Below are 57,671 nucleotides of genomic sequence, written 5' to 3' on the forward strand. Positions count from 1 at the left end.
TCGTCCCTTTCTACCAGTCCCGCCGGGGTGCCGGCACTCGTTTGCGAACCAACCGTCGGAACGATTGCCATGGCGCTTCTGTGCAGGAGACGCTGGTTCCATGCCTGAGCGGGAAGGTCGACTCGGCGTGCCCATCGGGGTGGACGGCGTCGAGATCAAACTGAGCTTCGACTCCACGCAGATCGCCGACGCCACACGCGTCTTCAAGCTCGAACCCGACAAGGGCAAGAGCCGTCGCATCTGGTTCGGTGAGAATCGGCGCGGCGCGGGTGGTCCGTCCGCACTGCCCCTTTCGGCGCGCGGCATCATCCTACGAATTCGCGAAAAGAAGAAAAGCGACGCCACCCTCAAACTCCGCGGGCCGGACGGCTGCATCGACCCGGCGGCCTGGCGCGAGCGGACCGCCGGGTTCGGCAAGGTCGCACGGTTGGAGGGCGACTGGGCGGGACGGCGACGCCTCATTTCCGCGTCGGTGGACAGCGAGCTGAGCGACGCGGCACGCGACGAGTTGACGGCACCCGCGCCGTCTCTGCCACTACTGCTGTCCGACGAGCAGCGACGACTGGCCCGCGAACTGATGATCCCGCTCACCGACCTGGAACTGCTCGGGCCGATCGACGCGACAAAGTGGGATCCCGAAGACGACGACGGCTTCGCGGCCGAACTGTGGGACGTCGACGGAGATCTCCGATTCCTCGAAATCTCGATCCTCGTGTCCGACGATCCGCTCGGCGCACAGAGACGCCTCGAACAGGCCGCCATCGACGGCGGCCTTCGGCTCGACCCGGAACAGGACACGAAGACCAGCACCGTACTGCGCCACCTTGCGTCACGGCGGTCACCAGACCCGAACTGATCCAGATCGTGCCCGTCGAGCACGATCGGATCCATCCACCGACCGCGGCCGGACGAGTCAGAGGTCGAGGCGGTGGAGGATCCAGGCGGTGACGGACCGGGCGGTACCGGCAAGGACGCCGGTGATCGCGGCGGTGATCATTCTGGTCCGCCGGTCTCGGGTTGGGCCGTCCGGACGGTGCTCGTCGGGACGCGGGTCGCTAGGGTGCTGCTGTGCGGACATCGGGACACTCCTGGCATGACGGGAACGCTAATGAGCCGGCTTCGGCGGCTGACAAGAGCGTGAGGCCATCCGCGGTGATCGCGCCGAGTGCCGACGAGCGTCGACCGTGGGCCAACCCGGGCCTGGTAGGACCGGTGGAGCGCCGATGAACGCCGATGAGCGCCGATGAGTCCGGCACACTGCTACCGATGAGTTCCGGGCTGCGCCCGAGCACCCGCCGAGTAGAGCGCACGGTATTGCCCGCCGGTCAGACCCGGGACCTGCGGGACGCGGTGTATCTGCTCTACGGACAGGCGGGCTGCCCGCGACTCGATGATCTCGCCAGCATGATTGCCGACGATGACACGCTGCCCGGAGCCCCGGGCAAGGACGCCATCGGAAAGATCGTCGCCGGGGATGGGCCGGCCGCCGAGAGGGATGTCGTCAGTGTCGCCGCCGCTCTCGCCCGCGCGGCCGGTCGTTCCGATGCAGCCGCCGTCGCCGAGCGGATCCGGCAGTTGTGGACGGCGGCGTGGATCGCTCCTCCAAACCCCGAACCTGCCCCGCTCGGCAAGCGGATCCCCGACTGCGACCCGATTGCTCTGGAGGTACACCCAGCGATCACCGTGGCTCGGTCTGCGGGCGCAGTTGGGCCGCCGGGGGACTTCGGCGATCAGTTGCCGGCCTATGTCGAACGAGCCCACGATGCCCGGTTACGCGAGGCCGCCGACGAGGTCTGCAACGGCGGGTCGATGTTGGTGACGCTGGTAGGCGGGTCGTCAACGGGCAAAACGAGGGCCTGCTGGGAGATCGCCCGGTATATCGAGGCGCAACAGCCAGGGCGATGGCGGCTGTGGCACCCCTACGACCCCGCACGTTCCGACGCCGCTGCGGGTGCGATCGAGCATGTCGGACCGGCCACCATCGTGTGGCTGAACGAGGCACAGCATTACCTCGACCCACCGGATCCCCGTCTCGGCGAGCGGATCGCCGCCGGCTTGCGAACCCTGTTGGGTGACCCGGGCCGGGGCCCGGTGCTGGTGGTCGCCACCTTGTGGCCGCACCACTGGGCGGCGTTGACGACCCGACCCACCGCCCGTCAACCGGATCCACTGTCACAGGCCCGTGACCTGCTCACAGCCGGAGCGCTGGTCACGATTCCAGACAGCTTCAGCGCCTCGGAGGTCGCGGCGCTCGCGCGGGCGGGAAACGACGAGCGGCTACTCCAGGCCGCGGCCCATGCGAAAGGTGGTCGCATCACCCAGTTCCTGGCCGGTGTTCCGCTCCTGCAGGAGCGATACGCCAACGCGCAAGCCACTGCGCGCGCAATCATCGACGTTGCCACCGATGCCCGCCGCCTCGGCCATCCCAGTGCTATCCCGCATGCCCTGTTGGAGCAGGCCGCTCCCGGATATCTCACCGACCACGAATGGGACCAGGCCGGAGACGACTGGCTCGAACAGGCCCTCGCGTACACCGCCGCGCCCTGCAACGGTATTCCCGGCCCGCTGGTTCGCATTCGTCCCCAACCCGGCCACCCCTCCGCCGGTCCCTGCTACCGCCTCGCCGACTACCTCGAGCAGACCGGCCACGCCGATCGCGCGGGTCTGGTCCCGCCCGGCGCGTTCTGGGACGCTGTCGCCACGACCGTGACGAATCTGGCCACGCTGCGCCAACTCGCTGAGGCCGCCAGTGCACGCGGTCGGCTCTACCGTGCCGATCAGCTCTATCGGACTGCCGCTGACCGCGGCGACACGATCGCGCTGGGCCGGCTGGCCTGGTTGCGGGAGCAGGCGGGCGACCTGGCCGAGGCCGAACGGCTGTGGCGGGTGGCTGCGGACAAGGACGCGGCCGGTGCGCTGTATCAGGTGGTCAGGCTCCGGAAGAACGCCGGTGACCTGGCCGAGGCGGAACGGCTGGCGCTGTCGGCCGCCGACCGCGGTGACATCGTCGCGCTGAACCAACTGATCGGGTTGCGGGAGAAGACCGGTGACCTGGCTGAAGCTGAACGGCTGGCGCTGCTGGCCGCCGACCGTGCCAGCGCCGTCGGGGCCGACCACCGGGCCTGGTTGCAGCAGACCGCCGGTGACCTGACTCAGACAGAGCAGGTGGCGCTGCTGGCCGCAGCCAGGGGCAGCGCCCGCGCGCTGGCCCGGCTGGCCCAGTCGCGGGAGCAGACTGGTGACCCGGCCGGGGCCGAACGGCTGGCGTTGCTGGCCGCGGACCGCGGCGACACCGCCGCACTGACCGGCCTGGCCTGGGTCCGAGCGCGTGAAAATGACCAGGCTGAGGCTGAACGGCTCGCGCTGCTGGCCGCCGACCGCGGCGACGCGGCCACATTGACCATGTTCGCCTGGCTGCGGACGCTGGCCGGTGACCTGTCCGAGGCGGAACGGCTGTACAGCATGGCCGCCGACAGGGGTGACGGCAGCGCGTTGTGCTGGTTGGCCGAGCGGCGCGCGGAACAGGGATGCCCGGTCGAGGCCGAGCGGCTGGCGTTGCTGGCCGCCGACCGCGGCGATCCGCTCGCGCTGAACAATCTGGTCCGTTCGCTGGAACGGGCCGGTGACCAGGCTAAACGGCTCGCGCTCGTCGCCGCCGACCGCGGGAACACTTTTGCGCTGACGCTGCTCGCCGACTTGCGGCAAGAGGCCGGTGACCTGTCCGAGGCCGAACGGCTGTACCGCATAGCCGCCGACCGGGGCGACGCGACCGCGTTGAAACGGTTGGCCGAGCGGCGAGAGGACCAGGGCGACCCGGTCGAGGCGGAACGGCTGGCCGCCGACCGGCACGACGCGACCGCGTTGAAACGGTTGGCCGAGCGGCGAGAGGACCAGGGCGACCCGGTCGAGGCGGAACGGCTCGCGTTGCTGGCCGCCGACCACGGCAACCCTGACGCTTTGAACGACCTGGTCTGGCGGCGGGGAGATCAGGGGAACGCGACCGAGGCTGAGCGGCTGGCCCTGGTGGCAGCCGACCACGGCCATGCCGGCACGCTCGGTCACCTGACCCAGTTATTGCTGACGGCAGGCGATCCGGTACGCGCCAAGCTCCTGCAAAGGTACGGACTCACCGATGATGGCGCGATCTCGCCGGAGTGGGATTGACGCGGTCCGGACGCTGGCGCGCGCGTACCGGAGCCGACCGCGGTTTGTCATGCTCGACTCTGCTGAGGTGGGCGACGAGGCTGATCCGGACGTCCCCTCTCTCATGAAGCCGGGCCGAGTGGCATGTGCAGCTCGCGGACTCGCCTGCCGTCTTCGTCCCGGCGGTAGACGGTCAGAGACAGCGCCCTGCCGACCAAAGGTAGGTTCATCGCCGCCGTCTCGCGGATGCCGGCCTGCAGCGCCGCCTTCTCTGCGCAGCGGCCGACCGTCATGTGAGGAACGAAATGAGATGGCCGTTGCACGCCATCAAGAGCCAGGCCGTAGATCGACTCATGCAACCAGCAAACCTGCTCTCGACCCTCGTCAACGAGTAGAAAGAGGTACTCGTCCTCCCAAATCGTCAAGGCTGGGAGGTCCAGCGCGAAGGGTGCACAAGCGGCGAGTACGGGCTGTATGGCTGTCGCCAGCGATGGCAACGGTCCAGACCATTCGAACGGAAACGCGACGGTGATGTGGGCCGGCACCGCGGCGGCGAGGGGATCCCACTTACTGCGGAATCGCTCGACCGCTGAGGTGTCCATCTCGGGGAAGATGGCAAGGACGCGTATCGCCACAGCCGCGATTTTGCCAGTCACGCCGCCGCATTGAGCTAGCCGCGATCCGCGCGCCACTTCGTGCCGTGCATGCGCGGTCTCAGCGCCTGCGCCGCCCCTCGATGATCTCCGCGGCACCCGGTTCGCAGTTCGTCCCCTGTGGACGGGCGAGACCGCGCTGGTCGGTGCCGAACACGTTGCACGCGGCCGCCGGTAGCAGGCCGGCGACCGGGCCGGCCGCCGCCGGTAGCCGGGTCTGCGTCGGGCCGCCGTTGTTCGCCAGCGCCCCGAGCTGCGGATCGCCGCCGTTGTTGACGTCGCCCGAACCCTCGATGAACACGCACGAGGCGTCGCCGGAGAAGTTGTACCCGGTCGAGATCGTGGTACCGGCGATCCAGCAGCCGATCCCGCCGCCCAGGCCGCCGGCCACGATCGAGGCGAACGCGTGCAGGTCCTCGCCGGTCGCCACGTTGGTACCGGTCGTGGCGGTGTTGCCGGCGATCGTCGCGTGGCGCAGGTAGATGTCGCCGGTGCTGGTGTACACCCCGCCGCCGCCGGCCGAGGCGACGTTGCCGGTGATCGTGGAGTTGTCGACCCGCAGTTCGCCGGACTTCGCCGAGATCCCGCCGCCGCGCCCGTCGGCGCCGGCGGAGGTGTTGGTGGTCGTGTTGGCGCTGAACGTCGACCGGGTGATCGTGATCTGGGTGGTCGCGGCCTCGCCGGTGTCCTCGCTGACCGTCACGGCCAGCCCGCCGCCCGCGCCGATCCTGGCGTTGCCGGAGACCGTCGAGTCGGTGACGCTGACCGACAGCGCGTCGGTCGGCTGGTCCAGGTCGAGGATCACGGCGATCCCACCGCCGTTGTCGGCGCCGGTCGGGTGGTTGCCGGTGATCGTGGCGCCGGACACCACCAGGTCACCGCAGTTGGAGCAGACCACACCGGTACCACCGTTGTCCTGCACCACGGTGTCGGTGAGCGTGAACACGCCGTTGCCCTGCCCGGTGGTACTGACCCCGCCGGCGCCGTTGTTCGAGATCGTCGAACCGGACGCGGACAGCGCACCGTCGATCAGGCCGACGCCGCGCTCGGTGTTGTCGCTGATCGTCGAGTCGACGATGGTGACGGTGCCGAACGAGATGTGCACACCGGTACCGGTGTTCGGGCCGATCGTCGAGTCCACGATGTCCAGCGTCGCGCCGGTGTCCGGGCCGAGGCTGCCGATGACCCGTCCGGTACCGGCGTTGTTGCCGCTCACCGTGACCCCGGTCAGGTCGACGTCACCGCCGTTGTAGGCGATCGCCGCGCCCTGCGAACCCGACCCGCCGGTGAGCGTGGCGTCGGTGATGATCAGGCCGCCGCCCGCGCCGAGGGCCTGGACGATGCGCCGGTTGCGGCAGGTCTGCTGGATCGTCGCGCCGTTGCCGTCGATCGTGAGGACCTTCGCCGGGACAAAGTCGAGGTCACCGTTCGCGTTGGCGTCCTCGTCCGCGCCGCAGGTACTGAGCTGGTACGTCGCGGCACTCAACTGGATCGTCGTCGCGCCGGCGGCGGCGTTGGCCGTGTTCACCGCCTCGCGCAGCGAGATCAGCCCGTCGCCGGCGTTCACCACGTCGGCGGTGGTGCTGACGACCACCGTCGACGCGTACGCCGGCGGGGCGGCTGCGACGGTCGCGACGGTGGCGGCCGCGAGGACGACCGCCGGTACAGCCAGGACCCGCCGCATGATCGGCTTCATGGCGGCATCCTGGACCACCCGCGACGCGAACGCCGGTATCTGTCGCAGATCCGCCAGCGGGCGGCGCTCACCAGGCGCGGTATGAAGCCGGATGTCCGGAAGCGAGCGGACGTTGTACCGTATGCCTCCGACACCAGCCGAGAGGAGGTGAGTTCGATGTCGACCTGTCAGATGTCGCGCTCCCTCGACGTGACCGAAGCCGAGGAGCGCGCCACTCCGTAAGGAGCACGCGTGTCCAACACTGTCCACCACCGTCCAGCCACGATGACGCTCTCAGGAGTGTCATGACCGCCACGCGCATCGACTTCGTCTCCTCGGCCCCGGCGCCGGGCACGTTCGACGTCCGGTGGATCCACGGATCCCTGTCGGCCAAGCACAACACCGATCCCGACATCCAGGTGCACGCCTACAACGAGCACACTTTCATCCTGCGCCAGAACATGGCGGTCAACTACGAGGCGCCGTTCCTGTTCCTGCTGTTCGGCAACGACCGGGTCGTCCTGCTCGACACCGGCGCCACCACCTCGGCTGAGCACTTCCCGTTGCAGCGAACGGTCGAGGAGGTGATGCGGCGATGGCTGGCCGTCCACCCGCGCGAGGGCTACCAACTTCTGGTGCTGCACACACACGCCCATGGCGACCACGTCGCCGGCGACGCCCAGTTCGCAGGCAAGGACGACACCGTCGTCGTGGGCGCTGACCGCGCCACCGCGTGGGCGCATCTCGGTCTCGCTGAGCCGGGCCAGACGAGTCGCGTCGACCTCGGCGGACGCGTCCTGGATTGCCTGGCCACGCCCGGCCACCATGACTCGGCCGTTACCTTCTACGACCGGTACACCGGGCTGCTGCTGACCGGGGACACCGTCTATCCGGGGCGGCTCTACGTCGACGACTGGCCGGCCTTCCGGCTCACCATCGACACCCTGGTCCGGTTCGCCGAGTCGCGGCCGGTGACCCACATCCTCGGCTGCCACATCGAGATGACCAACGAACCGGGAACGGACTACCCGATTCGTACCACCTTCCAGCCCCATGAACCGCCACTGCAAATGACAACACAACAGTTACGTGACATCCGCGCGGCCATCGACGAGGTGGGCGACCAACCCGGCCGGCACGTCTTCGCCGACTTCATCATCCACCGCAGGTAGCAGTCACCGAGACTCACCGGTCGTGTCCGGCCCCCGGAGAGGTCGGCCGGACACGTCGGCGATGGACCACGCTATGACGCGCCCGGTCCAGAATCTCACTCAGTCGCTTGCCCGGCCGGGTGTCCAGCCGTTCTTGAACTGGTTCGCGACCGGCGTTCGGCTCCTCCGGGACCGTGCGATCCCCAACGTCGGCGGGATTTCGGAACGTCAACTGGCCGAGCATCTGCCCGGCCCGGTCGGCGTGCTCGGCGGTCACGGTGACGGCGTACCGCTCCGCCACCAGGTGGCTCGACGACGTGAAGTCGCGCTGGCCACCGGTCATGGCGTGCGCGATCGCACCGAACACGGCACCCCAGACGGCACCGATCAGTAGGCCGGTCAGGATGACCAGGAGCCAGCCGCGCGTGGTGAACAGCGCGAACAGCAGGCCGATGAACAGGCCGAACCAGGCGCCGCTGGCCGCGCCGGCGAGCGCCGCCCGCGCTATGGTCATCCGGCCCAGCACCCGCTCGACCAGCCGCAGATCGGTGCCGACGATCGCGGTCTGCTCGACCGGGAACCCGTTGTCGGACAGGTAGTCGACGGCTCGCTGGGCCGAGGCGTAGTCGAGGTAGACGGCGACGGTCACCGCGGGGGTCCGGGCGCCCGACTGGGGAACGGTCATTGCTGCCTCCTTCGTCCAGCCGGTTGATTCCCACTCGTGGCGCCGACCTAACGCGGCAGTCGCTTGGCGGAGACTCCGGTTGCTCGGCGGCCGGCCGCTATGCCGCAAGCAATGCGGCCCCGCTGATCTGCCGATCGGGTCGGTGAGTCATGACCTGGCACCGTCCTGGACTTCCTGGAGACGGTCTCCGGGTGGCGCTCACCCGCCGGCCTGCGTGTCGAACCCGATTAACATGCGAAGATGCTGAACAACGCGCGGATCGAGGCCCGTATCCCCACTCAGGATCTTGTCCGAGCCCGGCGCTGGTATGCCGAGAAGCTTGGCCTGGAACCGGTCGAGGAACGCGACGGCGGCCTGCGGTACGAGGGCGCAACAGGTGTCTTCTGCCTGTTCGCCTCCGGCGGCCGGTCGGACGGTTCGTTCACGCAGATGGGCTTCTACGTCGACGACATCGACGCGGCCGTCGCCGGGCTACGCGTCCGCGGGGTGGTCTTCGAGCAGTACGACGGCGCCGTCGACGGGATCATGGACATCGAGGGCAACTACCCGAGCAAGGGCCGCGGCGAACGGGCCGCCTGGTTCCGCGACAGCGAGGGCAACCTGCTCGGCATCGCCGAGATAGTGCGCTGACCACCAACCGCGAAACCGCATCGACAACGCTCCGACACCCGCGGATGCCGCTGTCCGGGACGCCGCTGCGGTCGTACAGTCAATCTCGATCCTCACCGCCGGAAGGAGATAGCCATGCCGGGTTACCTGACGGGTTCGATGGCCCGTCCATTCCCGATCTCCTGGAGGATCAAATGGTTTCGTCCATCCGATGGATCTCTGTCGACTGTGCTGATCCCTTCCCGTTGTCGCGTTTCTACGGCGACGTAACCGGCTGGCCGACCGATGCCGACGACCGGCCCGGTCATGACGAGTGCGCCGTGCTGCCGCCCGCGCCTGGGCATCCCGGGCTGTTGTTCACCCGGGTACCGGAACCGAAGGGCGCGAAGAATCGGCTCCACCTCGACCTGCAGCCCCTCGACCGCACCCGGGACGAGGAAGTCGAGCGGGTCATCGCCCTCGGTGCCACACTGCTCGCCGACCGGCGCGGCCGAGGGCAGGGATGGATCGTGCTCGCCGATCCGGAAGGTAACGAGTTCTGCATGAACACGAGCCCCGCCGAGCGGGAACAGAGCGCGTGACAGTGCCGGTGGGGTGTCGTCCGTCACGTCGGCACCCCACCGGCTTTTTCCCTGGGCGTGCTGGACCTCCCGGGAGCGTTTCTTGCTGGCAGGTGGCCGTTTCGGGGATGCCAGTGCCCCCGGAATTGGTGATCATGGTGGCGTGACAAGGCGAGAGATCCGAACCGCGCATGAGCGCTGGCTCGGCTACTTGCGCGTTCTTGAGGCCAGGGACGCGAAGACCACCCGCGACCGGCTACGCGAGCTGGCCCACGACGTCATCCGACCGGTCCGCCTGTGGACCGCCCGCAACCCCAACACGCCGCCCGACGCACTGACAATTCTCAGCACCGACCCCGACGAAACGGTCGGATGGAACGTCCTGCTGAACCGGTCGACGCCGTTGGAGGGCCTCCAGGCGATGGCGGATGCGGAAACCGCCAGCGCCCCGGCCGACTGGTTCATCGTCCGGCACAAGGTCGCCCACCATCCCAACACGTCGGCCGAACTCCGGTCCCAGCTACTCGCAGTCGGCGTATGCCGGCCTCCCTCAACGCAATCGTGCAGCCACGAACAGATGTACTGGAACTCGCGCCGCTGACCAGCGCGCGGATCTGGCCGCGTAGCGCGCGGCCGCGTCCCTGTGTAGCTCGGCGTAGCCTCGACGTCATGCCTGTCCAGCTCAACCACACCATCGTCCATGTGCGTGACCGGGAACGCTCCGCCCGGCGCCTGGCGGAGTTGCTGGGCCTCGCGGAACCGGTTCCGTACGGTCCATTCCTGGTCGTCGAACTGGCCAACAACTGCTCGCTCGACTTCATCCAGGAGGACGGCACCATCCATCCCCAGCACTACGCGTTCCTCGTGTCGGACGCGGAGTTCGACGAGATCCTCGCCCGGATCCAGACGCACGGATTGTCGTACTGGGCGGACCCGTACCACCGGCAGCCGGGAAAGATCAATACCAACGACGGCGGGCGCGGACTGTACTGGGAGGACGCCGACGGTCACAACCTCGAGATCATCACGGTGCCGTACGGCGGCTGGGTCGAGAGATCGAGTGAACCGTGAACGGATATCTCTCCGGTCACGAATCATGATCGCGGGACAGGCGAAGCGTCAGGTGCAACCGCATCAGCCGGCGTCGGCGGCCGCGCAGGTCATCACCGACCGCGTCGGCGACGCCGCGCTCGTCTTCGCGCTGCGCGCCAACATAGCCGAGAACAGTGCGTCGGATCTTGAGGCGATCCGAACCGTTCCGCGTCGTCCCTAGATCCTTAGCAGGAACTCCCAGGTCATCCGGATGTTATGTTCTCGTCTCCGGACGGAGGTCGTCATGCACAAGTTGGTGGTCCTGTATTCCAAGCCCGCCGACCCTGACCACTTCCGCGACTACTACGTGACCAACCACCTTCCACTGGTCATGAATCTGCCCGGCCTGCTTGCGTGGCGCTACAGCTTCGACGTGGCGGCGACCCAGGGAGAAACGCCGTATTTCGCGGTCTTCGAAGGCGACTTCGCTGACGCCGCCGCCATGGCGGCGGCGCGGGCGTCGCCGCAAGGCCAGCGGGTGGCCGCCGATGTCGCCAACTACGCCACCGGCGGTGCGGTCGTCATCCACTATCCGGTGCAGGACGGCACCGGCTGAGGCGCGCCGGTACGCTCCGGAACGCGCTCGGTCGGCCGTCGCGGCCAGATCTGGCTATCGGCGGACGCCGTTCGCGGTTGCCGGTTCGTTGAGCGTCAGAGGTGGGCCGATGTCCTGGCCGGATGTCACGGTGGTGGATGCGTGCGTGCGGCGCGACGGCCGGGGCGGCAGCCCCACGGCCGTCACCGACGACGACTCGGCGGCGACGGACGCGGACCGGCGTGCGGTCGCTGCTGCGGCCGGCACCTCGCACGCGGCGCTCCTCGGCCCGGGGCGGACGCCGGACGGTGGTTGGCCGGTCCGGTTCTTCACCGCCACCGCCGAACTGTCCGGCTGCGGCCACGGCACCGTTGCCGCGCAGGCCGTCCGGTTGAGCCGCACCTCGCTGGACGAGCTGGACGACCGCCAACACACCGGCGGGCGCACGTTCGACACCGTCGCGATCCGTCGCCCCGCCGGCATCGAGGTGTGGTTCGACCAGGGCCTCGTCGCGCTGCGTCACCCGGCACCGGACGAGCGTGCCGAGATCGTCGGCGCGCTCGGGCTCACCGCGGACGACCCGCATCCGACCGACGCGCCACGGATCGCCGCGCCCGGCGCACCACGCATGCTGGTACCGGTCCACGACCGGACGGCGCTGCTCCGAGTCTGCCCGCACCTCGGCAGGCTCACAGCGGCATGCCGGCGGTACGGGCTCCTCGGCTGTTTCGTGTACGTACCGCCGGCGGGCGACCGACCGGGTGCGGCGCGGATGTTCGCGCCGGCGATCGGTGTCGATGAGGACGTCGCCAACGCCAACAGCACCGGCTGCCTGGCCGCCCACCTGCTCGACACGACCGGGGCACAGACGGTCGCGATCGAGGTGGAGCAGGGTGACACCCTCGGTCGACCTGCCAGCGTGCTCGCTTCGGCCCGACGCGGGCCGGCGGGCATCACGACCCGGGTCGGCGGGCTGGCGGTGGTCCGCGACGGACACTGAGGCGACGACTCGACCGTCCTCATCCAATGTTTGGCTACTCAGCTTCGTCGGCTTCGTCGGTGTCGTTGGTCTGGGAGCGCGCGAGATGCGTTTCGAGCCGGCTTATCGCTCCCCACAGGTAGAAGGACGGGCGGCCTCGGTGCAGGCCGCTTCGATAGATGCCGACGCCCTCGACAACGGCCTGTGAGCCGAGGTGGGGTGCCTGCAGTTCGGCCGCCTTGCGCATCAGTTCTCGGGCGGTGAAACCGGCTTTGTCGTCGGCGCTGATCTGTACGTGCCGCTGGGAACCGCCCTTGGCACCGAATGGACTCAGGTAGATCTCGGCCGCATCGAGGGCGACGGTGTCCGGCGGAAATTCCGCTGCGAACGTGGTCAGATCGGCCTCGCTGCTCGGCCAGACCGGTCCGTGCCGCTGCACGGCGGCGAAGGGCAGATCCGGCCGGTGCAATGCCTCCTCATCGGCGCTGCCAATAGTCATACATCACAACCCCGTTGGCGTGAACGAGGACACGATCGGGCCGTTCGTCGTGCGGCAAGCGGAAGACGGCGCCGACGGTGATCCGCGATGAGTCCACCAGCAGACCGTAACGCCGCGCTGACCCCGTTCGATGACGGGGATTGCCGGGATCGGCATGGTGACCGATGGCTCGGGGGTATGGGTTGCTCCGTTCTTCGTCGTGAATGTCCCTCATCAGTCGCTCGGCCGCCAGGCGTGCAGCGCGGCGACCCGGCACGGGCGGTCTGCCACATCGAGACGGCCGCCTCGCCACGCGGCGCTGTCCGGCTGCGCCAACATGCCGATGTCAGCGCACCCGATCAAGGAAGAAGGCGCAGCCGGTGTTGATCGTGGTGGGGCGTTATGAGCCCGCCGCAGCGTCGCTGTCGGCGGGCCATTGGCCGGTGAGTTCGAACTCCATCTGCCTGGCAAGGCCCTGCCAGTTCGTGTACGACCGGGCCGACACGGTCTCGTCACCGGTCCGCGCCTGGATGGTGGCGACCCGCCGGAGCCCGGCGGCGTCGTAGTCGACTCGGCGAAGCACCTGGACATGAAACCGTGCGGCTGACCACGGCAGCCCGTCGAAGCGCCGTGCCGGCTCCATCCGATCCGGCAGCGTGTCGAGCACCGCCGGCTCCGGTATCCGGTCCCCGTCGAAGTCGACAACCACCAGAATCGGCGCGATCGCCGACCGGTCGTCATCGACCCTCGCCACCCGCAGCAACGCCACTCGGTCGTTCGAGCCGCGGTAGGCCAGCACTTCACCCGTCTGCAGACTCGTGGCATGCCGACGCGGTGGGCGCAGCGTCTTCCGCGCCGGCTGCGGCCCGACCAGTTGCGCACGAACCTTCGCCAGCACGGCGAGCCGCTTCGCCAGCAGCCCCGGATCCCCGACCCACCGGTCCAGGCCTATCCCGCTGTCGATCACCTCCAGCGCCCGAGCCTGCACGAGCGGATCCAGCCGACCGACCGTCGACTGCGTGATCGCCAACGCCAGCCACACCACCGGACCGTCGTCGGAGTCGGCCGGCTCACCGAGATGCTGCGCCAGGATCCGGGAGGTCGCCTCCGCATCATCAACGCCGTCCTCGATCAGGCGCCGATAGTCCCCACGAACGTCACACGCAAGATCATCGGAGAACAGCCCCGGCCCCCACGTACCCATTCACACATTCTGCGCGGGCAGCCAACGGCAGCGACGACCGCCGCGCCTGCCGAACCCGAGGTCTGCCGAGCGGTCGCGCTATCCGGCTCGATGGTCGTCACAGTCGGTGCTCGGGTCGCCAGAAGCTCTCAACTGCCGAGGACAGGGCGTCGCTGTGAGCGTTTTCAACGTTGGCGGGCGGGTCTGCACGATGGACGATCTCGACGAGCATCATTCGCGGTGTGGGCAGGCCGTTCGGGGCTGAGGTGTGCAACGTACGAGGATGCATCAGGACGACATCTCCCGCGTGACCGGTCAGTTCCTGCACCTGCACGTGCGCACCGTCGAGCATGGTGCCGCTGCCGATGGTGGTCGGTGCGACCTGGCGGTCTTCGCTCCACACCGTGCGTAGCCATGGATGCCGGGAGGCCAGGGCGGCTTTCACCACTGCCGGCCGCCATGTGCCGGTGCTCGCGATGTGCCGGTTGAACAGCCGGTGTGATCCGGACAGGACTACCGTTCCGCCGCCCCGTTCAGCCACCGTTGTGAGGAAGACGAAGACCGTCACGCCGGGCAGGTCGTGCTCAGGCCCGTAGGAGTCCACGTGCCAGCCCGTCGACGGGACGGTCCATCGGGCCCCGGGCACCGGGAACGTCACCAGCGGCAACCCCCAGGTCGACGGCGGCTGCCACCCAGCGACGCCGAGCAGATCGTCGAGCGCGTCACACACCTGCCGGCTTGCCATGAGGTTGAAGGCCCCGGACCGTCTCAGCGCCTGGAGGCCCCGCGGACGTTCCACCACCCAGGTGTCCACGCGATCCTGGTCGATGCTGTGCTCGCGGGCCAGAAATTCCCAGAACCGGTCACGCATCGCCGAGATGGCGGCTGGTGGGACGGCTGATTCGACCGTGAGCAGTCCACTGCGGTGGAACGTCTCCCGCTGACCTGCCGACAGCATTCGTCTCTCCCTCCTGGCAGGACGCGCAGCAGTTGGGCGACCCGGAAACCAGGAAGGCACCGGAAGCCGCACCGCTTGCCGAACTCGCCGAGCCCGCCAAACATGCGACTTCGGGTGCCGAGACAGGAGCTGCCCGAAGAGGTCACCCAGATGTTAACGACATCGACGAAGTCTCACAGCAGCATTCCACGCGATCGCATCCGACGCTGATATCCATCCTCTGTGGACAGAAAGAATCGTGTCAATCGGGCAAATGGCCCTGTCAGATCGCGATTTCCCTTTCTACCGTTGCCGTCCGGTGCGTGCCACGGGGGCCAGCACCGCGTTTCGATCGGGAGGTTCCGGTGTTCGGCAACAAGGCGTTTCACGACCACGAGAACAAGCCCGCCCGCGCACGGCTGCGCGGCCTCGCCCGCAATCCCGCTATCCCCGGGGATCTGCTGCGCCGCCTCGTCGACGAGCAGTTCACGGAGATCGGCTGGTGCATCCGCAGCCGCCCGTCGTGGACCGACGATCAGATCGGCGCGCTGATCGGTCACCCTGACGTCGCGGTCCGTTCCGCGCTGGCCGGCGCCGATCATCTGCCGCCGGCGCACCGGGCCCGGCTCGTCGAGGACCCGGCCGAGCAGGTCCTCGACGCCCTCGTGGAGCGTCCGTTCATGCGGCTGTGGACCGACGACCCGGAGCCGAGGATGCCGGCGTGGGCGTTCGAGCGGGTGATCGAGCGGGCGCCGTCGCTCGCGGACCGGCTCGCCGACAATCCGTGGGTGCCACGCGATCTCCGCGACCGGTTGCGCGCCTCGCGGCCGGCCGCGACCAAGCCCCGGCCGGCGCCGTTGACCCGTGCCGAGGCCGAGGCCGCCGTCGCCGCTGAGGACCGGCACGAACGCGCGGCGATCGCAGGGCATCCGGACCTGCCGGCCGACCTTGTCGCGCGGCTGAGCGTCGACCCGGACCCGTACATCCGCCTCGTCGTGTCGATGCGGCCAGAGCTCACCGAGCAGCAGCGGGCGGCGATCGACTACGTGGTACGGCCGGGCACCCGCCTGCTGCCACTGGACTGGGTGCGGCTGAGTGAAGACCCGCACGTGCAGCGCCGGTGCGCGACATCGACCCACATCGGCCTGCGCCGCAGCGCCGCGATGAACCGGGGCCTGGCGCCGGAACTCGTCACGCAACTCAGCGCCGACGACGACTTCGCGGTGCGGTTGCTGCTGTGCGAGACACATGCCGCCGTGCCGGCCGACCTGGTGGTGACCACGTACATCGAGGCCCGGACCCTCAGCCGGAGCCTGCTGTTGGACCACCCCAGCCTCAAGCGCGACCGGTTGGACCATCTCGCCGCGTCGCCCGATCCACGTCTGCGGGCGTTGGCCCACCTCGACCCGAGGGTGCCCGCCGAGGTCATCGAACGGCTCAGCCACGATCCGGAGCGCTTCGTCCGCGCGTGGGTAGCGGACGACGGCCGCCTGTCGCCAGGGCGGGTCCGAGAACTCTTCGGCGAACCGGACCTCAGCGGTCGGGCCGCCGCGAACCCGCACCTGCCGGCGCCCGTCATGCGACGCATCATCGACGTCGACGGTGCGGAACTGGCGAACGAACAACCACCCGAAGGGATGGCGATCGCACTCGGCGCCTGGACTCCGGAGACGTTGCCGTTCAACAACAAGTGAACCCGGTCCGGCTTCGATCGACGTGTCAGAGGTTGGCCAGTTCGTGGTGGAGGTGGGCCAGGACGGCGGCCGGGTCGGGTGCCCGGGTCACGGGTCGACCGACGATGATGTGCGTCGCACCGTCGCCGACTGCGGCGGCGGCGTGTGCTGACCGGGCATGCCCGGTCCGGGCCGCGATCGCCGGTTCGGCCCGGACGGTCACTCCTGGGGTGACGATGAGCATGGTCGGTCCGAGGGCGGCGCGTAGCGCTGCTGCGTCTCGTGGAGAGGCGACCACGCCGTGGCAGCCGCTCTGTTCGGCAAGTCGGGCCAGGCGGCTGGTCTGCTCCTCGACCGTGGCGCTCAGTCCGATGGCGGCCAGGTCGGCGTCGACGAGACTGGTCACGACGGTCAGGGCGATGACGCGTAGGTGGGGAAAGTCGGCGGCCGCGTGGACCGCGGCGGCCATGATCGTGGGGCCGGCCATGGCGTGCACGGTCACCATGGTCGCGCCGAGGTGGCCGGCGGCCCGGACGGCACCGGCGACGGAGGTCGGGATCTCGAACAATTTGAGATCGAGGAAGACGTCCTTGCCGGCGCCGGCGAGCCTGGTCGGGATCGCCGGACCGGCGGCGGTCAACAACTCCAGGCCGATCTTGTACGACGTGCCGGCTTCGCCCAGCCGGTCGACGATTGCCATGGCGTCGTCGCCGTTGTCGAAGTCGAGCGCGACGATCACGCGCCGGGCCGGGTCCACCGCGTCATCGTGTCGGTCACCCCGCGCGGCGGTCATGTCCGCACGGCCGATTCCAGGTCGTGACGGGTCAGCGCCGAACGCAACCGGATCGACTCGGCGGCCAGGTTCTCCCGCCCGCCCTGTTCACGGTCGATCGCGCAGACCGCCCAGTCGACCTCGGCACCAGCCGCCCGCAGGTGCCGGCACGATTCCAGCAGCGCACCGCCGGTGCTCACGACGTCTTCGACGAGCACGACCCGCCGGCCGTCCACCGGACCGCCCTCGGCGGTCTTGGCGGTGCCGTACGCCTTGGCCTGCTTGCGGACGAACACGGTGGGCAGCCCCGTCAATTGAGACATCACCGTGGCGATCGGTATGCCGCCCATCTCCATCCCCGCCAGCACGTCGCACTCCGCGGGCAGCAATCCGACCATCGCCTCGGCCACCTCCCGCAACAGCCCCGGCTGTCCCTCGAACAGGTACTTGTCGAAGTAGTCGCTGCTCACCTGACCCGACCGCAGCCGGAACGACCCGGCGAGGTGGCAAGCCTCATACACCCGACGGGCAATCGACGACGTCATGGATCCCAGCCTCGCATCCACACGAACTTCGACGCCTGTGCGGTCGTGCGTCAGTGTCCGAACGCCCACGCCACCATCAGGGGAAACTCGTGGTTCCACAGGGTATTGCCGTGTGAGCCGGCCCGTTCGGCCATGACCACGTCGCCACCCGCCTCGCGCAACGCGTCCGCCCACCGGGTCGCGTTGGCGAGGAAGAACGGTTCCTCGGTGCCGGCGACGAGGTAGGTGCGCGGAAGCCGGTCGGGCAGCGTGGCCGGCGGCTGGTATCCGGCCCCGGGCGAGGCGCACAGGACCGTGCCGTAGACGTCGGGATGGCGCAGCCCCATGGCCAGCGCGAGTTCCGCACCGGCCGAGACCCCGAATACCGCCGTGCGGCCGGCTGGCAGCCCGACGGCCAGGCGGGTCGCCGCCCATCGCCGGACGTCCTCGACGAAGAACGTCTCGTGGGCCGCGAACCGGTGCGGGTCGAAGGCGAACGCGGCCGTGCTGCGGCCCGGTGAGTACTCGTGCAGCCGCAGCGTCTCGTCCGCGACCCGGTGCGCACCGACGATCATCGTGGGCGGCAGATCGGCAGCCTCCAGCGCCGCTGCCCACGACGGGATCAGGTGCCCGTCGCCGGCGAAGACGACCGCCTCGGCCGCAGTCGCCGGTACGTAGGCGGTGACCTGCCGCCCACCGTCGTACTCCAACGTCTCGGTCATGAACTCACCGGCTACGGACGACATCGGCGTGCGGCTCCCTTACGGGCATCGGGGCGGTGCTGACAAGAACACTTTGGCAGGATCCCGGAAGGCTGCCCATCCGGCCGGTGGGCGCCGACGAATCCGGTGCATGGAACGAGTGCGCGCCGAGGAGCACGAGCGGGCCGAGCCGGAGTTCGTCGGGTCCGGGGCGGTGCGGCCGGTCGGTGACTGGGGGAACGCGGCGCTGTCGGGGCTGCTCGCGCGGGGTGACGGCGTGGTGCCGGGTGCGTTGTTCGCGCAGGCCGCGCCCAACAGCGCGGTCGCGCTGGCACTCCAGGACGGGCCGGCGCCGGTCAACCCGTCCGAGTTGCCGGCGGGGGAGTACACCGTGATCGTGGTGGGTTCGCCCGGACCGGGTGAGAAGCGGGTGAACCACGCGTTCCAGTTCGCCGACGCGGCGGCGCGCGTCGGCGGTCAGCACCGGGTGTGGCTGGTCGAGCGGACCGGGTACGAGCTGGCGGAGGCCGGCCTCGCCGGTGTCGAGGCGCGGGCCAAGGGAGCGCGGATCTTCTGGATCACACCGGACACGTCGTTGCCGGCGCTGCTCAACCAGTTCCCGGCGAAGTCCATCGTGGGACTGCACGTGTTCAGCCACGGCGTGCCGGAGCAGTTGACGCTCCGCTACGGCTGGGAGGACAAGGGCGCCGGGAACTACGGGCTGTCGATCAGTGAGGCACGGACACTGACGCCGCAGGCGTTCTCGCCACGGGCCGAGATCACCTTCGACTCGTGCAACACGGCCACCGGCGAATTCCTGGGCGGTGACGCCGAGGGCAGCCTCGCCAGCGAGGTCGCCGACGCCACCGAGCAGCAGGTGACGGCGTGGATCGGGCGGACCTCGTACCGTGAGGTCAACAAGGGCACCGGCGGGGTGGTCGGCTCCGAGGTCATGAACGGCGGCATCCGGACGCTCGACGCGGTCGAGGCCGTCAGCCAGCTCCGGGGCCGCACGCCGCGCCAGGTCACCGTCGCGCCCAGCCACGCCAGCGGCGACTGGTCGGGCGACTTCCGGATGACGGCCCGGCTACCGGAGACCCGGCATTTCCCGGTACCCGAGGGCGGCACGGTCACGGCGACGATCGCCACCAGCAGCGACTACGACGCCATGCAGGGCGCACCGATCCGGGTCATCCTGCACCGCGAGGTGAACTGGGGCCCGGACCAGGACCTTCCGGGGACCCGCGAGGCGGCCGTCGCCCGGCCGAGCCAGCTCACGTGGACGGGCCTGACGCAGGGCACCTACTACCTGGAACTGTTCCACCTGTCGGGCCTGGAAATCGCCGGCACCATCACCGTCACCGTCCGCTGACGATGCACGGCGCCGGCGTCGACCGTTCCCGGCGTCACCTTGCGGCCTTGCGGACGTCGGCGAGCAGCCTGGCGATCAGCGCCTCGGTGACCCAGGCGTTGCCGGTGCGGTCGGCGGCACCGAGCCAGTCGCCGATGTCCCATATCGCCCGGCACGCGGCCAGTGCGGGGAAGCCGTCCACCTCGGCCGGGCTCAGCGGACGGACCTGCTGGTAGCCGGTGAGGATCGCGGCCCAGCGATCGCGGTCCTCGTCCGGCGAGTCGGGCCCGTGATACAGGGCGGCGAGGTCGTACGCGCGGAGCCCGAAACCGCAGTGGTCGAAGTCGAACGTGACGAAGTGCCCGTCGTCGCTGACGTTGGTGTTGCCGCGGTGCAGGTCGGCGTGGATGATTCCGCACGCGCCGCGGATTGCCCGGAGGCGATGAAGGTCGTCGGTCAGTCGTTCACCGATCTTGCCGAGTTCGGCGAGGTCCGCGACCGCCCGGTCGGACCCGGCGTAGGGTGCCAGGCTGGCCAGTGGCCGTTCGACGAGGATGCTTCCGTCGAGGTGGTAGCGGTCGTGGACGGTGTGGAAGGCGTCCATCTCCAGGTGCATCCGGGCGATGCCGGCGCCGAACCCGCGCCATTGCTCGGTGGTCAGCGTGCCTTCGTCCGAGGGCGTGCCGGGTGCGTGGGTGAACAGGGCGAAGCAGCGTTCGCCTTCGGGTGCGGTCAGTCGGCCGAGCCGGTCGCCGGTGGTGCGCTGGTACGGACGGATGACGCCCAGCCCGGCCGCGGCCAGATGTTCGAGCAGGTCGAGCTCGAAGTGCAGATCGGATTCCGAGCGGATCCAGTATTTGTCGCGGTTGTAGACCCGCAGCGCGCGGCGATCGCCCTCGACGTCGGTGACGAGGTAGGTGTCGTTGAAGCCGCGGTTCAGCAAGCTCACCGTGACGGGCGCGGCGATGGCGTATTCCCGCTCCACGAGCCGGGCGAGGTCGTCGGTGTGCAGGAGCGAGTGGGTCACGCGCATGTCGAGCGAGCCTACGAGAGGACCGGGTGGCCCGCCGGTTCGATATTGCCTTGCCGCCCCACGGCGGCAGTGTCTACGTTCCGATGATGCATTCGCGACTGCTGGCGGTGACCTTCGAGGCGGACAACCCGGCTGGAGCGGCCCGGTTCTGGTCCGGTCTGCTCGGTCGGGAGGTCATCGAGGATGCCGGCGGTGTGCTGTTGCCGGGCGGGGACGCCCAACTCGGCCTGCGGTTCGTACCGGGCCGCGCCGGCCAACTCGGCGCGAACCGGATGCACCTGCACCTGACCAGCGCCGACCTCGACGACCAGCGGCACACGGTGGCCACGGCGCTCAGGCTCGGTGGCCGCCACGTCGACGTCGGGCAGCGGCCCGAGGAGGGGCACGTCGTCCTCGCCGACCCGGCAGGCTACGAGTTCTGCGTGATCGAGCCCGGCAACGACTACCTCGACGGGTGCGGCCCGCTCGGCGAGGTCACCTGTGCCGGCTCCCGGCAGGTCGGCCAGTTCTGGAGCAAGGCGCTGGGCTGGCCCCTGGTGTGGGACCGGGGCGAGCAGACCGCGATCCAGTCACCGCGCGGCGGCACGAAGGTCGCATGGGACACCTGGGACGGCACACCCGTGGCGCCGAAAGCGGAGCCGAACCGGCAGCGTTTCGAGCTGGTCCCGGCGGACGGCGACCAGCGGGCGGCGGTTGACGCGCTGGTCTCCCTCGGCGCCGCTCGGCTCGACGCCCGCGACGACGGCACCGTCGTGCTGGCGGATCCGGACGGCAACGAGTTCTGCGTGCGGCCTCCGGGTGACCAGCCGTCGCAGGACTCAGCGTGAATTCAGGTCCGCGGCCCGTTCGAGCACCTCGGTGACCGTGCCGATCAGCAACGGGAGCTTGTAACCGGTCTGCGGCAAGGGCTGCGCGCCGTGCGTGGCGTGCCGCGCGGCCGACGCGATAACCTCCGTTGTCGGGGGCCGCCCGACGAGTTGTGCCTCGACGGCCGGCAACCGCAGCGGCACCGGAGCGACGCCGCCGACCCCGACGCTGGCCAGCGTGATCGCGCCGTCGGCCACGACAAGCCGGGCGACCGCCTCCGCGAGCGGCCACTCGGCGTAGGTACGGGTGATCGCGCGGTGGTAGGCGGCGCGTTCCCCGGCGACCGGCGGCGGCAGGTGCACCGCCGTGAGCAACTCGTCGGCGGCGAGTTGGTGGTCGCGCCCGCCGTCGGATCCGTCACCGAAAACCTCCGCCACCGGGACTTCCCGGCGCCGGTCGGTGCTCACGAGAGCGTCGTAGGCGAGCAGTGCGACGCCGATCGTCGACGGGTGCGGCGCCACGCACGGGCCGAGGTCGAACGCCACCGAGAACAGGTGATTGCCGTCGCGGGCCGGGCAGGTGGAGCCGCCGGACTTGAGACACGACACGTGCGGGTTGCGGTAGTACCAGCAGCGGCTGCGCTGCAGCAGATTCCCGCCGATCGTCGCCATCCGGCGGATCTGCGGAGTGGCCAACGCGCCCGCGGCGGCGGCCAGGCCCGGGTAGCCGGCCCGCACGATCGGGTCCGCGGCCACCTGCGCCACGGTCACCATCGCACCCACGTCCAGGCCGCCGCCGGTGCCGGCCGTGATGCCGGCGAGATCGGCGCGTGCGCCGATGTCACGGACCGGGCCACGGCTGACCCCGCTGCGCCGGCGCTCACTCAGATCGGTTCCGCCGGCCCGGTACTCCACGAACGGTGCGGTCATCACAGGACTCCACAGATCAGGTCGGGGCGGATGGGCAGCCGGTCCGGTCGGATCCCGGTCGCGGCATGGACGGCATTCGCGATGGCGGCGGCCACCGGGATCGTGCTGATCTCGCCGATGCCGACACCTCCGCCGGGGACGTGGTCGAACCCGTCCTCGTCGAAGTGCAGGGTGATGTCCGGGACATCGGCGATGCCGGGAATGCGGTAGTCCTCCAGGCCGGCGGACAGCACCCGGCCGGTGTGCGGGTCCAGCTCGCGGTGCTCGTACAGCGCGTATCCGACGCCCTGGATGACCCCGCCGTGCGCCTGGGCCGCCGCCAGTTCCGGTGCGGCGAGGCGACCGGCGGCGATGCCGCAGTGCATGGCCGGGACGCGGACGCGGCCGAGCCGGGTGTCCACCTCGACCTCCGCGACGTAGACCGAGCCGGTGTAGCCACGGCCCGTGCGCAGGCTCGACGTCGTGCGCAGGATCAGCGACATGCCGACTCCGAGGGCACCGCCGCCGTCGAACGCCCGGCGCGCCGACCGGGCGGTGGCCGCGTCGTCTGCCGGGCGTCCGGCGGTGACGCGGACCGCGGCGCTGCCGGCCCCGGTCACCACCTCCGTCACCACCCGCAACGCGTCCGCCCAGGACAGCAAGCCACCGGAGTGGGTGATTCCGTCGACGCCGGCCCGCGCGTCGCGCAGGCCGGCGCGCTCGGCCAGCGCGGTCTTCATCCGGCGGGCGGCCTGGCGGGTCGCCGGGACCAGCGTCGCGGTGGTGCGGCTGCCGCCGGAGATGGGACCGGTGGGCAGGCGAGAGTCGCCCAGTCGCACCTGCACGGTGCCGACCGGTACGCCGAACTCGGCCGCCACCGTGCGCGCCAGTACGGTGCGGCTGCCGGTTCCCATGTCCTGCACCGCCGTCGACACCACCAGGTGCCCTTCGGCGGACAGCGCCAGCTCGACCTCGCAGCCGCTCTGCCACCAGTAGAACCAGTTCGCCGCGGCCACTCCGACGCCACGCCGTATCCGTCCGGTGCCGGGATCGGCCCGGTCGCGCCAGGCGGGCAGGGCCGCGGCCCACCGGTACAGGCGCTGCCGCAGCGGGTCGGGGTCCCATCGTTGCCGTAGCGCGATCGGGTCGACGCCGAGCCGCCCGGCGGCCATGTCCACGGCCTGTTCGAGCGCGAACGCGGTCAGCGGACCACCCGGCCCGCGGAACGGCACCCCCGGGGACGTGTTGGTGACGACGTCGAAGTCCACGAGTTCCTTCGCCCTGGCCGGGTACATCAACCGGGCGAACGCGGCGACGGTGGAGCCGACCGCGATTCCGGCGTCGGCGGTGGCGATCATCGACAGCGTGTCGAGGCTGCCGTCCGCGCCGGGCAGCAGGGCCACCTCGATCTCCGCCGCCGGCCGGTGGCCGGTGACGCTGAGCTCCTCCAGCCGGTCCAGCTCGACCCGGACCGGTGCCTTCGCCGCCCGCGACAGCACGACGGCCGCGACGATCTCCGGGCTGAGCGACAATTTGGCGCCGAACGCACCACCGACGTGCTCGGCGATGACCCGCACCCGGTCCGGCTTCAGTCCGAACCGGTCGGCGATCTCGGCGGCGACGTGGGCGACGGCCTGGGTGGACACGTAGACGGTCAGGCCGTCGTCGGTCCAGTCGGCCACGGCGGCATGCGGCTCGAATGCCGTGTGCAGCTGAGCCGACGTGCGGAACACGGCTTCCACGAGCAGCGGGTCGCCCGCTTCCCGGGCGCGCGCGACCGCCTTCCGGGCCGTGCGGGCCGAGTCGGAGAACGATCCGACCGGCCCGCGCAGGTTGCGCTCCTTCCACGGCGTCGGCATCATCACGCCCTCGGCGGCGTTCAACGGTTTCCGCTTCTTCGCGAAGACCGGTGCGGCGTCCGGGAGCCGCGCCGCACCGGCGTCGATGCTCGCCGGGCGTGGCTCGTAGCTGACGGCCACCGCGCCGGCCGCCGCGTGGGCGGTACCCCGGTCGACGGCGGCGATGGCGGCGATCTCCTGCCCGACGTAGCGCACGTCGGGATCGTCGGTGTCCAGCAGTCTCTCCACCGCGCGGACGCCGTCCATCGAACGGGCGGCAGCGATGTCGATGCCGGTCACTCGGGCGTGCGGATGAGCCGACCGCACGATGATTCCCTCAAGCTGGCCGGGGAGCCGGACGTCGACGGTGTACCGGGCGCGGCCGGTGACCTTGTCGGGCGCCTCGACCCGCGGCGGTGCGACACCAGGGTCGGGCTCGGCGTCGTGCTCGCCGGCGCACGCGGCGGCCACCGCGTCGTAGATCTCCTGGTATGCGCCGCACCGGCAGAGGTGGCCGGCGAGAGCCGCGGCGATCTCGGCCCGGCCGGGCCGGGTGGTGCCGTGCCGGGCCCGCCACTCGTCGTGGAACGCGGCGGCCTCCACCACGAAGCCCGGTGTGCAGAAGCCGCATTGCAGGGCCGCGTGCGCGACGAACGCGCGCGACACCGGATGTCCGGCGCCGATGCCCTCGACGGTGGTGACCGACCGGCCGTCGAGCGCGGCCGCGGGCAGGAGGCAGCTGACGACGGGCGCGCCGTCGAGCTGGACGGTGCAGGCTCCGCAGACGCCGGCCCCGCACACGAGCTTGGTGCCGGTGAGGCCGAGCCGGTCCCGCAGCACGTCCACCGAGGTGTCGGGCAGGTCGTCGGAGAGGTCGTGCTGCGTGCCGTTGATCTCGACCTTGACCACTGGGCCTCCCGGTGCGATCGTCCACGGACGGAATGAATGTTCATTCGCACGATCGGAATTGTCAAGGCTCGATCTGAGAGGACTCTCAGGCCGGGCGTCTCAGCGGGCCCGCAGCATGTCCCAGACGGCGTCCTCGGCGAGTTGGAGCCGACCCTCGTCGAGTCCGGCGCCGGCGCGGTCCGTCGCGGCCAGTCCGACGAACGCGCCGTAGACCAGCGCCACCAGGACGGCCGGGTCGCCGTCGCGGATCTCACCGGTCTGCTGCCCACGCACCACGAACGCGGCACCGGCCTGCTCGATCCGGCGGGTCACCTCGACGCTCTCCGCGTCGAGGTAGCTGCCGTGCTGCTGCAGTTCCAGGAATGCGAACGCGTCCGGATGGGCGGCGGCGAACCGCAACATGCCGCGCCAGATCCGGCCGAACTCTGCTCGTATCGATCCGGCATCGGCATCGTCGAACAGGTGCTCGCCCAGCTGGACCTTCCACCGCCGGTAGACCGCGTTCCCGAGCGCTTCCTTGCTCGGAAAGTGCCGGTAGATGGTGCCGACAGCCACCCCGGCCCGGGACGCGAGCACCGACATCGCGGCACCGCCGTAGGTGTGCTCGGTGAACACGGCCAGCGCGGCATCGAGTACCGCCTCGCGGGTCGCCTGCGGTTCCGAAATGGTCACGGCATCAGACCCGGCCGATCGTGGCCGTCATGACGTCATTGTGACGATCGAGAACCCGATCCGCTAATCCCGCGCAGGTACGGTCGATCGTCCCGTACGAAGTCCTCGACGAGGTCGGCCACGATGGCCGCACCCCGGGAGTTGAGGTGCACACCGTCGGTGCTGAGCAGAAGGCCGCGCGAGCGGGAGATCGCGTCGAACGACTGCCGGAGGACGAAGTGCCGCATCGCGGCCCGCGCCGCGTACATGACGCCGGGCCGGTACGCGGCACCCGGCCGCGGGCCGGTGTCCCGCAGCACGGCGGCCGTCCGTTCGAACAGCGGCAGGTAGGTGACACCCTCGTCGGCGGCGACAGCACGGGCGATCGCGGCGAACTCGGCGGCCAACCGGTTGGCGCCGGAGTCGAGGTCCTCGCCGAGGACCGGCGGGGACAGCAGCCCGGTCCGTTTCCCCGTGCCGCGCACGATCGTGGTGAGGACGGCCCGGTACGCGTCCGGCGTCGGATCGGCGGTCAGCGCCCAGCGTTTGCGCAACGCCGTCCGGTCCCGGTCGTCGAGTTGCGCCCGCAGGTCGTTGGTGCCGGTCAGCACGGTGACCAGGTCGGGGTGGTGCTCCGCGACCAGGCCGGGGATCCGGGCGGCGAGCACCGCGCCGGGTTCGTAGTTGACGCCGGCGTTGACGACGACGGCGTGCGGCAGCCGTTCCGACAGCATCCCGACGTAGTCGCCACTGACCGAGGCCCGCGTCAGGCTGTCTCCGGCGCACAGGATTTTCATGCCACTCCCTAGGTTGGTGAGTACTCACTAACCGATATGGTTGGTTAGTGAACACTCACTTGTCAACCGGAGGTGGTGGATGGCACTGACCCGCGACGTGATCCTCGACAGCGCCCTGCGGGTCATTCGGGAACGCGGCCTGGCCCGGGCGACCACGAAGGAGATCGCGAAGGCCGCAGGCCTGTCCGAGGCCGCCCTGTACAAGCACTTCACCGACAAGGCCGCGATCTTCCTCGGCGTCCTCCAGGAACGGTCGCCGGGCTTCCGCCCCTTGCGCGACGCGCTGGCGGTGCGGCCGGGCAGCGCCACCGTCGCGGGGAATTTGACGGCCATCGCGGTGGCGGCGTCGGCGTTCTACGGCGAGAACTTCCCGCTGGTCGGCTCGATCTTCGCCGAACCGGCGATCTTCGACGCCCACCGCCGGCGGATGGGGCAACTCGGTGCCGGCCCGCACAAGGTGAACGAGGCGCTCGCCGGGTACCTACGCGCCGAACGCGAGCTGGGCCGCGTCCGCGCGGACGCCGATACCGATGCGGTCGCCGATCTGCTCCTCGGCGCCTGCTTCCAGCAGGCGTTCCTCACCCACTTCCACGGCACGCCGCCCGACCCGCAGCGGTACACGGTCCTCCTCCGCCCGGTGCTGTTCTGACCCCTCACGACCGGCACGGCCGGTCGTGAGGGGTGTGGTCACTGGGGCGGGCCCAGGCTCCACCACTGGCCGTTGAACCCGGAGCACCTCATCTGCTGGATTCGTGTGCCGTCGGCGGGAGACGCGTCGAACAGGTCGAGGCACATCCCGCTGTGCCGTGCCACGAGGAGGTATCCCGGGTACGGCAGATGCGTCACGGGTTCGAGGCGCCATTGCTGGTTCGGCCAGCCGACGCAGGTCCACTGATGAACCGTGGCCCGTTCGGCGGTCGACGCGTTCTGCACGTCCAGGCATTTTCCGCTGTGGCGCGCGATGACGTAGTAGTAGCCGTCGCCGGTGGGCACGAACGTCCAGTGCTGGCTCTCGTACATCCGGCAGTTCCACTGGTGCACGAGTGCGCCGTCACCGGTCCACTGGGCGTAGACGTCCACGCACTTTCCGGTGCGGTACGCGAGGATGTTCTGCCAGGCACCGATGGGCGGGGTCGCCTGCGCCGGCGTCGCGCGGCCCGGGCCGCCCACGAGCGCGGCGGCGGCGGCCAGTTCGACGATCGCCAACCCCACGGTGGGCCTGCGCCGGATCATGGTGCTCATCGGATCGCCTCGAAGATCGAGTCGGTCAGCACGAACGAGGCGTCCGCCCGGTAGAGGGATTCGTCGCGGTACTCGTCGATCCACAGGTGGTGGTCGCGGTGCCGGATGTAGTGCTTGGAGAACTCGTACGGCCGGAACGAGACACCGTACGGGCCGCCCGGCGGAGGCGAGGCCAACGACGGGACCAGTGCGAAGGTCGCGTCCTTCGCGAACTGCTCGTCGCCGAGTTGGTACTCCTGAAGCTTGAGACGGTATTCCTGGTGCCGCAGGTAGTGATCGGCGAAGTCGTAGCGCGCCCTGATCGAGAACAGCCGGTCGTCGGCAAGGCCGGGCACCAGGACGAACGACGCGTCCCTGGCGTCCTGGCCGGCTCTGTTCGCGATGGGATCGAGTTCGCCCAGGAAGTTCCGGTGGCGCAGGTACCCGTCGACGTTCGTGGCCTTGATGGAGACCGTCCACGTGGTCAGATTCGACATGAGTGTGTCCTTCCAGGCTGGATGGGTTGGATGCTCCGAGGGTCTCCGGTCACCTGTTCGGACGCATCAGTGCTGCCACGCAATGCCGTACTGCATCCGACCGGCACCGGCGCGCGATACTGCCCGGGTGGACCCGTTCGTCGGTCGGCGGGACGAGGTGGCCCGGCTGCGGCGGGCCCTCGCCGACGCTCGGGCCGGATCCGGGCTGTTGCTACTGGTGAGCGGCCCGGCGGGGATCGGCAAGACCCGCCTGGTCGAGGAGCTCACCGACACCACCGACGTCGACGTGTGCTGGGGTGCCGCGACCGACGACGCGGGAATGCCGGCGCTGTGGCCGTGGGCGAGGGCGGTCCGGTTCCTGCCGGGGCCGCGCGCCGCGATCGCGGCGCTGCGTTCGGGTCAGCCGCGGACCGGATATGCGTCGGCCGAGGACGAGGCGGCGGCGACGTTCGTCGCGGAGACCGCGGTGGTGGACGCCCTTGCCGAGCACGCCCGCGCGGCGTCGGGCCTGCTGATCGTCATCGACAACCTGCAGTGGGCCGACCAGGCCACGCTGCGACTGCTGGGCCGCGTCGCGGCGGAGATCCGCCGGTTGCACCTGCTGGTGATCGCCACCGTCCGGAACGGGCCGGATCGGCTGCCGATTCCGCCGCCTCCCACCGGTACCGAGGTGGTGAGCCTCGAACCGCTCGGGCCGGACGACTCGATCGCGTTGCTGGTGAGCGCCGTCCCGGAAGCGGACCCGGCGGCGCTGCGCCACGCGGCCGACCTGTCCGGCGGCAGCCCGCTCTACCTGCGGACCCTCAGCCGGGTCGCCGCCGATCAGCTCCGCGGCCGGGTGACGTGGGACGACACCGTCGGTGCGGCTCCGCAACTGCGGCACCTCGTCGCCGCGGCCATGCACGCCGCCGGCCCGGCCGCCGCCCGCGCGGTGGAGGCGTTCAGCGTTCTGGGTCCGGCCGCGGACGCCGCGATGATCGCCGGACTCCTCGGTACGGAACCGGTCGAGGTCACCGTCGAACGCCTGATGCCCGCCGTTCCGGCCGGTCTGATCGAAGGCCCGGCCGCCGGTGACAACCGGATCCGCTTTGCCCACGAACTCGTCCGCGACGTCGTGTACGCCGCCGTGTCGCCGACGCGCCGGGCGGCGCTGCACCGCCGTGCCGCGGAGATTCTCCAGCCGCTCGCGGTGGCCCGCGCCGACCGGGCGGGCGCGGTCGCCCGGCACTGGGCCCGCTGCGGTGAGCCCGGCCGCGCGGTCACGTGGGCGGTGGCCGCCGCGCGCGCGGCACTCGCCGCGGCCGCCTTCGACGACGCCATCCCGTATCTGGACGTCGCGCTCGCCGGCCTGGACGCCGGCCTGGACGCCGGTCCGGACGCCGGCATGGACGCCGGCATGGACGCCGGCATGGACGCCGGCCCGGAAGCCGGTCCCGAACAAGCCGACCGTGCCGAGTTGCTTCTCGATCTTGCCCGGGCGCAGTACCTGACCGGTCGGATCCGGGAAAGCGTCGCCACCTGCCGGCGTGCGGCGGAGGAGGGGGAGCGGACCGGTCGGGCCGGGATCGTCGCCAGATCCGCGATCGTCGTGCAGGGCATCGGCGACCCCGACATCAACGTCGCGCTCGCCGACCTGTGCCGCCGCGCGCTGGCGCCGCCGGACGGCGACGAGCCGGCGCCGGAACTGCGCGTCCGGGTCCAGGCGCAGTTGGCGTGCGCGCTGCTGGAGACCGGTGACCTCGACGAGGCGGGCACCTGGTCGACGGTCGCGCTCGACGCGGCCGCCGCGGGCGGCGACCCGAACGCGGAACTGGATGCGATCCGGGCGCGGGCCGCCGTCGTCTGGCAGCCGGGCGCCGGCGCGGAGGTGTCGAGCCTCGGCGAGCGGGCGATCGCCCTCGCGGAGGTGACCGGGCGGCCGTTGGCGAAGCTGTGGGCGCATGTGTGGCGATCCGACGCCGCCATGCACCGGGCGGACCTGGCGGCCGCGCAGGAGGAGATCGCGGCCCTGCAGGCCCTGGCCGACCGCACCGACCTGCCCCTCGTGCGGTGGCATGCGCTGCGGCGCAACGCCTCGATGGCCGGGCTCTTCGGTGACTTCGCCGGGTGCCGGCGGCTGGCGGCGAAGGCGGAGCGGGTCGCCGGAGGCTGGCAGGACCCGTCGGTGCGGTACACCCACCTCGCGCAGGCGGTGAACCTCGCGCTGCTGCGTCGGGATCCCGCGGACCTGCCCGACGACTGGGCCGATCACCTCGACGACGTCGAGCGCTACCCGCCGGTCGCCCGCGCGGTCCTCGCGGCCGCCCTCCTCGTGGCCGGGCGCCGCGACGAGGCGTGGGGGCTCTATCAAACCGTGGCCTCCGCCGTGGCGGCCATGCGTCACGGCTACCTCGACGTGGCCGCCCTGGCGTTCCTGCCCGACCTCGCCGTCGGCCTCGACGATGCCGCCGGCTGCCACACCGTCCGGGATCTCGTCACGCGGACGTACGGGCCGACCGTGGCCGTCGGCGCCGGGACGGTGTTCTACCGCGGCTCCGTCGCGCGGATCGTGGGCGAGCTCGACGTCGGTTGCGGCGACCCGGCGGCCGCGGTGCCGCACTTCGAGGACGGGCTGCGGGTCGACGCCCGGCTGGGCGCCAGGCCCTACCTCGCGCGCGGGCGGATGGGCCTGGCCGGCGCGTTGATGGACACCGGTGACCTGCCGGCGGCGACGCGAGCGCTGCGGGCGGCCGCCGGCGAGGCGCGCCGCCTGGACATGCCGGGGCTCCTGGCCACGGCGGGCCGGCTCACCGACCGGCTTGCCGCGCTCAAGACCCACGTCGTGGACCCGCTCTCCGCGCGCGAACGGGAGGTCGTCACGCTCGTCGCCCGGGCGCTACCCAACCGCGAGATCGCGCGCATCCTCGTGCTCTCCGAACGGACGGTCGAGAGCCACGTCCGCCGGATCCTCGCCAAGACACAGCTCGGCTCGCGGGCCGAACTCATCCGCTGGCACCTGGAGAACACGCACCGGTGACCGGCCGCGCCGGGTGTTCGTCGGATTCACGTCGATGATGCCGATTGGCAGATCCAGCACAGGATTCACGCTTCCATTGACGCTGGTCATCGCGATCTCTAAGCTTCGCGCATCGAAGCGGTTCGACGCCTCCCCACGCTTCGCCCGCCGTTTTGTGAGTTCGCGGTGCCGTGAGGAGAAGTCGTGGGACGAGTGCGTGTTGCGACCGTGCTTGTGCTGGCGTTGCTCGCGTCCCTGGGCGTGTCGGCCCGGGCCGCCGCGGCGCCGGCCTATCCGTTCCAGAACCCGCGCCTGCCGGTCGCCGTCCGGGTCGACGACCTCCTCGACCGGCTGACGCTCGACGAGAAGCTGTTGCTGCTGCACCAGAGCCAGTCGGCCATCCCGCGGCTGGGGATCCCGTACTTCAAGAACGGTACCGAGGCGCTGCACGGCGTCGGCTGGTCGAACAGCTACACCGACAACTGGAACCAGGTGCTCGCCGAGGGTACGGTCTTCCCCCAGGCGGTCGGCCTCGCCAGCACCTGGGATCCGGCGCTCATCAGGAAGGTCGGCGCGGCCGTCGGCGACGAGGTGCGCGGGTACAACTCGATCGACCCGGTGGTGTGGGGGACCCAGGTGTGGGCCCCGGTGGTGAACCTCCTGCGCGACCCGCGGTGGGGCCGCAACGAGGAGGGCTACTCGGAGGACCCGCTGCTGACCGGCGCCATCTCCACCGCCTACGGCAAGGGACTGCAGGGGGACCACCCCGTCTACCTGAAGACCGCACCGGTGCTCAAGCACTACCTCGCCTACAACAACGAGACGAACCGGCACACCAACTCGTCGAACCTGCCGCCACGGGTGAAGCACGAGTACGACGAGGCCGCGTTCCGGCCGGCGATCGCGGCCAACGCCGCAACCGGCGTGATGGGCTCGTACAACCTGGTCAACGGCCGCCCCACGCACGTCGACGCGGAACTGTACGCCACCGTCCGGTCGTGGACGAACAAGGAGCTGTACAACGTCAGCGACGCGTTCGGGCCGCAGGCGATCCGCGACCCCCAGCACTACTACGACACGTTGGACCAGGCCTATGCGGCGATGCTCCGGGCCGGTCTCGACAGCTTCACCATCGACGGCAGCGACAGCGCGCCGATGGTCGCCGAGCTGAAGTCCGCTCTGGCCAAGGGATTGCTCACCGAGGCCGACGTGGACCGGTCGGTGCGGCGGGCGTTGACGATCCGGATCCGGCTCGGCCAGCTCGACCCGGACGGCGGCCCGTACGGGCGGATCGGCGCCGACGTCATCGACAGCCCCGCCCACCGCGCCCTGAACCGGAAGACCGCCGCGGCGGCGATGGTCCTGCTGAAGAACAAGACCCTTCCATTGGACGCGGCCCGCACGAAGAAGATCGCGGTGATCGGACCGTTGCACGACCAACTGTTCAGCGACTGGTACGGCGGGAACATGCCGTACCAGGTGACCCCGCTCGACGGCATCAGGGAACGAGTCGGCGGACAAGGTGCGGTGACCGGCGTCGAAGGGCTGGACCGCGTCACCTTCCGGGACACCACGACCGGCCGCTACCTGACCGCGACCGGCACCGGCGGCGGCGACAACATCGTCGGGACGACCGCGCCGAGCCCCGCGTCACGGTGGGACGTCAACGACTGGATGGGCGACTACTCGACGCTGCGCAACGCCGACAACGGCCGTTACCTCACGGGGAACTTCGGGCCCTTCACCACCTCGTCGGAGCGGCCCACGGGCTGGTTCGTGCAGCAGCAGTTCCGGTTCGAGGCGCAGGCCGACGGCACCTACCTCATCGAGTACGTGGGGTACGAGACGCACGAGAGCTGGTACCCGTTCCGGGAGAACTTCGTGACGGTCACCGCCGACGGCACCGTCGGCACCGGCACGCGCGCACAGGCGTCCCGTTTCGCCCGTGACGTCGTCACCGACGGAGCCGCCGGCGCGGCCGCCGCCGCGCGCGGTGCGGACGCCGCGGTGGTCGTGGTCGGCAGCAACCCGTTCATCTACGGCCGGGAGAACCACGACCGCGCGAACACCGACCTCGGCGCGAGCCAGCAGGCCCTCATCGCCGCGGTCACCGCGGCGAACCCGAACACCGTCGTGGTGCTCGAGGACAGCTATCCGACCACAATGGACAGTCAGCCGGACACGCTCCTGTGGACCACCCACGCCGGATCGGAGACCGGGCACGCGCTCGCCGACGTCCTCTTCGGTGACCACAACCCGAGCGGCCGGCTCACCCAGACCTGGTACCGCTCCACCGCCGACCTGCCACCGGACCTGTTCAACTACGACATCATCAGCTCCGGACAGACCTACCTCTACAACCGGAGCGAGCCGCTCTACGCCTTCGGCCACGGCCTGTCCTACGCCACGTTCCGGTATTCGGACATCCGCGCCCGTACGGCCGGCGGCACGGTGACGGTCGACGTCGACGTGACGAACATCGGCCGGCGGGCCGGCGACGAGGTCGTGCAGCTCTACACGCACCAACGCACGTCCCGGGATCCGGTGCCGCTCAAGCAGCTCCGGGCCTTCGAGAAGGTGACGCTCAAACCCGGCCGGACGACGACGGTGCGGTTCACGGTGCCGGTCGCCGACCTCGCGCACTGGGACGTGACCCGCAGCCGGTGGGTCGTGGAGGCATCCGACTACGAGCTGCTCGTCGGCGCCTCGTCGGACGACATCCGGCAACGCGCCACCGTGCGCGTCGCCGGCGAGAAGATCCCACCCCGGGACCTGTCCCGGCCCACCCGCGCCGAGAACTTCGACGGATACGCCGGCGTACGGCTCGTCGACGAAAGCAAAATCACGGGGACGGCCGTGAGCGCGACCGCGCCGGGCGCCTGGATCCGGTTCGCCGGTGCCGACCTCGGCCGCCGGACGGGCACGTTCACCGCCACCACGGCCAAGGCCACCCCGGGCGCCGGCACGATCGAGATCCGCCTCGACTCCCCGACCGGACGCCTCGTCGGGACGGCCACCGTCGCCAGCACCTCCGACGTGTACACGTACGCCACCGCCACCGCACCCCTGACCGGCGCGACCGGCGCCCACGACGTCTACCTCGTGCTCGGCCCGGACCTCCGGCTCGCGACGTTCTCGATCACCTGACGGGCTACCCGGGGTCGCCGGCCTCAGCGGTGGTCTGGATCAGGCGGTCGCCGTCGGGGCTGCGGTAGTAGAGGACCGATCGGCCGGCGCGGCGGCGGCGCACGAGTCGGGCGTCCAGAAGGATTTTGAGGTGGTTGCCCACCGCGCCGAGGGCGAACCCGGTGACCGACACCAGATGCGTGGTGCTCATCGGGTTGTCCAGCAGGATGAGCACCGTCGCGCGGGCGGGGCCGATGAGGCGGCGGAGGGCGTCGGGCGCGGTGGGGCGGCCCTCGGCCAGCAGGCCGGTGCACGGGTAGACCACGGAGTACCGGTGCGGTTCCCGGAACCCTACCCAGCCGCGAGCGCTGGTGGTGGGGATGAACAGCAGGTGCCCGTCGGTGAGGTCGTGCGGGGGATAGTCGTAGGTGTTGATCTGCAGGCGTCCCTCGCCGAGCCAGCGCATGTTGGGCCGCATGTCGTCCAGGGCGGCCGCCCACCCGCTGGTGCTCAGCCGCCGGGTGCGGGCGATGATGTCGGCCTCGAAGGCCCGCTCGCGGCGCTGCCAGTCGGGTTCGACGGCCTCGGTCCACACCCAGTCGAGCACGGCGGCTATCCGGTCGGCCAGGTCCGGCACCTCCAACGCGGGGTCCTCGCCGGCGAGGTCGGCCCGCAGCGCGGCGGCCGACATGGTGCGGATGCGGCGCATCTCGTCGTCGTAGGTCCGCTCGTCGTCGGCCGGCGGGGCGCAGAGGAAGTCGGCCAGCCAGGTGGGGAGCAGGGCGCTCTTCAGGAACGCGCGGCCGATTGGGTCGTCGTCCATGCGGGCCCGGAACGCGGCCCGCAGCGGCCCCGGACGGGCCAGCTGGCCGGGACGGTGCGGGCGCAGGTCGGCGAGCATGCCCATCATCGCGATCGTCTCGGCCAGCGCCGACACGCGGAACCGGCTGCTGGCGAGGACGTCCGCGTCGATCAGCCAGATGCCCACGTTTCGCCTCCGCGCGAAACCCTATCCCTTACGCCGTGACCGCCGACGCGAAACACTTCGCGCCACGCTGCGTGTCCATGTACTCGCGGACCCGCCGGATCCGGCCCGCGTGCAGTTCGAAGATGAAGCAGTACTCGTTGTCGTAGCGGCCGCCGTTCGCGAGCGTGGCCCGCAGCCGCGTCTCCACGACGACGGTGTCGCCGTCGGCGTAGACGCCGCCGAAGTCGACCCGCACGTCGTCGACGAAGACGGTGCCGAACTCCTCGGTCAGGAACCGCACGATGCGGTCGCGCCCGACGAGGTGGTGGGTTCCGTCGAGGGCGCGGGCGGTGGCGTTGTCGGCGGGGGCGAGCCATTCGGCGTCGGGGGCGAAGACATCGCGGACCAGGTGCGGGTCCCGCGTGGCGAAGACCTTCCACGCGTTGAGGACGAGGTGCTTGTTCGACGCCGACGTCATGCGGTGACCTCCCGTAGCTCCGGATGTGCCGGAATTCTCGCGGGGGTCGCCGGGTGGGTCTGGCCACATCCGGCCAGACCCACCGCTCGTGATCGTCAGTGGAGGGCGTTCAGGGTTTGGGTGTAGACGTCCTGGTTGGGGGCGGTGACACCCGGTCGGCCGCGGAAGTCCGTCCAGCAGGGGTGGATCCGCAGGTCGACGCCCATCGCGATGGCCGAGTAGTCGCCGATGAACACGCCCTGGAGCTCGTTGCCGTCCTCGTCGAAGCCGACGAACTGGATCCGCGGGTCCGACGTCTGCGTGGTGATCCGGCGCACCGGCGCGCCGCCGACGCCCCGTCCCCAGCCCACCGAGTAGGCGTAGTCGAGGCCGACGCCGCGGGGGTCGTACCTGCGGGTGTAGTACGAGACCGCCACCCGGCCGGCGAAGGCCGCGACGGCGGGGAACACCTCGTCCTGCGCCGAGCCCACCCGCAGCGGCTCGCTCCAGCCGGTGCTGCCCTTGCGGGAGCCGACCACGAACACGTCGCCGTTGGTGCGCACGGAGCCCTCGTCGTCGTAGACGCCGTTGCGGTCGTCGGCCCAGGTGATCCAGAGCCGGTCGGTGAGCCAGTCGTAGGCCATCAGCGGGTAGCTGTTGAGCCGGAAGTTCTCGCCGGTGAGGGTCTCGGGGAAGTCGAAGTCGAGCGCGACCTCCTCGTTGCGGAACGTTCGGCCGCCGTCGCGGGACGTGGCCACCACGACCGCGTCGTGATCCTCGGGCGCGTCGCACGCAACGGTCTCGCACACCGATGCCTCGTACGCGACGTACAGCGTGCCGTCGCGGCCGACCTGCGGGTTGGAGCCCTGGTCGAACGGGGTGATCCCGCCCGCGAAGCCGGTCAGGGCCGGCGCGACCCGGCGCGCCTCCGACCAGGTGCGGCCGAAGTCGGTGGACTTCTTCATGACGATCGGGGACTCGAGGTACCCGCCCTCGGCGTCGAAGGTGAACTTCGTCCAGGTGACGTAGACCGTGCCGGTCCTCGGGTCGGCCGCGATCCACTCCTTGTCGTTGAACACCAGCGTCGGCGTGGGAGTTCCGGCGGCCGTCACGCCGTCGAGCTGGAGGACCGACGGCTCGCCCCACGTGCGTCCACCATCACGTGACACCGAGACGGCGAGCCCGCTGGCCTGTTGCGACCCGTCGGTCGGCACCGTGCGGCTGAACACCAGGTTGGCGTAGTAGACGGTGTTGTGCGGCCCGAACGAGATGGCCGGGTCGCCCGCACTGTCCATGTAGGACAGTGCGCCGGTGGCGCCGGTCTGGAACGTCAGGTGCGGCAACTGGACGTCGATCCAGGTGGCGCCGCCGTCGAAGGACGTGTACGCCCAGCCGGAGCCGTCGTTGCGGTTCTCCCGTGCGTTGAACACCCGGTAGTCGTTGCTGCCGGCCACCAGGTTGCGCGGGTTGATCGGGTTGACCGCGATCGTCGTCTCGTTCTGGGCGGCGCTGCAGCCCTGCTGGCTGCCGGCCTGCACGATCGTGTCACCGATGATCGTGTTCACGTTCGGGGCCGGGTTGCGGTACGGGTTCGGCCGGCCGATGAACTGCTGGCACAGCGCCGACTGGGTCGGCTCCGGGCCGCTCTCGCCTTCCTCCTCCTCGGCGAGCTTCTCCTTGAGCAGCTCGTTGGGCACGATGTGGTCGGGTTCCGCGGCCCGCGCCCGCGCCGCGCCGGTGGCGCGCCGCGGGTCGGTCGGGTCGGGCCGGTCGGCGGCCCCGCCGGGTTGTGCCGGGACCGGTGACGCGGTGAGCACCAGTGCGGCGAGCGTCGCCGCGGCGACGAACGCGGTGCCGCCTGGGCTGCGAAGGTAGCGGATCACCTGGACCTCCTCGTCGTGGACGGTGGCTACCTTCGCAGCAGACTCCGGATCCGTGTCGATCGATACCCTCGCCGGACCCTTGACCGGTCAGGCCTCAGACGAGCGGACGGCAGCCGACCCACTGACCGTTCTGGTAACCCGGCCAGAGCATGGCGTTCTTCGTCTGCGGACCGTAGTAGCCGTCGCGGGGGACGACGCCCTCGATCCGCTGTACCTCGGCGACGGCGGCGGCGGTGTTGCCGCCGTAGATCTTGTCGATGGGGCCCATGATGCGCGCGGCGCCCGGGTAGCAGTCGCGGATGGCCAGTTGCAGCTTGCCGACGGCGTTGCCCTGGTTGCCCGGGCCGAGCTGGCAGTTGCCGTTGCCGTCGGCGGTGGTGGGCACCCAGACGTCGATGGTGCTGTTCGGGAGGAAGTCGCGGAAGTCGGTGCAGGTCGCGAGCGACTCCAGCGCGTCAGCCGACGGCGCCGAGTACTTCGCCGCCTCCTCCGGCGACACCCAGGCGCCGTTCGCGGCGTCGGGTGCGGGGTCGGCGGGGGTGGCCACGGCCGGTGCGCCGGTGGCGGCGAGCGAGGTGATTCCGGCGGTCACGCCGGCGAGCGCCAGCAGTGACCGGCGGGTTGAACGGGTGAGCATGGTGCCTCCTGAAAGCGGGGTCGATAGGGGACGGAGAAGAGCGCGCCGGGTGGCGGCGGCGCCCGGGGGCCGGGCCGGTACGGGGTCATGCCGGGTCCCCACTCCGTGGTGACCCGCCCTGACCGGGAGGACTCTGCTTGACGATGCCCTCGCGCAAGCGCTCGGTCATGCGTCGGCACCGGAATCGCGGTAGATGGCGCACATGTACTGGTGCCAGGTGCGTCCGGCGTAGAAGAGGTGGTCGCGGAGCACGCCCTCGACCCGGAATAGGGTGCCCTCGCCGCTGCTGATCTGCGGCCAGTTGAAGCCGGGCACCTCCAGGTAGACCTTCACCAGCGGCAGGGTGTGGAACAGGTAGCGCACAAACATGCCGACCGTGCGGGCGGCGAGCCCCGATCCGGTGCAGGACGGGACGAACACCGCCCCGACGTGGACGAACCGGGTGGTCGGGTCGGCGCCGTAGGCGATCAGGTGCCCGACCGGCTGGTTGTCGTCGACGCGCCGGGCGACGTACTGGACCGCGATCTGGTCCCACATGCCGGCGGCGAAGCGGTCCAGCGACGGCGGGACGCCGCGGTAGCGCCACCGGAAACCGGTCTCCGGCGCGGCAGCGAGGCTGTACAGGAACCGGGTGTCGTCCGGCATGACCGGGTCGAGCCGGATCCCGTGCCCGGTCAGGCCGGGCGCGAGCGGGTCGGCTGCGGGTGGTCGCGGTGCCGGCAGATCGGTGACGCCCGGCAGCGCGCCCGCGGAACCACCGCCGACCACCGTCACGGACAGGCCGGGCCGGGTCGCCGTCTCCGCCAGGGCCAGCACGTCGGCGACCCTGGCCGGTCGGGACCGGTCGTCGGCGACGACGCCCCGGCCCTCCAGCCAGACCAGCACCCGCATCATGGCGAGGCTGTCCAGGCCCAGGTCGTCGGCGAGGCGGGCGTGATCGGCCAGCTCCACCGGGTCCACCTCAATGACCGCCGCGAGTTCCCGCCGCAACGTTTCGCGGCGGCCGGGCACCGATCGCGCCGGTTCGGGCTTCTGGGTGGTCAGGGTCATCGCGGTGTCCTTTCTGGACGGTCGGTTCGGCGTCGAGGTACCGGCGACGGGCCTCGGCGCGGCGCAGCTTGCCGGAGGTGGTTCTGGGCAGTCCGCCGGGCGGCAGCACGAGCACGCGGGCCGGACGCATCCCGGTCTCGCCGGTGACCGCGACGGTGACCGCGCGGATCACCTCGGCCCGGTCGGCGGTGCCGGCCCGCACGCGCGCCTCCACCGCCACCACGAGGTCGTCGCCGTGTTCGCCCGGCACCCCGAAGGCGACCGCCCCGCCCGGCCGCACGCCGGGCACCCCGTCGACGGCCGCCTCGATGTCCGGCGGGTACAGGTTGCGGCCGGCGGCGAACAGCACGTCCTTGCGCCGGCCGCACAGCACGAGGTCGCCCTCGGCGAGGTAGCCGAGATCGCCGGTGCGCAGCCACGAACCGGCGGGCGGTGCCGGCTCCCCCCGGTAGTGACCGACCACCGAGGCACCCGCGACCTCGACCTCGCCGACCACCCGCTCGTCGACGGGCGCGCCGCCGGCGGGGTCGACGATCCGCACCCGGACGCCCCGCACCGGCCGGCCCAGCCGGGTCAGCGTCCGGGGCCGCCCGTCCGGTCGCGGCGGCACCGCCCGGCCTTCGCGTTCGAGCCGGTCGGCGTCGACGACGTCGGTCTCCGGGCCGCGGCCGGCGGGCGCGCAGGTGACCGTCAGGGTCGCCTCGGCCAGCCCGTACGCGGGCCGCACCGCGGCGGGGTCCAGGCCGTACTGTGCCGCGGCCGCGGTGAACCGGGCCGTCGTCGTCGGGTCGACCGGTTCGCCGCCGGAGATCATCAGCCGCACCGACCGGAGGTCCACGTCCAGGCCCGCGGCCAGCAGCGGGGCGACCAGGCGGTACGCCGAGTTGGGACCGCCGGTGACGGTGCTGCGGTGGCGCGACACCTCGGTGAGCCACGTCGCCGGGCGCATGACGAACCGGGCCGGCGGCAGCAGCACCAGCGAGCAGCCGCTGGCCATCGGGTAGCAGAGGAACCCGATGAGGCCCATGTCGTGGTGCAGCGGCAGCCAGCTCAGCATCCGGTGCGGGTTTCGCGGGTCGTGGCCGATCATGTCGCGGATCGCGACGAGTTGGGCCGCGAGGTGCGCGTGGCGCACCGGCACGCCGCGCGGGAACCGGGTGGAGCCGCTGGTGTACTGCAGCACCGCCAGGTCGGCCGGCTCGGGCCGGCGCACCACCGCCGGCACGGCGTCCCGCGCGCGGGCGACAAGCTGAGACAGGGGTATCAACCCGGCGGGGCGCACCGCGTCGGCCCCGACGGCGGTCAGCCGGTCGTCGACGATCACCGGATCGAGGCCGGCGTCGGCGACGACCGGACCGAGCCGGTCGGCCGCCGCCCGCCCGGACGGCCGTGCGGACGGTGGGGGCAGCACGGTGACGCTCGCGCCCGCCAACCACACCGACTGCAGCGCGGCGACGAGGTGCGTGCTCGGCTCGCCGAGCAGTCCAACCCGGCTTCCGCGGCCGACTCCCGCCGCGGCCAGTACCGTCGCCATCCGGCGGGCGGAGTCGTGGAGCCGCGCCCAACCGACCGGATCGGCCCCGGCCACCGTCAGCGTTCCGGCGCCGCCGGCCCGGTCGAGAATGTCATCGACGATCGTCACGGCGTTCAATCTGGCCGACGCCGCCACCGTGAGACAGGAGGAACGCCCGGCGGCTCGACCGGCAGTTCGACCGGCAGGTTGGTGAGACCGATCGACGACAATCGAATCGCCTTCGATCGATGGGTGACCAGACTGGGGCAATGCTCGGCGCTGATGCTGATTTCGGGGCACTGCTCAGGCGCCTGAGAACCGCGACCCGGCTGACGCAGGAGGGGGTGGCGGCCGGGTCCGGGCTGAGCGTGCGGTCGATCCGGGAGATCGAGCGGGGCATCGTCCGCTACCCACGACCGGACTCGGTCCGCCGCCTCGCCGACGCGCTCGGGCTGGCCGGCGAGGAGCGGACCCGGTTCGAACGGCTGGCCCGCGCCGGCTACTGGACCGACCGGGCGCAACGCCTGTCACCGCAGGATCTGTCACCGCGGGATCTGTCACCGCAACCGCCGCCCGCGCCGGCGCTGCCGCCGAGGGCGGCGCAACTGCCGGCGTTGATCAGCGACTTCGTCGACCGCTCCGAACTCCTCGCCGGTCTCGACGGGATGCTGCCGGCCGTCGACTCCGCCGTGACGGTCGTGGTCGTCACCGGTGGCGGGGGCAGCGGCAAGACCACGCTGGCGGTGCGGTGGGCGCACGGGATCGCCCACCGGTTCCCGGCCGGGCAGCTGTACGTGGACCTGCGGGGCTTCTCGGCGGATCCGCCGCTGTCGCCCGCCAAGGCGTTGAGCCGCTTCATCTCCGCGCTGGGCCTGCCGCGCGAGCGGGTGCCGGCCGACGTCGCCGAGGCCGCCGCCGTGTACCGCTCGCTCGTCGCCGACCGGCCGGTCCTGGTGCTGCTGGACAACGCGGTGAGCGCCGAGCAGGTGGCGCCGCTGCTGCCCGGCTGCCCGGGAAGCGTGGTCGTGGTCACCAGCCGAGGCCCGCTCGACGGGCTCGTGATCAGCCACGGCGCGCGCCGGCTCACCGTCGGCGAACTCGGGCCGGACGAGGCGCTGGCGTTGCTGGGCCGGGTCATCGGCACCGCGCGGGTCGATGCCGAGCGGGCCGCCGCCGCCCGCCTGGTCGCCGCGTGCGGGCACCTGGCGCTCGCCGTCCGGATCGCGGCGGCGCGGATGCTGATGCGGCCCGACCGGTCGATCGGGCGCTACACCGCCGAGTTCACGGCCGGGAACCGCCTCGACGCGCTGGAATGCGACGACGCGGCCGTCCGGCGCACGTTCCTGCACTCCTACCGGCGGCTCGACGACGGGTCCCGGACGGTGTTCCGGCGGCTGAGCCTGATCGCCGGACCGTCGTTCACGCTGGCGGCGACCGAGGCGGTGTCCGGCCTGTCGCGCCGGGCGGCGGGCGCGGCCCTCGACCGGCTGACGGCGAGCCATCTGGTCGAGCGGGTCGGGGAGGACCGCTTCCGGTTCCACGACCTGCTCCGGCGCTACGCCCGCGAGCGCTGCGACGCCGAGGAGTCGGTGGCATCCCGGGAGGCGGTCCGCTCGGCGCTCCTCGGGTGGCAGGTCTCGCACGTGCGGGCGGCGGCCGCGGTGCTGTACCCGCGGAAGACGCAGCTGCCGGAGCTGGCGAATCCGGGCTGGCCCGAGGCGGTCTTCGCCGACCGGCAGGCCGGTCTCGACTGGCTCGACGCCGAGGAGGCCAACCTCGTCGCCGCGATCCGGTCCTACGCCGACGAGGGCCCGCGGCGGGCGGTCTGGCTCCTCGGCTACGCGTTGCGGGGATACTTCGACCTGCGCGGGTCGAGCGGCGACTGGCTGGCGGTGGCGACCCTGGCCGTCGACGCCGCCACCCGCGACAGCGGGCTGTACGCGCGCGCCTCGGCCGAACTCAGCCTGGCGACCGCGCTCACGTCGGTCGGTCGTAAGAGCGCCGCCATCGCGCACGCACTGCGGTCGCTGGCGTTCAGCCACGAGGCCGGCTGGGACGAGGGTGAGGCCACCGCCTGCGGCACGCTGGGTTCGCTGTACATCGGCAGCGCCGCCGTCGGCGCCGCGGCCGGGTACCTCAACCGCGGGATGGACATCTTCCGCCGGCTGGGGAACCTGGCCGGTGAGGCCAACGCGCTGGACAACCTGTGCACGGCACACATCACGCTGGGCAACCTGGAGTCGGCGGCCGAGGGCCTGCGCCAGGCGCTGGACCTCTACCGGCGGGCCGACCTGTCGAGCGGCGAGGGGCACGCGCTCACCCGGTTGGCGGAACTGCACTGGGCGTTCGACCAGGACCGGACGGCGCGCCGCCACGCCAACCGGGCGTTGACGGCGTACCGCAGCGCCGGGCACCTCGTCGGTGAGGGGTACGCCCGGGTCACGTTGGCCGTCAACGCTCCCGACGGCGCCCTCGGCGGCGCGATCCGCCAGGCCAACCACGCCCTCGACGGCATCCGGCGGGCCGGCGACCGCCTGTACGAGACGAAGGCGTTGAACTGCCTCGGAAACCTGTACCGCCGCGCCGGCGACGCGCCCGCCGCGCACGCGACGTACACCCGGTCGCTGGAACTGGCCCGGGCCATCGACGACCCGCACCAGGCGGCCGTGATCCTGGTGGGGCTGGCGCAGGTCGCCGGCGCCGACCGGTCCGCCGACCACCTCGACGAGGCCGCCGACATCGCGCGCGTCCACGGCTTCCGGGTGGTGTCGGCCGACGTGCACGCGGCCCGCGCCCGGGCCCTGCTCGCGCGCGGCGAGCGGGCGGCGGGTACGGCGGTGGCCCGGCAGGCGGCGGACCTGTACCGGGCCACCGGCAACGCCCGCGGTGCCCGGCACGCGCGGGAACTGCTGGCGCCGTAGCGTCCACTGTGGACTATCGTGGCGTGGACAGCAGGTGACCCACGATCTTCGTCGTCGTCCGGGTCAGGCGGTCCTGGTCCTCGTTCCCGGCCAGGACCTGCCGGAGCCGGTCGAGGTCGCGGAACTCCATGACGTCGTGGGCGTCGCGGGTGTCGGCGACCGACCGGATGGCGCCGACCAACCGCTCCAGCAGGGCGAAGTAGCCGCGGACGGTCTCCTCCGCGTCGGGCAGTTGATCCGGCCGGTACTGCGTGAGCACCTGCGCGTAGGAGCTCAGGGCCATCACGAGCAGGTCGAGCCGTTCCAGGCCCACGGCGGTGGCGACGGTGGAGAACAGCAGCCGCGTCTGCATGTCGCGCGGCATCGGGCTTCCGCGGTCGGCCAGCGAGTTGAGGTAGTCGAACAGGAAGAACGCGTTGGCGGCGACCCGTTCCCGGCGGTCGCCCTGCAACCACGGAACCGTTGCGGGGAACGGGAACGGGGCGGCACGGGGCGGTTTCGGCGTGGCGCCGCGCATCCGGGTGAGGGCCGCCGCGTCCAGGGGCTGCTGTGCTCCGGTGGGGTGGGTGAAGTAGGTGTCGCCGAGTCGCCGGGATCCTTCGATCATCGCCAGTTCCGCGTGCAGGCCGGGGCCGAGGATCGGGTTGCGCACGACGATGAACGACGCGGCGGGGACGAGCGTGGCGACCGCCCGGTACCAGTCGGAGCCCAGGTCGATCGCGAAACTGTTCGGTGCCGCGGCCTCCGCACCGGAGAACACGGCGATCAGCGACTCGGACGTTCCGGGGTTGCGCACCAGCACCACCGGAACCGGGGCGATCGCGGTGGCCAGGTCGACCCGGGTGCGGTACTCGTCCAGGTCCGCCTCGTGGCCCACACCGCTGCCCGCGAACGGGTGTTCCTTGAACGAGAAACCGCGCAGGAACAACACGAATCCCCGCCGGCCGGCGGCGACGTCGCGCAGCAACGCCGTGCTGCGGGCGGCGTTCGCGTACTTGTCGGTGAGGGTCTCGAACATGAGCGCGAACCGCCCGGCACGGTCACGTTCGAGCTTCGTCCGCGCGGTGGCGTCGGACAGCACCAGCCCGGCGGGGTCCACCGCAGCGCCGTCGGGAGTGTCGACGAGACGGTCGAGCACCGCCCTGGCGTCGGTCTCCGCTTCGCCGATCAGGGTGTTGAGCAACTGCGGCATGAAGTAGTCCACCGTCGTCCTCCGCGTCGACGCCAGCCGTCGACGCTTCCGGCCGGCGGCGCCGATGTCAGTCGGATCGGCGGGTTCCGGACAGTCGGATCTGGGACGCCGCGGTCGACACGCGGGCCGGGTTGGTTCTGTATGGACGCCGGAGGAGCATGAATCCGATCCGCGCGATGCTGCACAGGAACGCGCTCAGCCGGTCCGCGCCGCGGGGTCGGCTGCTGGTGGTTGCCGGCCGGGGGCTCGGCGTGGTGGGTCTGTGCGTGTTCTTTCTCGCCCTGGGGATCGCGTCGATCCGGACGCACGGCGAGAGCCTGGGGGAGGGGGTCGTCGCTTTCGGCGTCGCCGCCGGGATCGGTGGTGCCGTCGCGGGATTCCTCACCGTGGTCGGCGCGGCGTTCAGCGCATTGGGGCGGCGGCATCTGGCCGCCGGTGCCGAGGCGCTGATGCGACGCGACGAGCGCCCACCGGTGCTGTACCTGCGCCCGTTCACGCTGGATCCGGTGGCCGGCGAGGTCCGGGTCCGACAGCCGTTCATGTCCCGCGGACACACCGAGGAAGAGGAGATCGTCGACGCGTTCGCCGCGATCGGTCCGGTCATCGCCATCGGCCGGCCGGGCGAGGAACTGCCGCCCACGGGCGCCGCGCGGATGTACGTCTCGATGGCGGACTGGCAACGCGTCGTCCTGGACCTGATGGCCCGGGCCCGCCTGGTGGTTCTCGGCGGCGCGTACGGGGAGGGCTTCCTCTGGGAGCTCAGGCACGCGGTCGCGCGGGTTCCACCGTCGGCTCTCGTCCTGCTGATCCCGTTCGAGCCCGGACCGTACGAGGAGTTCCGCCGGATGGCGGGTCCCCTGTTTCCGCGGTCGTTGCCGGACTATCCGCCGTTACGGGCGCGGGTGCAACGGCAGATCACGGGTGTCGTCTATTTCGCCGACGACTGGACCGGATACTTCCTCCGTCTCGACGCCACCACCGACAGCCGGCCGGCGGTGGTTCTGGGGCCGCTGATCGCACACGTCCGGGGAATCGTCGGAGATTAGACAGCGTAAGTCTCCCGTTGGATGGATTGACCGGCCCATGGCGCACAGGGAACATTGCCCCGGCCGGACCCGAGGAGGCACCTGTGCCCGAGCGAGACCGAACGGTCGTCCTGTCCGAACGTCCCGTCGGCCCCGGGTTTCCGGACCGTGACCGGCCCGGGATCGACCGCGAACCCGGTATTCCACCGCAACGGCTCGACGTGCCGTTCACCGACGACCCGGTGGCCGACGGCGCCACCATCTTCCGCGATCCGATGGACCCGACGGTGCGCTATTTCGTGCCCGTGTACCGGGTCGCGGAGCGTCAGGTGGGTGGCGCCGCGCGGTACGAGATCGCGCTCCGACCCGACGGTGCGGTCTGGCAGTTCAGCGTGGTGCTTTCCGCCGGCCGGCCGGACACCGCGCCGCCGGAGACGCGTCCGATCGCCCACGACGTCGCCGTCCGCCTGGTGTACGACCGCAAGGTCGACGGCGGCGGAACGCTGTCCGAGTCGCTCGACCTGACGGTGCGCCGCACCGACGAGGGGCTCGTGGCGAGCCGGGAGATCGGCACGCTGGCCGGGCGCGACGCCGTGTTCCACGCGCTCACCCGGCCCGAGGCGCACCCGCGGCTGGTCGTCTCGCGGGTGGTGCGGGCGGCGGTCCGTCAGGTTTCCCCGCCGCCCCCGCGCGCGGTCATCGACCTGCTCGAACTGTCGCCCCGCGCCCGGTGGAACGGCGCCCGGCTCACCGACCCGAGCGGCAACTCCACCGACGGCGCCGACCTGCCGTTCAACGGCGGCGAGGGCGACGCGCGCGGGTTCGTGATCCTCAGCGACACCATGCCGATGGAGGACGGCACCCGGCGGCGCGCCCTGCGCACGCACCCGAAATGGGTTCCCAACGGCACGATCAAGGGCTGGCACCCCGACGTCCCGCTGCCGGCGGGTGCGGTGTTCGAGGCCGACGTGGGTTTCGTCAACGGCGCGGTGCACACCGACGGCGTCCAGTTCATCGTGTTCGAACACCACTTCGTCGGCACCCGGCGCACCTGGAACGAGGTGCTCAGATACAACAAGAGATACACCGGTGCCCTCGACCACGTGCGGGTCGACCTGAGTGCGCTCGCCGGGCGCGAGGTCGGCATCGAGCTCCGGGTCGACGCCGGGCCGAGTTCGGCGCAGGACTGGGCGGCCTGGATCGGTCCGCGCATCGTGGGCGCGAACCCCGGCCCACCGCCGCCGCGCTACATCGTCGGCGCCTTCGATCTGGCCCAGGACAACGTGTTCCCGGTGCCGTTCTTCGACCCCGACCTGCATCCGTACATCTTCACCGGAATCGGCGGGGTGGGAACGCCGCCGCCGCTGCTGACCCGGCACACCGTGGTGTACCGCGGCGTCCCGTACGACTACTACGAGCAGGCCGACGTGCCGGGGCAGTTCCTCTACCTGCCCGACGCGTTCAAGCTGGGCCGGCGCACCACCGCGCCGTTCACGCCCGCGCTGCTGGTGACGTTCTCCACGCCCGACGGCCGCACCGAGACGCTCACGGCCGCCCTCAGCTACGTCCTGTATCCGGTCGTCGACACCGAGCGGTTGGCCGCCGCCGCGCCGGCGTTGCGCGCCGCCGTTCCGTTGCTGCCGCCCGACGTCGAGGTGCGGTTCGACCACGTGCGGGTCCGGGCCGACCAGCTGAGCCTGCGCCTCGCGCTGCCCCGACCGGGCGGCGGCGTGGTCCGGGAGGAGCGCCCGGGGGTGGTGTCGGCGCTCGACCGCGAGATCACCGACACCGTCGTGCTCGACATGAAGCCGTTCCAGGCCGTTTTCAACGCGATGATGGGCAGCGGCGCGGCGGGCCTGTTCTCCGGCGAGGTGCTGGTTTCCGTGCAGCCGCAGGAGAACTTCGTCGTGCCGGTCGTCGCGCGGCTGGCCGACCTCACCGGCCGGGTCTTCGAGGAGACGCAGCAGCGGCTCGGGCCGGGCCGGGTGCAGGTGACGTTGCGGAACCGGGCCGAGAGCCCGGCGCGGGTGCCGTCGTTGACGTGCCGCCTGACCGGCGCGGGCAGCGGTATGCCCGTCGACATGGCCGCCGAGGTGACCGGGTTCCGCGTCGGTGACGCCGATGCGGTGCTGCCGGCCGTGGTACCGCCGAACGGCGTCCTGAGCTTCGTGGCGTCGGCCCAGACGGCGGCGCCCGACCTCGTCGCGGTCTACGACCTCGGTGGCGTCACCGTGGAGCCCGACCGGGAACGCGTCCTCGACGCGATCGTCGACCAGGCGGTGCCGCCGCCGCTGCACCGCACCCTGGCCGTGACGATCTTCCGCGACATCTTCGACCGCAACGCCGACCTGCGCCGCCTCGTCGTCGAGTTCTCCACCGAGGCGACGCTGGAGTTCGGCCGGGCCGACTTCCCGACCGGCGTCACCGAGTCGTCCAAGACGATCGACCTCGCGGTGCGCCTGCGCGACCTGTTGAGCGAGACGGGCGGCGGGACCGACTACCGGTACCGGGTGCGGGCCATCGGCGCGCTCGGGGAGATCGGGGCGACCGAGTGGTATCCGGTCGAGTTCCCGTTGTTCCCCAAGCTCACGTCGATCCCGGCCTAGTCCGATGCCGTCGCTGCCCGACACCGGCCAGCCCGTGAGCGGGGAGAACCTGACCCTCTACCCGCCGGCCGACGGGATCGGCCCGTACACCGCCGTCCCCGACCGCCTCGAACTCGCGGTGCGACCCGACGGCACGCCCGACCTCCGGCTGGAACTGGTGCGCAGCTTCGGCGTCGAGCAGCTCCGGTACGGCGTCCTCGACCTGCGCGTGTACGCCGCCGCCGACCTCGACTCCGCGGCCCGGGTGCTGGCCGCCACGGGTCGCGCCGGCCCGGTGGAGAGCGCGGCGTGGCAGCAGGGCGCGGTCCGGTTCGCGGTGCCGGGCCTGGCGGTGTCGGCGCCGCAGACACTGATCGGTGACGGGCTGGGCGGCGTCCGGTGCACGCAGGTGATCGACGCCGACGCGGCCGTGGCGGTCGACGCGCTGCTGTCCTCCGACGCGGGAGCGCTCGCGGTGGTGGCCGAGGTCGAGCTGCTGGCCGCGCCACCACGGATGCCGGCGACGGTCACGTTCGTCCCCGCCGACCTGCTGGCCGCCCTCGGCCCGGGCCGGCACGGCTGGGCCGAGCTGCCCGGCGACGCGGGCCTGTTCACGGTCGACGGCGACATCGCGGACGCCGAACTGTTCGCGCTCGCGCTCGCCGCCCGGATCCGGGCCGCCTACGGCGAGTTCGCCACCGACCCGGACTCGCCCGGCCGGTCGAGCCTGACGCTGCGCCCGCCGACCGACGACGACCGGACGCCGCTGACGTGGGACCTGCGCCGGACGGTGATCGCGCCGCATCCGGTGGTGCTCCGGCTCGACCTGGCCGCGGCGTTCGTCGGCCACGACGTCGACGCCCTGCGCCGCTTCGTCGACGTGCCGCCGCTGCGCACCGGGTTCCGGCAGGTCGTCGTCACCGGCAACCTGCCGCCCGATCGGACGGGTGCGGTGCTCGGCGTGCGGCTGCGGAAGGCGGCGACCGCCGACCGGCCGGTGCCGGTCGACGAGTTCGTGCGGCTCGCACCGCCGGAGGACCGGGCCACCGCGGTCATCCAGCTGTCGCCGGCCGAGGCACCCGACCTCGACATCAGCACGGTCGCGCATCTCCAGCACGACGATGCCGGCACGGTCGAGGGCCGGGCGTGGACGAGCGACGACCGGTCGGTGCTCGTCGGTCCGGCGGACTTTGCGGTGCGGTTCCTGGCGTTCGGCGCGACGCCGGCCGTCCTGGACCAGGCCGACGTCGACGGAACGGTGACCTGGCGGGCGGCGGACGGGCCGCGGGAGTGGACGTTCCGCCTCGACGGCGCGCACCCCGGCCGGACCCTCGTGCTGCCGCGCGACGCCGAGGTGCTCGCGACGACCGTGGTGGCCTCGCGCGGCGGCCGGACGGTCACGGTCGCGCTGCCCGTGCCGATGCCGGACCGGCTCGCCCGCCACCACTTCCCGCACTTCGGCGCGAACGCGGTGGTCGTCCGGTGCCGGTTCGCCGCCGGGGCGGCGCGGCTGTTCGCCGAGTTCCGGCCCGAGGGCGCGGCCGAAATCGAGGCGACCCGGCTGGGCTTCACACCGGAGCGGCCGGAGGCGACCTACCGCTGGTTCAGCGACTCCATCTTCGCCACCGGGTACCGGTACCGGTTGATCGCGCCGTCCGGGGAACCAGGCCCGTGGTCCGGCGTCCAGCCACCGGACCGGGCCCTCGACCTCACCGCGGAAGGACAGCCGATGACCATCGAGGTGTCCGGGGTGCGCTTCTTCCGCGACCGGGACGATCCGGCGCGGGCCTACTTCGACCTGGGGCCGCCCGACGCGGTCCGCACGGCCGGCGGCCGCGTGCAGGTCTGGATCCGCGAGGCGCCGGGCCGCCTGATGCTGCAGCTGACGGCGTGCCTGCAGCCCACCACGGCCCGGATCGAGGAGCTGCGCCCCGCCGTGGCGGCCCGGCTGGGGCTGGCCGACCCCGCACTGCTCAAGCTGGCACCCCGACCGGGCCGCGTCGGCCCCGCCCGACTCCTGATGGATGCCGACGTCCTCGCCTCCGGCCGCCCGGCGTCGACCCCGCCGTTCACCGCCATGCTCCCCGCGACGGTGGAGGGCACGGCCGCCGACCGCGTGCGGGCGGCCGTGCGCGGCGAGCGCGGCAACCTCGCCGTCGGCTACGCGGTGGCGTTCGAGGACCCGGTCCGGGTCACCGTCGTGTGTGCCGGCGACGTGGCGGCGGCGCTTCCGCACCTCGGACCCGACGCCGCGGCCGGCGTGCAGAAGCTGCTCGCCGACGGCGTGCTGACCCTCACCTGTTCCGCCGACCCCGAACCGGCGCCGCCCGAGGTGTGCGAACACCTCACCGGGCGGGCCGTGGCGACCGCCGCGCAGATGCTGGGCGCCCTCCTCGCCGCCGACGGTCGCGGCGAGACGCGACTGCACGTCGAGCTGAGCGAGACCGCACACATCACCACCACGGTCGACCTGCGGGCCGACGTCGCCGACTGGATGACCGCCTGAGAGGGGACCTCCCATGCTCGACTCGTTCCGCGCCCAGACACTTCACGGCGCGACCGTGCACCCCGACGACGACCCCGACCGGTGGCACGTCTACTACCTGCGGCCGAGCGAACCCACCTGGCGGGTCAACGCGCGGGGCATCCCGCAGCTGCTGTTCCTCATCTACCGCACGCCGGTCGACCGGCCGGGCGGGCGCAAGGGCGGGTACGTCGCGTTCGACACCGAGTTCTACGTGCCCGACGCCACGCGGGCGCTGATCCGGACGGCCCTGCAGGCGCAGACCGACGCGTTCGCGACCGCAAACGGCCGGCAGCCGCGACCGGTGCAACTCGACGACATCGCGATCACCAGCGCCCGGTGTTTCCTGAACATCGCCGACGCCGACTCGCTGTTCTTCGAGCGGGTGCTGAACCCGGCCCGGCCGTCGAGGTTCGGTAAGCGGGTCGCCAGCTGGACGGTGGAGCTGAGCCCCGACGGCGCGGCGCTCGTCGACGAGGCGCTGCGCGGGCAGGGCGCGTCGGTCTTCCAGCCCGTCTACGAGATCGAGTGGTTCGCCGCGCTGCCGCCGTTGGAGGTCACCGCGACGTTCAACGCGTCGACCTTCTACGCGTTCACCGAGACGCGCGACGCCGACTGGAACTTCTGGGGCGAGGACGACTACCGCCACAGCATCAGCGAGAGCCTGCGCCAGTCGCAGTCGACGGTGATCGACGTCAAGGGCGCGTTCCTCGACAACGAGGCCAACCGGGCCGTGGTCGACAAGGCGCGCGACTGGGCGCAACGCACGCTGGAGAAGGCGATCGAGAAGCGGATCCTGCTGAAGGCCGCGCCGCCGTCGGACGAGGACCGCAAGGAACCGGACGGCATCGAGGACCTGCGGATCGACTTCCACCAGCACCAGATCGACTCGTTCTCCGTCCTGTACCGGGAGAAGTCGCTGGTGACCGACCGCGACACCGTGTCGGGGACCATGCCCGCGCTGGACGGCCTGACCGACGTCGACGGGCGACCGATCGACCCGGACACGCTGATCCGACGGGTCGACCTGAACCACGAGTTCTTCCGGACGTTGCGGGTCAACGTCCACGTCGACGCCGACTTCGCCGGGCTGCCGATCCACTCGGTCGAGACGCGGCTCGACTACGCGGGAAAGCCGATGCTGCTGATGGACGGCGACGGCGTGGCCGGCGACGTCGACGGCGAGTTCCGGTTCACCGAGGCCGACGCGGTCGGCCGGTTCGTCGCACCCGTCGACGGGCCGCAGGACACGTACACCTACAGCTACACGGTCAACTACCGCAACGAGAGCCGGAAGCTGGAGGCCGGCCCGTTCGAGACGCCGGTCTCCAACACCATCCAGACGATCAGCGTCGGCGACGCCGGCATCCTCGACGTCAAGGTGCTCGCCGGCGACATCGACTTCACCGCCATCGCCAGCGCCCGGGTGACCCTGTGGTACGAGGACACCGACGTGCCCCGGTTCGAGAACTCGTTCGAGCTCGACCGCGACCACCAGGCCCACCGCTGGCAGAAGGTCATCTTCGGCCCCCGGCGGAAGCCGTACGGGTACCGCGTCAAGTACACGTTCGCCGACGGGCGCGAGTACACCCGCGAGGTCGGCCCGGAGCGCACCGACGAGCTGTACGTCGACGACATCTTCCACACCCGGCGGGTGGCCGTCCGGGCGCGGAGCGACCTGGCCAACCACGTCAGCGACATCAACGTCGACCTCGTGTGGTCCGACGCGGAGCACGCCTACCGCGTCGAGAAGTCGATCACGCTCAACGCCACGAACCCGTTCTTCGACTGGACGTTCCCGGTGATCACCGGCTCCACCGGCAAGCTGACGTACACGGAACGGACCGTGCTGCGCGACCGGTCCGAGATCGTGGAACCGGAGCGGGAGGCGACCGGCTCGACGATCGTGGTCGGCCCGCCCCGCCCCGACGAGATCGTCGTCGAGGTCTTCCCCGACCTGCTGGACTTCCAGAAGGTGCGGCTGGTCAAGGTCGACCTCGTGTACGACGACGGGGCCGGCGTGCACAAGCAGGACAGCCTCGTCTTCCGCGGCCCCGGCAACCCGCAGGTGTTCCGGGTGACGCTGCGCAACCCGGCGAAGCGCTCGTACACCTGGACCGCCACCTACTTCATGACCAACAACGCGAAGCACACGGTCGGCCCGAACGTCGACGACACCGAGGCCCTGATTCTCGAGATGCCCGTCAGCTGACGGGGGAGGCAGCCGTGCTCACTCTCGCACCACCGATCTACGTCGTCGACGGCGTCACCCTGATGCGCGACAGCGAACGCGCCGACCAGTTCTACTACGCGCCGATGGAGCCCCGCGTCGCGCTGATGCGCCAACAGGTGACCGGCGCCGAGGTGCCCGTCCTGAAGCTGTTCAAGCTTTCCGAGCCCGTCGACGGCACCGCCGGCTTCCTCGTGTTCGACACCACCCTGGGCCTGCGGCCCGACGAGCACGCGAAGATCGTGACCGAACTGCAGAGCCTCGCCGGGCTGCCGGATCCGCCGATCGTGTCGCCGGTTCCGCTGCTCGACGGCACGGTGCGCCTCATCATGCTCGGCCGGGAGTCGGGGGTGCCGTCGACGACGCCGGTGGCGCCCGGCACGCCGCCCGACGGGTTCGTCACCGGCATCAGCCATCCCGCGAAACCCGCGCTCTACGCCGACAACCGGGCCGTCTTCTCGGTGTCGCTCACCCAGGCCGGCGCGACGATCGTCGACCGGGCGATGCACGGCGAGATCATGCCGCTGGGCGTCGTCTACTCGTTGCAGTTCCTGGCGTTGCGGCCCGCGTTCCGGTTCACCATCGAAGCGGACTGGGAGCGGGTGCAGAAACACTTCGAGGAGACGGTCGGCACGTCGTCGATGCTGCACGAGGCGAAGATCTCGACGATCATCGACAGCCTCATCGAGGACCACGTGATCCGGATCGACACGGCGACGTTCGTGCCCGACGACGAGGAGAACGCCGCCGTCATCGACCAGCGCGACCAGCTGCTCGACGAGCTGAAGAGCATGATCCTGGAGACGTTCTTCACGCCGAGCCTCGACCCGATCACGCAGAAGACCACCGGCTGGGACGAGGTGGCCAACGGGGTGTCGTCGTTGCGCAAGGCGTTCCACAGCGGCGGCGTGAACGGGCTGTTCAACTACAACCGCCAGGACGTGACGCGGCTCGACCGGCGCACGTTCAACACCGAGGTCACCTCGTCGACGACGATCCGCCGGTCCATCTACCCGCAGGCGCACCTGCAGGGCCTGGCGGGGATGGTCACCAAACTGGGTCTCGACGTCGACGACTTCATCGAGGAGGTCCTGCCGGACCCGTTCTTCCAGAACCGCACGGTCACGGTGCTCACCCAGACCGACTTCGCCGCCGACGGCATCGGCCGGATCCAGGTGCGGGTGCGGTACGGGCAGCACGAGAAGGACGTCGTGCTCGACGCGGCGCACCAGACCGAGACGGTGACGTTCGACAGCATCGTCGAGCGGGGCGTGATGCGCCGCGCCGTCGACGTCGACTACACGGTCACCTTCACCGGCGCCGACGCCAGCGAACGACCGGTGCGGCTCACCTCGCCGGCGCGTGAGTACACCACCAACAACGTCGAGATCATTCCGCGCGAGCTGTACACGGTGACGCCGATCCCGGTGCGCGTCCAGCCCGGGGTGTTCGCCGAGTACCCGCAGATCGACGTCCAACTGCGGTACCGCGACGACGCGCGGAGCATCGCGATGGACGACGTGGTCCGCCTCGACGAGCGGACGCCCACCGCGACGTGGCGGCAGTTCTCCATCGGTCGCGGCCCGGCGGACTTCGACTACCGGATCCGGTACCACGGAACGGGTCTGGAGGACCGGCAGACGCCGTGGCGCACCGCCGACGAGGAACAGGTGGTGGTCAAGCACCCCGCCGCCAACCGCATCACGGTCACCGTGCTCCCGCCGAGCCCGTTCGACCGGCTCGACTTCGTGTTCGTCGACCTGTCGGTGCCCCATCCGGAAACCGGTGGGGTGGTCGAGCGCTCGGTGCAGTTCGACAAGGACCACCGGACCATGCAGCAGGTGCTGTTCGAGGTCCCCGCCGCCCAGCCGGTGCTGCTGACGTACCGGGTGACGCTGCTGTACACGAACGGGGTCCTCGTCGAGCTGCCCGACTCGATGACCCGGCGCACCCGGGTCGTCGTGCGCCTCGACCCTGTCGTGCACCGGATCATCGAGGTGGTGCCGGACGGCGTCCCCTTCGGCCCGTCGGAACTGCGCGAGCTGATCGTCGACCTGAGCTACGCCGGGCCGGTCGACACGTTCGCCCGCCGGTTCGTCTTCACGGCCGGCGACGCGCCGGCGGAGTACTTCGAGTACGACCTCCCGGCCGAGGAGCCGGAGGAGTACGAGGTGACCGTGGAACGCCGGTACCACAACGGAATGGTGGTGCGGTCGGAACCCGTGACGACGGCCAAACGCCGGTTCACCGTACCCACCCACCCGTGACCGGAGGAGTGACATGCTTCTGCTCGGCAGCGCCAACACCGTGACGATCGACGGGATCACCTGCTTCCCGGACGACGCCGACCGCTCGCAGTACTGGTACCTGCCCGCGCCGGTGCAACTGGCCCGCGACCGCAACGGGCGCCCGCGGCTGACCCTCATCCAGTACGTCGGCGCCGCCGACAACGCCCTCGACGACGGCGGCTTCCTGGTCTTCGAGGTCGACTGCAAGCTGGAACGCGACGTCGAGCGCCGCCTGCGCACCCGGTTACGGGCGATCGCGGGCGGCGACGTGCGGCTGAGCCCGGTGCAGTTCGACGAGGGAACCGTGCGGTGCATGGCGTTCGACCTCGACGGCCCGGGCGGAACCGTCGCGCCCGACGGCACGTTCCGCGTGGTCGAGAAGATCAGCGGTTCCACCACACCCTCGCTCGGCGGCGACAACAACGCCATCTTCACGCTGAAGCTGAGCAAGGAGGGCGCGATCATCATCCGCGAGACGTTGGCACAGGGCGGCCAGGTCCCGGTCGGCGCGCTGTACGACCTGAAGTACACCGGGCTGCGGCCCGCCCTCGACGTCACCATCACCGCCGACATGTCCCAGGTCTTCACGCAGTTCAGCGCGAGCCTCGAGGCGCAGATCTACTACGTGCGCGCCGGCATCGACGCGGGCTTCGAGAAGCTGGTGAAGGACGGCGCCATCAAGATCGTCGTGAAGAACTTCTCCACCGCGGAGGACCGCGCGGAGAAGGAGAAGTGGGCGCTCGACTTCTTCAAGGAGAACCTCCTCGCCCGCTACTTCGACCCGGTCCTGACGCCCGGAAAGCTGGCCGGCACGCCCGCGAGCGCCGCGCCGCTGAACGACGTCGTCGCCCTTGGCCAGAAGCTGAAGCCGCCGCAGCCACCGGCGCCGCCGAAGCCTCCCGCCGGTGCCGGCGCCCCGCCGGCCGCGCGACCACCCAGCACGACGCCGCAGCCGGGGGAGCCCGACCACGACTCCGGCGCGACGCCGGCACCGGGCCTGGCCGTGCCCCCGGAGGTGCCGGCGACCGCCGACCAGGCGCCGAGCGTGGGCACCGGGGTCGGTGGCGGCAACCCGCAGGTACCCGCCGCCGGCGAGACCGGGCTGGGCTTCGACCCGGCGCCGATCGCGAACATCGGCAGCATCGCCAACCAGATCTCGCCGGTGAGCTTCAAGCTGAAGTTCATCCGCCAGGAGGAGCGGCGCACGCTGACGTTCGAGTACAACCGCGCCGAGGCGGTGCAGATGCCGTACACCGCGCAGGGCATGCTCGACGTCCTCACCCGCGACCTCGACCGGGCCGGGATGATCGTCTCGGTCGACCTCGACGACGCGTTCTTCCGCAACTTCGACGTCGAGGTCGCCAAGCGCATCGACTTCGACCGGATCGGCCTGAACTCCGCGCAGATCGTGCTCGACTACGGCGATCCGTCCGACCCGCGCCACCACAAGCACGCCGACCTGCTCTTCACCCGGTCGGATCCGGTGCCGACGGCACGGTCGTGGACGGTGGCGATGGCGAACATCCAGGCGACCGACTACCGGCGGCAGGTCGAGTACAACTTCGACCCGCAGAGCGACTGGGAGGGCGACCGGTTCGAGGTCGACCTCCCGCCCGAGCTCACCGACGACCGGCGCTACGAGATCAACCCGTACGAGCACCTGAACTTCCTGGAGATCGAGGTGCGGCCCGACCCGCTGCTCGACTGGGGCATCGTCGAGGAGATCACCGCGACGATCACGGTCGAGGGCGCCGGCGCCACTGCCCCGCGCAGGACGATGCGCTTCCGCGCCGGTGACCCGCCGCGCCGGTGGCGGGTGCGCACCCCGGTGCGCCGCGGCGCCGACGGCACCCGGATCGCCCAGCGCTACGACACCGAACTGCGGTACCGGCTGGTCGGCGGCGGCGAGCGGACCG

Annotated in this window: 46 protein-coding genes and 1 pseudogene (1 of these 47 cut by a window edge); 23 read left to right on the forward strand and 24 right to left on the reverse strand. The window is 71.2% G+C overall.

Features of this window, described 5'->3' with window-relative positions; genetic code table 11:
- Positions 1-139 precede the first annotated feature (139 nt).
- Complete coding sequence (locus Vau01_RS23830; protein WP_203996476.1) at positions 140-856, forward strand: hypothetical protein; 717 nt, start codon at positions 140-142, stop codon at positions 854-856.
- 57 nt (positions 857-913) lie between these two features.
- Here Vau01_RS23830 and Vau01_RS23835 read toward each other — a convergent pair whose 3' ends face one another.
- Complete coding sequence (locus Vau01_RS23835; RefSeq protein WP_203996477.1) at positions 914-1,078, reverse strand: hypothetical protein; 165 nt, start codon at positions 1,076-1,078, stop codon at positions 914-916.
- 188 nt (positions 1,079-1,266) lie between these two features.
- Here Vau01_RS23835 and Vau01_RS23840 point away from each other — a divergent pair, with 188 nt between their 5' ends.
- A complete protein-coding gene (locus Vau01_RS23840; protein WP_203996482.1) occupies positions 1,267-4,164 on the forward strand; it encodes a hypothetical protein in 2,898 nt (965 codons plus the stop codon).
- 101 nt (positions 4,165-4,265) lie between these two features.
- Here the strand turns inward: Vau01_RS23840 and Vau01_RS23845 are convergent, their stop codons facing one another.
- Together Vau01_RS23845 and Vau01_RS23850 are read right to left on the reverse strand one after the other, a co-directional pair.
- Positions 4,266-4,778 (reverse strand): 2'-5' RNA ligase family protein, encoded by a 513-nt coding sequence (locus Vau01_RS23845; protein WP_203996484.1) that lies wholly within the window; start codon positions 4,776-4,778, stop codon positions 4,266-4,268.
- Positions 4,779-4,857: 79 nt separating this feature from the next.
- The gene (locus tag Vau01_RS23850) at positions 4,858-6,492 is read right to left on the reverse strand and encodes a right-handed parallel beta-helix repeat-containing protein (protein WP_203996486.1); all 1,635 of its coding nucleotides are present in this window, start codon (positions 6,490-6,492) and stop codon (positions 4,858-4,860) included.
- A gap of 284 nt (positions 6,493-6,776) precedes the next feature.
- On the opposite strand from Vau01_RS23850, the gene Vau01_RS23855 reads away from it, so the two are divergent.
- Positions 6,777-7,643 (forward strand): MBL fold metallo-hydrolase, encoded by an 867-nt coding sequence (locus Vau01_RS23855; RefSeq protein ID WP_203996489.1) that lies wholly within the window; start codon positions 6,777-6,779, stop codon positions 7,641-7,643.
- A gap of 193 nt (positions 7,644-7,836) precedes the next feature.
- On the opposite strand, the pseudogene Vau01_RS23860 reads toward Vau01_RS23855, so the two are convergent.
- A pseudogene (locus Vau01_RS23860) lies at positions 7,837-8,307 on the reverse strand (YflT domain-containing protein); the annotation flags it as partial.
- 240 nt (positions 8,308-8,547) lie between these two features.
- Here Vau01_RS23860 and Vau01_RS23865 point away from each other — a divergent pair.
- The 7 genes from Vau01_RS23865 to Vau01_RS23895 all read left to right on the forward strand — a co-directional run bounded on the left by Vau01_RS23865 (position 8,548) and on the right by Vau01_RS23895 (position 12,103).
- Positions 8,548-8,937: a VOC family protein gene (locus Vau01_RS23865; protein WP_203996491.1), complete on the forward strand. Its 390-nt coding sequence runs from the start codon at positions 8,548-8,550 to the stop codon at positions 8,935-8,937.
- A gap of 44 nt (positions 8,938-8,981) precedes the next feature.
- A complete protein-coding gene (locus Vau01_RS23870; RefSeq protein ID WP_308440480.1) occupies positions 8,982-9,497 on the forward strand; it encodes a VOC family protein in 516 nt (171 codons plus the stop codon).
- A 142-nt stretch (positions 9,498-9,639) separates the two neighbouring features.
- Positions 9,640-10,077 carry a hypothetical protein gene (locus tag Vau01_RS23875; protein WP_203996493.1) on the forward strand — a complete coding sequence of 146 codons (438 nt, stop codon included), beginning with the start codon at positions 9,640-9,642 and terminating at the stop codon, positions 10,075-10,077.
- A 68-nt stretch (positions 10,078-10,145) separates the two neighbouring features.
- Complete coding sequence (locus Vau01_RS23880; RefSeq protein WP_203996495.1) at positions 10,146-10,547, forward strand: VOC family protein; 402 nt, start codon at positions 10,146-10,148, stop codon at positions 10,545-10,547.
- Positions 10,548-10,572: 25 nt separating this feature from the next.
- The gene (locus Vau01_RS23885) at positions 10,573-10,749 is read left to right on the forward strand and encodes a hypothetical protein (RefSeq protein WP_203996497.1); all 177 of its coding nucleotides are present in this window, start codon (positions 10,573-10,575) and stop codon (positions 10,747-10,749) included.
- 63 nt (positions 10,750-10,812) lie between these two features.
- Positions 10,813-11,124: an EthD family reductase gene (locus tag Vau01_RS23890; protein ID WP_203996498.1), complete on the forward strand. Its 312-nt coding sequence runs from the start codon at positions 10,813-10,815 to the stop codon at positions 11,122-11,124.
- Between the two features lie 109 nt (positions 11,125-11,233).
- The gene (locus tag Vau01_RS23895) at positions 11,234-12,103 is read left to right on the forward strand and encodes a PhzF family phenazine biosynthesis protein (protein ID WP_203996500.1); all 870 of its coding nucleotides are present in this window, start codon (positions 11,234-11,236) and stop codon (positions 12,101-12,103) included.
- A 34-nt stretch (positions 12,104-12,137) separates the two neighbouring features.
- Here Vau01_RS23895 and Vau01_RS23900 read toward each other — a convergent pair whose 3' ends face one another.
- The 3 genes from Vau01_RS23900 to Vau01_RS23910 form a co-directional block, all read right to left on the reverse strand.
- On the reverse strand, positions 12,138-12,581 hold the full coding sequence (locus Vau01_RS23900) for a hypothetical protein (RefSeq protein WP_203996502.1): 444 nt from the start codon (positions 12,579-12,581) through the stop codon (positions 12,138-12,140).
- Positions 12,582-12,960: 379 nt separating this feature from the next.
- A complete protein-coding gene (locus tag Vau01_RS23905; protein WP_203996504.1) occupies positions 12,961-13,764 on the reverse strand; it encodes a hypothetical protein in 804 nt (267 codons plus the stop codon).
- A gap of 97 nt (positions 13,765-13,861) precedes the next feature.
- Complete coding sequence (locus Vau01_RS23910; RefSeq protein ID WP_275423954.1) at positions 13,862-14,701, reverse strand: phytanoyl-CoA dioxygenase family protein; 840 nt, start codon at positions 14,699-14,701, stop codon at positions 13,862-13,864.
- 344 nt (positions 14,702-15,045) lie between these two features.
- Here Vau01_RS23910 and Vau01_RS23915 point away from each other — a divergent pair, with 344 nt between their 5' ends.
- On the forward strand, positions 15,046-16,374 hold the full coding sequence (locus Vau01_RS23915; protein ID WP_203996510.1) for a hypothetical protein: 1,329 nt from the start codon (positions 15,046-15,048) through the stop codon (positions 16,372-16,374).
- 25 nt (positions 16,375-16,399) lie between these two features.
- Here Vau01_RS23915 and pyrF read toward each other — a convergent pair whose 3' ends face one another.
- From pyrF to Vau01_RS23930, 3 genes are read right to left on the reverse strand one after another with little or no spacing between them, the layout of a single operon-like run.
- Positions 16,400-17,110 carry an orotidine-5'-phosphate decarboxylase gene (pyrF, locus tag Vau01_RS23920; protein ID WP_203996511.1) on the reverse strand — a complete coding sequence of 237 codons (711 nt, stop codon included), beginning with the start codon at positions 17,108-17,110 and terminating at the stop codon, positions 16,400-16,402.
- 32 nt (positions 17,111-17,142) lie between these two features.
- Positions 17,143-17,670, reverse strand: a complete 528-nt coding sequence (gene pyrE, locus Vau01_RS23925; RefSeq protein WP_203996513.1) for an orotate phosphoribosyltransferase — start codon at positions 17,668-17,670, stop codon at positions 17,143-17,145.
- A gap of 50 nt (positions 17,671-17,720) precedes the next feature.
- Positions 17,721-18,371: an alpha/beta hydrolase gene (locus Vau01_RS23930; protein WP_203996515.1), complete on the reverse strand. Its 651-nt coding sequence runs from the start codon at positions 18,369-18,371 to the stop codon at positions 17,721-17,723.
- Positions 18,372-18,501: 130 nt separating this feature from the next.
- On the opposite strand from Vau01_RS23930, the gene Vau01_RS23935 reads away from it, so the two are divergent.
- A complete protein-coding gene (locus tag Vau01_RS23935; protein ID WP_203996517.1) occupies positions 18,502-19,722 on the forward strand; it encodes a hypothetical protein in 1,221 nt (406 codons plus the stop codon).
- A 34-nt stretch (positions 19,723-19,756) separates the two neighbouring features.
- Here Vau01_RS23935 and Vau01_RS23940 read toward each other — a convergent pair whose 3' ends face one another.
- Entirely contained in the window at positions 19,757-20,734 is a 978-nt protein-coding gene (locus Vau01_RS23940; protein ID WP_203996520.1) for a phosphotransferase enzyme family protein, read from the reverse strand.
- A gap of 86 nt (positions 20,735-20,820) precedes the next feature.
- On the opposite strand from Vau01_RS23940, the gene Vau01_RS23945 reads away from it, so the two are divergent.
- Positions 20,821-21,561 (forward strand): VOC family protein, encoded by a 741-nt coding sequence (locus Vau01_RS23945; RefSeq protein ID WP_203996521.1) that lies wholly within the window; start codon positions 20,821-20,823, stop codon positions 21,559-21,561.
- Here Vau01_RS23945 and Vau01_RS23950 read toward each other — a convergent pair.
- The 4 genes from Vau01_RS23950 to Vau01_RS23965 all read right to left on the reverse strand — a co-directional run bounded on the left by Vau01_RS23950 (position 21,553) and on the right by Vau01_RS23965 (position 26,644).
- Complete coding sequence (locus Vau01_RS23950) at positions 21,553-22,470, reverse strand: FAD binding domain-containing protein (RefSeq protein ID WP_203996524.1); 918 nt, start codon at positions 22,468-22,470, stop codon at positions 21,553-21,555. The genes Vau01_RS23945 and Vau01_RS23950 overlap by 9 nt on opposite strands.
- Entirely contained in the window at positions 22,470-25,196 is a 2,727-nt protein-coding gene (locus tag Vau01_RS23955; protein ID WP_203996526.1) for a molybdopterin-dependent oxidoreductase, read from the reverse strand. The genes Vau01_RS23950 and Vau01_RS23955 overlap by 1 nt, the downstream gene beginning before the upstream one ends.
- Before the next feature lie 99 nt (positions 25,197-25,295).
- Positions 25,296-25,868, reverse strand: a complete 573-nt coding sequence (locus Vau01_RS23960; RefSeq protein ID WP_203996527.1) for a TetR/AcrR family transcriptional regulator — start codon at positions 25,866-25,868, stop codon at positions 25,296-25,298.
- A 35-nt stretch (positions 25,869-25,903) separates the two neighbouring features.
- Positions 25,904-26,644 carry an SGNH/GDSL hydrolase family protein gene (locus tag Vau01_RS23965; protein ID WP_203996529.1) on the reverse strand — a complete coding sequence of 247 codons (741 nt, stop codon included), beginning with the start codon at positions 26,642-26,644 and terminating at the stop codon, positions 25,904-25,906.
- A 79-nt stretch (positions 26,645-26,723) separates the two neighbouring features.
- Here Vau01_RS23965 and Vau01_RS23970 point away from each other — a divergent pair, with 79 nt between their 5' ends.
- Positions 26,724-27,293: a TetR/AcrR family transcriptional regulator gene (locus tag Vau01_RS23970; RefSeq protein WP_203996531.1), complete on the forward strand. Its 570-nt coding sequence runs from the start codon at positions 26,724-26,726 to the stop codon at positions 27,291-27,293.
- A gap of 38 nt (positions 27,294-27,331) precedes the next feature.
- Here Vau01_RS23970 and Vau01_RS23975 read toward each other — a convergent pair whose 3' ends face one another.
- Entirely contained in the window at positions 27,332-27,886 is a 555-nt protein-coding gene (locus Vau01_RS23975) for an RICIN domain-containing protein (RefSeq protein ID WP_203996533.1), read from the reverse strand.
- Positions 27,883-28,362, reverse strand: a complete 480-nt coding sequence (locus Vau01_RS23980) for an AbfB domain-containing protein (protein ID WP_203996535.1) — start codon at positions 28,360-28,362, stop codon at positions 27,883-27,885. The genes Vau01_RS23975 and Vau01_RS23980 overlap by 4 nt, the downstream gene beginning before the upstream one ends.
- 127 nt (positions 28,363-28,489) lie before the next feature.
- Here Vau01_RS23980 and Vau01_RS23985 point away from each other — a divergent pair, with 127 nt between their 5' ends.
- Together Vau01_RS23985 and Vau01_RS23990 are read left to right on the forward strand one after the other, a co-directional pair.
- On the forward strand, positions 28,490-31,378 hold the full coding sequence (locus Vau01_RS23985) for an AAA family ATPase (RefSeq protein ID WP_203996537.1): 2,889 nt from the start codon (positions 28,490-28,492) through the stop codon (positions 31,376-31,378).
- A gap of 183 nt (positions 31,379-31,561) precedes the next feature.
- Positions 31,562-34,504: a glycoside hydrolase family 3 protein gene (locus Vau01_RS23990; RefSeq protein ID WP_308440481.1), complete on the forward strand. Its 2,943-nt coding sequence runs from the start codon at positions 31,562-31,564 to the stop codon at positions 34,502-34,504.
- 4 nt (positions 34,505-34,508) lie between these two features.
- Here the strand turns inward: Vau01_RS23990 and Vau01_RS23995 are convergent, their stop codons facing one another.
- From Vau01_RS23995 to Vau01_RS24020, 6 genes are all read right to left on the reverse strand, one after another.
- A complete protein-coding gene (locus Vau01_RS23995; protein ID WP_203996538.1) occupies positions 34,509-35,471 on the reverse strand; it encodes a transcriptional regulator in 963 nt (320 codons plus the stop codon).
- A gap of 28 nt (positions 35,472-35,499) precedes the next feature.
- Positions 35,500-35,928, reverse strand: a complete 429-nt coding sequence (locus tag Vau01_RS24000) for a nuclear transport factor 2 family protein (RefSeq protein ID WP_203996539.1) — start codon at positions 35,926-35,928, stop codon at positions 35,500-35,502.
- 95 nt (positions 35,929-36,023) lie between these two features.
- A complete protein-coding gene (locus Vau01_RS24005) occupies positions 36,024-37,790 on the reverse strand; it encodes a sialidase family protein (RefSeq protein ID WP_203996540.1) in 1,767 nt (588 codons plus the stop codon).
- Positions 37,791-37,884: 94 nt separating this feature from the next.
- The gene (locus Vau01_RS24010) at positions 37,885-38,427 is read right to left on the reverse strand and encodes a peptidoglycan-binding domain-containing protein (RefSeq protein WP_203996541.1); all 543 of its coding nucleotides are present in this window, start codon (positions 38,425-38,427) and stop codon (positions 37,885-37,887) included.
- 165 nt (positions 38,428-38,592) lie between these two features.
- The gene (locus Vau01_RS24015) at positions 38,593-39,477 is read right to left on the reverse strand and encodes a phosphopantetheine-binding protein (protein ID WP_203996542.1); all 885 of its coding nucleotides are present in this window, start codon (positions 39,475-39,477) and stop codon (positions 38,593-38,595) included.
- Positions 39,389-41,119 carry an AMP-binding protein gene (locus Vau01_RS24020; RefSeq protein WP_203996543.1) on the reverse strand — a complete coding sequence of 577 codons (1,731 nt, stop codon included), beginning with the start codon at positions 41,117-41,119 and terminating at the stop codon, positions 39,389-39,391. The genes Vau01_RS24015 and Vau01_RS24020 overlap by 89 nt, the downstream gene beginning before the upstream one ends.
- 140 nt (positions 41,120-41,259) lie before the next feature.
- Here Vau01_RS24020 and Vau01_RS24025 point away from each other — a divergent pair, with 140 nt between their 5' ends.
- Positions 41,260-43,911 (forward strand): helix-turn-helix domain-containing protein, encoded by a 2,652-nt coding sequence (locus Vau01_RS24025; RefSeq protein ID WP_203996545.1) that lies wholly within the window; start codon positions 41,260-41,262, stop codon positions 43,909-43,911.
- A 13-nt stretch (positions 43,912-43,924) separates the two neighbouring features.
- On the opposite strand, the gene Vau01_RS24030 is transcribed toward Vau01_RS24025, so the two are convergent.
- The gene (locus Vau01_RS24030) at positions 43,925-45,115 is read right to left on the reverse strand and encodes a hypothetical protein (protein WP_203996546.1); all 1,191 of its coding nucleotides are present in this window, start codon (positions 45,113-45,115) and stop codon (positions 43,925-43,927) included.
- A 164-nt stretch (positions 45,116-45,279) separates the two neighbouring features.
- On the opposite strand from Vau01_RS24030, the gene Vau01_RS24035 reads away from it, so the two are divergent.
- The 6 genes from Vau01_RS24035 to Vau01_RS24060 form a co-directional block, all read left to right on the forward strand.
- Entirely contained in the window at positions 45,280-46,149 is an 870-nt protein-coding gene (locus Vau01_RS24035) for a hypothetical protein (RefSeq protein ID WP_203996547.1), read from the forward strand.
- A gap of 83 nt (positions 46,150-46,232) precedes the next feature.
- Positions 46,233-48,734: a hypothetical protein gene (locus Vau01_RS24040; RefSeq protein ID WP_203996549.1), complete on the forward strand. Its 2,502-nt coding sequence runs from the start codon at positions 46,233-46,235 to the stop codon at positions 48,732-48,734.
- Between the two features lie 4 nt (positions 48,735-48,738).
- Entirely contained in the window at positions 48,739-51,219 is a 2,481-nt protein-coding gene (locus tag Vau01_RS24045) for a hypothetical protein (RefSeq protein ID WP_203996550.1), read from the forward strand.
- A gap of 13 nt (positions 51,220-51,232) precedes the next feature.
- Positions 51,233-53,449: a hypothetical protein gene (locus tag Vau01_RS24050; RefSeq protein WP_203996552.1), complete on the forward strand. Its 2,217-nt coding sequence runs from the start codon at positions 51,233-51,235 to the stop codon at positions 53,447-53,449.
- Positions 53,450-53,463: 14 nt separating this feature from the next.
- A complete protein-coding gene (locus Vau01_RS24055; RefSeq protein ID WP_203996554.1) occupies positions 53,464-55,734 on the forward strand; it encodes a hypothetical protein in 2,271 nt (756 codons plus the stop codon).
- A 13-nt stretch (positions 55,735-55,747) separates the two neighbouring features.
- Positions 55,748-57,671, forward strand: the 5' portion of a protein-coding gene (locus Vau01_RS24060; RefSeq protein WP_203996556.1) for a hypothetical protein. Its footprint extends 323 nt past the window's final position; the window shows 1,924 of its 2,247 coding nt (coding positions 1-1,924); the start codon lies at positions 55,748-55,750; the stop codon falls past the right edge of the window.

Origin of the sequence: Virgisporangium aurantiacum (genome assembly GCF_016863635.1) — a bacterium.
Lineage (GTDB): Bacteria > Actinomycetota > Actinomycetes > Mycobacteriales > Micromonosporaceae > Virgisporangium > Virgisporangium aurantiacum.

What these genes read in the sequence shown, in the direction of transcription:
- Vau01_RS23835 (WP_203996477.1), bottom strand. Translation starts at nt 1,078, where the DNA reads ATGTCCGCACAGCAGCACCCTAGCGACCCGCGTCCCGACGAGCACCGT.
- Vau01_RS23840 (WP_203996482.1), top strand. Translation starts at nt 1,267, where the DNA reads ATGAGTTCCGGGCTGCGCCCGAGCACCCGCCGAGTAGAGCGCACGGTA.
- Vau01_RS23850 (WP_203996486.1), bottom strand. Translation starts at nt 6,492, where the DNA reads ATGAAGCCGATCATGCGGCGGGTCCTGGCTGTACCGGCGGTCGTCCTC.
- Vau01_RS23855 (WP_203996489.1), top strand. Translation starts at nt 6,777, where the DNA reads ATGACCGCCACGCGCATCGACTTCGTCTCCTCGGCCCCGGCGCCGGGC.
- Vau01_RS23865 (WP_203996491.1), top strand. Translation starts at nt 8,548, where the DNA reads ATGCTGAACAACGCGCGGATCGAGGCCCGTATCCCCACTCAGGATCTT.
- Vau01_RS23870 (WP_308440480.1), top strand. Translation starts at nt 8,982, where the DNA reads ATGCCGCTGTCCGGGACGCCGCTGCGGTCGTACAGTCAATCTCGATCC.
- Vau01_RS23880 (WP_203996495.1), top strand. Translation starts at nt 10,146, where the DNA reads ATGCCTGTCCAGCTCAACCACACCATCGTCCATGTGCGTGACCGGGAA.
- Vau01_RS23885 (WP_203996497.1), top strand. Translation starts at nt 10,573, where the DNA reads ATGATCGCGGGACAGGCGAAGCGTCAGGTGCAACCGCATCAGCCGGCG.
- Vau01_RS23890 (WP_203996498.1), top strand. Translation starts at nt 10,813, where the DNA reads ATGCACAAGTTGGTGGTCCTGTATTCCAAGCCCGCCGACCCTGACCAC.
- Vau01_RS23895 (WP_203996500.1), top strand. Translation starts at nt 11,234, where the DNA reads ATGTCCTGGCCGGATGTCACGGTGGTGGATGCGTGCGTGCGGCGCGAC.
- Vau01_RS23900 (WP_203996502.1), bottom strand. Translation starts at nt 12,581, where the DNA reads ATGACTATTGGCAGCGCCGATGAGGAGGCATTGCACCGGCCGGATCTG.
- Vau01_RS23905 (WP_203996504.1), bottom strand. Translation starts at nt 13,764, where the DNA reads ATGGGTACGTGGGGGCCGGGGCTGTTCTCCGATGATCTTGCGTGTGAC.
- Vau01_RS23910 (WP_275423954.1), bottom strand. Translation starts at nt 14,701, where the DNA reads ATGCTGTCGGCAGGTCAGCGGGAGACGTTCCACCGCAGTGGACTGCTC.
- pyrE (WP_203996513.1), bottom strand. Translation starts at nt 17,670, where the DNA reads ATGACGTCGTCGATTGCCCGTCGGGTGTATGAGGCTTGCCACCTCGCC.
- Vau01_RS23930 (WP_203996515.1), bottom strand. Translation starts at nt 18,371, where the DNA reads ATGACCGAGACGTTGGAGTACGACGGTGGGCGGCAGGTCACCGCCTAC.
- Vau01_RS23935 (WP_203996517.1), top strand. Translation starts at nt 18,502, where the DNA reads ATGGAACGAGTGCGCGCCGAGGAGCACGAGCGGGCCGAGCCGGAGTTC.
- Vau01_RS23940 (WP_203996520.1), bottom strand. Translation starts at nt 20,734, where the DNA reads ATGCGCGTGACCCACTCGCTCCTGCACACCGACGACCTCGCCCGGCTC.
- Vau01_RS23945 (WP_203996521.1), top strand. Translation starts at nt 20,821, where the DNA reads ATGCATTCGCGACTGCTGGCGGTGACCTTCGAGGCGGACAACCCGGCT.
- Vau01_RS23950 (WP_203996524.1), bottom strand. Translation starts at nt 22,470, where the DNA reads ATGACCGCACCGTTCGTGGAGTACCGGGCCGGCGGAACCGATCTGAGT.
- Vau01_RS23965 (WP_203996529.1), bottom strand. Translation starts at nt 26,644, where the DNA reads ATGAAAATCCTGTGCGCCGGAGACAGCCTGACGCGGGCCTCGGTCAGT.
- Vau01_RS23970 (WP_203996531.1), top strand. Translation starts at nt 26,724, where the DNA reads ATGGCACTGACCCGCGACGTGATCCTCGACAGCGCCCTGCGGGTCATT.
- Vau01_RS23975 (WP_203996533.1), bottom strand. Translation starts at nt 27,886, where the DNA reads ATGAGCACCATGATCCGGCGCAGGCCCACCGTGGGGTTGGCGATCGTC.
- Vau01_RS23980 (WP_203996535.1), bottom strand. Translation starts at nt 28,362, where the DNA reads ATGTCGAATCTGACCACGTGGACGGTCTCCATCAAGGCCACGAACGTC.
- Vau01_RS24000 (WP_203996539.1), bottom strand. Translation starts at nt 35,928, where the DNA reads ATGACGTCGGCGTCGAACAAGCACCTCGTCCTCAACGCGTGGAAGGTC.
- Vau01_RS24010 (WP_203996541.1), bottom strand. Translation starts at nt 38,427, where the DNA reads ATGCTCACCCGTTCAACCCGCCGGTCACTGCTGGCGCTCGCCGGCGTG.
- Vau01_RS24015 (WP_203996542.1), bottom strand. Translation starts at nt 39,477, where the DNA reads ATGACCCTGACCACCCAGAAGCCCGAACCGGCGCGATCGGTGCCCGGC.
- Vau01_RS24025 (WP_203996545.1), top strand. Translation starts at nt 41,260, where the DNA reads ATGCTCGGCGCTGATGCTGATTTCGGGGCACTGCTCAGGCGCCTGAGA.
- Vau01_RS24035 (WP_203996547.1), top strand. Translation starts at nt 45,280, where the DNA reads ATGCTGCACAGGAACGCGCTCAGCCGGTCCGCGCCGCGGGGTCGGCTG.
- Vau01_RS24045 (WP_203996550.1), top strand. Translation starts at nt 48,739, where the DNA reads ATGCCGTCGCTGCCCGACACCGGCCAGCCCGTGAGCGGGGAGAACCTG.
- Vau01_RS24050 (WP_203996552.1), top strand. Translation starts at nt 51,233, where the DNA reads ATGCTCGACTCGTTCCGCGCCCAGACACTTCACGGCGCGACCGTGCAC.